General features: G+C 68.0%; 43 protein-coding genes. 21 read left to right on the forward strand and 22 right to left on the reverse strand.

Annotation, left to right across the window (positions count from 1 at the left end):
- Positions 1-52 precede the first annotated feature (52 nt).
- From ABD104_RS17875 to ABD104_RS17895, 5 genes are all read right to left on the reverse strand, one after another.
- Positions 53-2,377: a molybdopterin-dependent oxidoreductase gene (locus ABD104_RS17875; protein ID WP_343927981.1), complete on the reverse strand. Its 2,325-nt coding sequence runs from the start codon at positions 2,375-2,377 to the stop codon at positions 53-55.
- 8 nt (positions 2,378-2,385) lie between these two features.
- Complete coding sequence (locus ABD104_RS17880; RefSeq protein ID WP_343927982.1) at positions 2,386-3,249, reverse strand: sulfurtransferase; 864 nt, start codon at positions 3,247-3,249, stop codon at positions 2,386-2,388.
- A gap of 25 nt (positions 3,250-3,274) precedes the next feature.
- Positions 3,275-4,273: a Bug family tripartite tricarboxylate transporter substrate binding protein gene (locus tag ABD104_RS17885; RefSeq protein WP_087778255.1), complete on the reverse strand. Its 999-nt coding sequence runs from the start codon at positions 4,271-4,273 to the stop codon at positions 3,275-3,277.
- Between the two features lie 102 nt (positions 4,274-4,375).
- On the reverse strand, positions 4,376-5,740 hold the full coding sequence (gene purB / locus ABD104_RS17890; RefSeq protein ID WP_132979707.1) for an adenylosuccinate lyase: 1,365 nt from the start codon (positions 5,738-5,740) through the stop codon (positions 4,376-4,378).
- 16 nt (positions 5,741-5,756) lie between these two features.
- Positions 5,757-7,199, reverse strand: a complete 1,443-nt coding sequence (locus ABD104_RS17895) for an FAD-binding oxidoreductase (protein WP_343927983.1) — start codon at positions 7,197-7,199, stop codon at positions 5,757-5,759.
- Between the two features lie 139 nt (positions 7,200-7,338).
- On the opposite strand from ABD104_RS17895, the gene ABD104_RS17900 reads away from it, so the two are divergent.
- Complete coding sequence (locus tag ABD104_RS17900; RefSeq protein WP_087838867.1) at positions 7,339-8,064, forward strand: IclR family transcriptional regulator; 726 nt, start codon at positions 7,339-7,341, stop codon at positions 8,062-8,064.
- 33 nt (positions 8,065-8,097) lie between these two features.
- Here the strand turns inward: ABD104_RS17900 and ABD104_RS17905 are convergent, their stop codons facing one another.
- The 11 genes from ABD104_RS17905 to def form a co-directional block, all read right to left on the reverse strand.
- Complete coding sequence (locus ABD104_RS17905; RefSeq protein WP_343927984.1) at positions 8,098-9,495, reverse strand: MmgE/PrpD family protein; 1,398 nt, start codon at positions 9,493-9,495, stop codon at positions 8,098-8,100.
- Positions 9,496-9,575: 80 nt separating this feature from the next.
- Positions 9,576-10,820, reverse strand: a complete 1,245-nt coding sequence (locus ABD104_RS17910; protein WP_343927985.1) for a YbdK family carboxylate-amine ligase — start codon at positions 10,818-10,820, stop codon at positions 9,576-9,578.
- A 417-nt stretch (positions 10,821-11,237) separates the two neighbouring features.
- On the reverse strand, positions 11,238-11,486 hold the full coding sequence (locus ABD104_RS17915; protein ID WP_087838870.1) for a BTH_I0359 family protein: 249 nt from the start codon (positions 11,484-11,486) through the stop codon (positions 11,238-11,240).
- A 480-nt stretch (positions 11,487-11,966) separates the two neighbouring features.
- Entirely contained in the window at positions 11,967-13,436 is a 1,470-nt protein-coding gene (locus ABD104_RS17920; RefSeq protein ID WP_087838871.1) for a TrkH family potassium uptake protein, read from the reverse strand.
- Positions 13,437-13,454: 18 nt separating this feature from the next.
- Positions 13,455-14,831 carry a Trk system potassium transporter TrkA gene (trkA, locus tag ABD104_RS17925; protein WP_087838872.1) on the reverse strand — a complete coding sequence of 459 codons (1,377 nt, stop codon included), beginning with the start codon at positions 14,829-14,831 and terminating at the stop codon, positions 13,455-13,457.
- Positions 14,828-15,562, reverse strand: a complete 735-nt coding sequence (locus tag ABD104_RS17930) for a response regulator (RefSeq protein ID WP_087838873.1) — start codon at positions 15,560-15,562, stop codon at positions 14,828-14,830. The genes trkA and ABD104_RS17930 overlap by 4 nt, the downstream gene beginning before the upstream one ends.
- 17 nt (positions 15,563-15,579) lie before the next feature.
- Entirely contained in the window at positions 15,580-18,036 is a 2,457-nt protein-coding gene (locus ABD104_RS17935; protein ID WP_087839100.1) for a sensor histidine kinase, read from the reverse strand.
- Between the two features lie 23 nt (positions 18,037-18,059).
- A complete protein-coding gene (locus ABD104_RS17940) occupies positions 18,060-18,833 on the reverse strand; it encodes a DUF4390 domain-containing protein (protein ID WP_343927986.1) in 774 nt (257 codons plus the stop codon).
- A complete protein-coding gene (gene rsmB / locus ABD104_RS17945) occupies positions 18,830-20,152 on the reverse strand; it encodes a 16S rRNA (cytosine(967)-C(5))-methyltransferase RsmB (RefSeq protein ID WP_371695733.1) in 1,323 nt (440 codons plus the stop codon). Before rsmB ends, ABD104_RS17940 begins: the two co-directional genes overlap by 4 nt.
- The gene (gene fmt, locus ABD104_RS17950) at positions 20,149-21,096 is read right to left on the reverse strand and encodes a methionyl-tRNA formyltransferase (RefSeq protein ID WP_087838875.1); all 948 of its coding nucleotides are present in this window, start codon (positions 21,094-21,096) and stop codon (positions 20,149-20,151) included. The genes rsmB and fmt overlap by 4 nt, the downstream gene beginning before the upstream one ends.
- A gap of 545 nt (positions 21,097-21,641) precedes the next feature.
- Positions 21,642-22,142 carry a peptide deformylase gene (gene def / locus ABD104_RS17955; RefSeq protein ID WP_087838876.1) on the reverse strand — a complete coding sequence of 167 codons (501 nt, stop codon included), beginning with the start codon at positions 22,140-22,142 and terminating at the stop codon, positions 21,642-21,644.
- Positions 22,143-22,415: 273 nt separating this feature from the next.
- On the opposite strand from def, the gene dprA reads away from it, so the two are divergent.
- From dprA to ABD104_RS17975, 4 genes are all read left to right on the forward strand, one after another.
- On the forward strand, positions 22,416-23,525 hold the full coding sequence (gene dprA / locus ABD104_RS17960) for a DNA-processing protein DprA (RefSeq protein ID WP_087838877.1): 1,110 nt from the start codon (positions 22,416-22,418) through the stop codon (positions 23,523-23,525).
- Positions 23,526-23,629: 104 nt separating this feature from the next.
- Positions 23,630-24,088, forward strand: a complete 459-nt coding sequence (locus ABD104_RS17965; protein WP_087838878.1) for a Smg family protein — start codon at positions 23,630-23,632, stop codon at positions 24,086-24,088.
- 222 nt (positions 24,089-24,310) lie between these two features.
- Complete coding sequence (locus ABD104_RS17970; protein WP_338617067.1) at positions 24,311-26,962, forward strand: DNA topoisomerase III; 2,652 nt, start codon at positions 24,311-24,313, stop codon at positions 26,960-26,962.
- Between the two features lie 13 nt (positions 26,963-26,975).
- Positions 26,976-27,536, forward strand: coding sequence for an SET domain-containing protein (locus ABD104_RS17975; RefSeq protein WP_132979704.1), 561 nt, complete (start codon positions 26,976-26,978; stop codon positions 27,534-27,536).
- Positions 27,537-27,575: 39 nt separating this feature from the next.
- Here ABD104_RS17975 and ABD104_RS17980 read toward each other — a convergent pair whose 3' ends face one another.
- Positions 27,576-28,319 (reverse strand): outer membrane lipoprotein, encoded by a 744-nt coding sequence (locus ABD104_RS17980; protein ID WP_243724503.1) that lies wholly within the window; start codon positions 28,317-28,319, stop codon positions 27,576-27,578.
- A 148-nt stretch (positions 28,320-28,467) separates the two neighbouring features.
- Between ABD104_RS17980 and ABD104_RS17985 the strand changes: the two genes are divergently transcribed.
- Positions 28,468-28,704, forward strand: coding sequence for a DUF3717 domain-containing protein (locus tag ABD104_RS17985; RefSeq protein ID WP_087839102.1), 237 nt, complete (start codon positions 28,468-28,470; stop codon positions 28,702-28,704).
- On the opposite strand, the gene ABD104_RS17990 is transcribed toward ABD104_RS17985, so the two are convergent.
- Complete coding sequence (locus ABD104_RS17990) at positions 28,694-29,542, reverse strand: NUDIX hydrolase (protein WP_087838881.1); 849 nt, start codon at positions 29,540-29,542, stop codon at positions 28,694-28,696. The two genes, ABD104_RS17985 and ABD104_RS17990, sit on opposite strands and share 11 nt — an antisense overlap.
- 148 nt (positions 29,543-29,690) lie before the next feature.
- Here ABD104_RS17990 and ABD104_RS17995 point away from each other — a divergent pair, with 148 nt between their 5' ends.
- From ABD104_RS17995 to ABD104_RS18025, 7 genes are all read left to right on the forward strand, one after another.
- Positions 29,691-30,683, forward strand: a complete 993-nt coding sequence (locus tag ABD104_RS17995) for a 2-dehydropantoate 2-reductase (protein WP_087838882.1) — start codon at positions 29,691-29,693, stop codon at positions 30,681-30,683.
- 126 nt (positions 30,684-30,809) lie between these two features.
- On the forward strand, positions 30,810-31,679 hold the full coding sequence (locus ABD104_RS18000; RefSeq protein WP_338617065.1) for a fumarate hydratase: 870 nt from the start codon (positions 30,810-30,812) through the stop codon (positions 31,677-31,679).
- 20 nt (positions 31,680-31,699) lie between these two features.
- Positions 31,700-32,329, forward strand: coding sequence for a fumarate hydratase C-terminal domain-containing protein (locus ABD104_RS18005; protein WP_242621344.1), 630 nt, complete (start codon positions 31,700-31,702; stop codon positions 32,327-32,329).
- 39 nt (positions 32,330-32,368) lie between these two features.
- Positions 32,369-33,349: a Bug family tripartite tricarboxylate transporter substrate binding protein gene (locus ABD104_RS18010; RefSeq protein WP_087838884.1), complete on the forward strand. Its 981-nt coding sequence runs from the start codon at positions 32,369-32,371 to the stop codon at positions 33,347-33,349.
- A 145-nt stretch (positions 33,350-33,494) separates the two neighbouring features.
- Positions 33,495-34,115 carry a flavin reductase family protein gene (locus ABD104_RS18015; RefSeq protein WP_087838885.1) on the forward strand — a complete coding sequence of 207 codons (621 nt, stop codon included), beginning with the start codon at positions 33,495-33,497 and terminating at the stop codon, positions 34,113-34,115.
- Positions 34,116-34,246: 131 nt separating this feature from the next.
- Positions 34,247-35,002 (forward strand): HpcH/HpaI aldolase family protein, encoded by a 756-nt coding sequence (locus ABD104_RS18020; protein ID WP_087838886.1) that lies wholly within the window; start codon positions 34,247-34,249, stop codon positions 35,000-35,002.
- Between the two features lie 31 nt (positions 35,003-35,033).
- Complete coding sequence (locus tag ABD104_RS18025; RefSeq protein ID WP_087838887.1) at positions 35,034-35,897, forward strand: cupin domain-containing protein; 864 nt, start codon at positions 35,034-35,036, stop codon at positions 35,895-35,897.
- On the opposite strand, the gene ABD104_RS18030 is transcribed toward ABD104_RS18025, so the two are convergent.
- Positions 35,894-36,661, reverse strand: a complete 768-nt coding sequence (locus ABD104_RS18030; RefSeq protein WP_087838888.1) for a DNA-binding transcriptional regulator — start codon at positions 36,659-36,661, stop codon at positions 35,894-35,896. The genes ABD104_RS18025 and ABD104_RS18030 overlap by 4 nt on opposite strands.
- An 87-nt stretch (positions 36,662-36,748) precedes the next feature.
- Complete coding sequence (locus ABD104_RS18035) at positions 36,749-37,708, reverse strand: amidohydrolase family protein (protein WP_343927987.1); 960 nt, start codon at positions 37,706-37,708, stop codon at positions 36,749-36,751.
- Positions 37,709-37,904: 196 nt separating this feature from the next.
- Here ABD104_RS18035 and ABD104_RS18040 point away from each other — a divergent pair, with 196 nt between their 5' ends.
- From ABD104_RS18040 to ABD104_RS18065, 6 genes are all read left to right on the forward strand, one after another.
- Positions 37,905-38,570 (forward strand): TetR/AcrR family transcriptional regulator, encoded by a 666-nt coding sequence (locus tag ABD104_RS18040; protein ID WP_165963138.1) that lies wholly within the window; start codon positions 37,905-37,907, stop codon positions 38,568-38,570.
- A gap of 20 nt (positions 38,571-38,590) precedes the next feature.
- Complete coding sequence (locus ABD104_RS18045; protein ID WP_087838891.1) at positions 38,591-39,376, forward strand: cyclase family protein; 786 nt, start codon at positions 38,591-38,593, stop codon at positions 39,374-39,376.
- Between the two features lie 51 nt (positions 39,377-39,427).
- On the forward strand, positions 39,428-40,402 hold the full coding sequence (locus ABD104_RS18050) for a tripartite tricarboxylate transporter substrate binding protein (RefSeq protein ID WP_087838892.1): 975 nt from the start codon (positions 39,428-39,430) through the stop codon (positions 40,400-40,402).
- Positions 40,403-40,529: 127 nt separating this feature from the next.
- On the forward strand, positions 40,530-40,835 hold the full coding sequence (locus tag ABD104_RS18055) for a (2Fe-2S)-binding protein (protein WP_338617061.1): 306 nt from the start codon (positions 40,530-40,532) through the stop codon (positions 40,833-40,835).
- 395 nt (positions 40,836-41,230) lie between these two features.
- On the forward strand, positions 41,231-41,707 hold the full coding sequence (bfr, locus tag ABD104_RS18060; protein ID WP_087838894.1) for a bacterioferritin: 477 nt from the start codon (positions 41,231-41,233) through the stop codon (positions 41,705-41,707).
- A 117-nt stretch (positions 41,708-41,824) separates the two neighbouring features.
- Positions 41,825-42,028, forward strand: a complete 204-nt coding sequence (locus ABD104_RS18065; RefSeq protein ID WP_087838895.1) for a hypothetical protein — start codon at positions 41,825-41,827, stop codon at positions 42,026-42,028.
- Positions 42,029-42,036: 8 nt separating this feature from the next.
- Here ABD104_RS18065 and ABD104_RS18070 read toward each other — a convergent pair whose 3' ends face one another.
- Positions 42,037-42,660: a hypothetical protein gene (locus ABD104_RS18070; RefSeq protein ID WP_140416862.1), complete on the reverse strand. Its 624-nt coding sequence runs from the start codon at positions 42,658-42,660 to the stop codon at positions 42,037-42,039.
- Positions 42,661-42,720: 60 nt separating this feature from the next.
- Positions 42,721-44,346 carry a peptide chain release factor 3 gene (locus ABD104_RS18075; RefSeq protein ID WP_087838897.1) on the reverse strand — a complete coding sequence of 542 codons (1,626 nt, stop codon included), beginning with the start codon at positions 44,344-44,346 and terminating at the stop codon, positions 42,721-42,723.
- A gap of 184 nt (positions 44,347-44,530) precedes the next feature.
- On the opposite strand from ABD104_RS18075, the gene ABD104_RS18080 reads away from it, so the two are divergent.
- Positions 44,531-44,935, forward strand: coding sequence for an MbcA/ParS/Xre antitoxin family protein (locus ABD104_RS18080; protein ID WP_087838898.1), 405 nt, complete (start codon positions 44,531-44,533; stop codon positions 44,933-44,935).
- A complete protein-coding gene (locus tag ABD104_RS18085; RefSeq protein ID WP_087838899.1) occupies positions 44,932-45,618 on the forward strand; it encodes an RES family NAD+ phosphorylase in 687 nt (228 codons plus the stop codon). The genes ABD104_RS18080 and ABD104_RS18085 overlap by 4 nt, the downstream gene beginning before the upstream one ends.
- Positions 45,619-45,997: the final 379 nt, after the last annotated feature.

The raw sequence follows: 45,997 nt of genomic DNA on the forward strand, positions 1-45,997 counted from the left end.
TAACCCGCTATTTTACCAAGGGCAACGAAGGTGCCCCATACTGGCGTCGAATTCAGCGGGCACCGGGAACCGGCGGCTCGAAAGCGCGGATGGCCGGAAGCGGGCCATCGTAGCGTTCGGCCTGGACCGCGGTGAGCTGTCCCGTGCAACCCTGGGCCAGCGAGGACGTGCCCGCGTCGCGCGTCAGCACGTTGGGATTGCCGTGTACGCACAGGGGCGGGCCGTCGTCCTGCCTGTCCGCGGGGTCATACCAGGCCCCGGTAGGCAATTGCACCACGCCAGGCCGAATGTCGGTGCTCAAGGCAGCGCTTGCCAGGCAGGCCCCGCGGCCGTTGGACAGGCGCACGATGTCGCCCTCGCGAATGCCGCGCGCCACTGCGTCGTCCGGATGCATGGTGCATACCTCCCGGCCATCTCGCTTGGCTCCCGCGCTGTGGCGGCCGAAGTCCAGCTGGCTGTGCAGCTTGGTCGCCGGCTGGTTGGCGACGAGATACAGCGGATGAGCGTCGGTAGGCGCGTCCTGCGGCGCCAGCCAGGCGGGGTGCCCGGGGCAATCGGCATAGCCGAAGCCTGCCACCACGGGTGAACTCACTTGCACCTTGCCGCTGGGAGTGGGCAGCGGCGCGCCTGCGGGATCATTGCGGAACGCGCGCAGGATGCCGCCATCGTCTTCGCGCTGTGGCAGTACCAGGCTTCCCTGCCGCCAGAATGTCTCGAAGTCCGGGGCCTCGCCGCCGAGTTCGCGCAGGGCGGCACGGGTCCGCTCGTACAGATGTTCCAGCCACTGGCGGCTGGTGCGTCCCTCGGTGAACGCCTCGTGCGTGCCCAGCCGCCCGGCCAGCGCGGCGAAGATGTCGTAGTCGTCGCGCGCCTGCCCGTTGGGGGGCGCAATGCGATGCATGGCGACGACCAGCGGATCGGTAGGCGTGGCGCCGATGTCTTCGCGCTCCAGGGTCATGGTGCTGGGCAGAACGATGTCGGCATGGCGAGCCGTGGCGGTCCAGGCGATCTCATGCACGACGAAGGTATCGAGCTGGCGGAAAGCCATCGCCAGCCGGGCCAGGTCCTGGTGATGGTGGAAGGGGTTGCCGCCCGCCCAGTACGCCAGGCGGATGCGGGGGTAAGTGCGGGTCTGGCCGTTGTAGGCATAGGACTGCCCCGGATGCAGCAGCATGTCCGCGACGCGCGCCACGGGGATGAAATCCTTCACGCCATTGGTGCCCTGGGGCAGCGCGGCCACCGGCACGGCGTTGCTGCGCTTGCCGTAGTGCGCCAGCGTCCCCAGTGCATAGGCATAGCCTCCGCCAGGCAGGCCGAGCTGGCCGAGCACCGCGGCCAGCACCGCGCCGGCCCATACCGGCTGTTCCCCATGCTCGGCGCGCTGGAGCGAATGCGACACCGTCACCAATACCCGCTTGCCGGGCAGGCTGCGTGCCAGCTCGGCGATTTCGGCGGCCGCGAGGTCGCATTTCGGCGCGGCCCACGCTGCGGACTTGGGCTGCCCGTCGCTCCGCCCCACCAGGTAGTCCTCGAAGCGGTCCCAGCCGTCGCAATACCGGTCGAGGAAGGCGCGGTCGTGCATGCCCTCGGCCACCAGCGTATGCATCAGGCCGAGCATGAGCGCCGTATCGGCGCCCGGCCGGATCGCCAGCCAGCGGGCATCCGCCTCTGCCGGCATATCGCTGCGCAGGGGACTGATGCAGAAGAACCGGCAACCGCGGCGCGCCGCATCGTGCATGGCGCCGCGCTCGACGTGGCGGCTGATGCCGCCGCTGGCCACGCGCGAGTTCTTCAGCGCCATGCCGCCGAAAGCCAGCACCACGTCGGTATGGGCGACGATCTGTTCCCAGGTGACGTTGCGCCGGGCGACTTCGTCCATGCTGCCCAGGATGTGGGGCAGGATGACGCCCGAGGCGCCCGCGCTGTAGCTGTTGACCGAGCGGACGTAGCCGCCCAGCGAGGTATTCAGGAAACGGTGGACCTGGCTCTGGGCATGGTGGAAACGCCCGGCGCTGGACCAGCCGTACGAGCCGCCGAATATTGCCTCGGGACCATGGCTTTGCTTGACGCGGGAAAGCTCCGCGGCCAGGCGGTCGAGCACCTCGTCCCAGGACATGGCCACGAATTCGTCGCGGCCGCGCCTGGCGTCGGGCCCCGGTCCGTTCTCCAGCCAGCCCCGGCGCACCATGGGCTGCGTGACGCGCGCGGGATGGTCCAATGCCCCGGGGAAATTCTCGATGATGGGATTCGGATCGGGATCGTCCGGATGCGGCTGCACGATCAGCCCGCTCCGGTCGAGCCGCGCCTGGAAGACGCCCCAGTGCGCGCTGTGCGGCAGCATGCCCGGTGACGGAAACGCGGTGTCGATGTCGGCCATGGCGCGCCTCAGTCCTGCGGGCCGGTGGCCACGGGGGCGCCGGGCTGCGCCGACCATTCGCTCCATGAACCGGGATACAGCGCCGCGCCGGGGAGGCCCGCCACCGCCTGGGCCAGCAAGTTGTGGCAGGCCGTAACGCCGGAGCCGCATTGGTTGACCCACTGCCGCACCGGCACGCCGCCCGCCAGCGCTTCGAAGTCGCGGCGAAGTTCCTCCGCGGAACGGAACAGGCCGGCGTCGGTGAGGTTGTCGCGGAAGAAGCGATTGCGCGCGCCGGGGATGTGGCCGCCTATCGGATCCAGGGTCTCGTTCTCGCCCCGGAAGCGGTCGGCGGCACGGGCATCCATGATCAGGTATTCACCGCTTCCCAGGCTGGCCCGCAAGGTATCGAGGGAGACGGTGCGGGTCAGCGCATCGCGCAGCGAGAACGTGCCGCTGGCCGCGCGCGCCGGTTCATCGGTCTCGACGGGAAGGCCGGCGGCGCGCCAGGCGGCCATGCCGCCATCGAGCACGGCCGCCGCGCGATGGCCCGCCCAGCGCAGCAGCCACCACAAGCGAGCCGCGAACATGCCGCCGGCGTTGTCATACGCCACGACCTGGGTGTCGTCGTGGGCGCCGAGCGCGCGCATGGCCCGGGCGAAAGAGTCCCGCTCGGGCAGCGGATGGCGGCCATTGGTGCCGGTCTTGGCGCCGCTCAGCACCTCTTCCAGGTCGGCATGGCGGGCGCCGGGAATGTGGCCGCCCTCGTAGAGGCGCCGGCCGGCCCGACGGTCGGCAAGGTCGAAACTGCAATCGACCACCAGCACCTTGGAGCGATCCGCGGACAGTGCCTGCGCCAGTTCGTCGACACCTACCAGGGTTTCGTACTGCATGCTTGCTTCCTTTGTCGGACGGGGATCACAACCCCATCATCTTCATCAGCTCGGGCGTGACCGCTTCGCGGTATTGCTCGATGTCACGGAGCACGTACTCGCGGAACTTGTCCATGGGCACGTCCTTTTCGACTGCCGCATCCTTACGGATGGCCTCCCGCACGGCGGGATCCTTCAAGGCCATGCCGAGATGATGCGACAGCTTTTCCACCACGGCCTTGGGCGTGCCGGCAGGCGCCGCCAGTCCGTACCATTGCGTCATCGTCATGTTCACGCCCAGCTCCTTGAAGGTGGGCACGTCGGGCAGCGCCGGGCTGCGTTCTTCGCCGGTCAGGGCCAGCACGCGCAGTTGCCCCTGCCTCACCTGGCCGATCAGGGGCGAAGCCGTCGCGAAGAACAGGTCCACCTGCCCGCCGATGAGATCGGCGATGGCGGGCCCCGAGCCCTTGTACGGCACGTGCAGCAGATTGAGCCCGGCCAGCGACTTGATGCGTTCCATGCCGATGTGGGCCGCGCCGCCGGTACCGGTGGACGCGAAGGTCAGCTCCTTCTGCCTGGCGGTCTTCAGCACCTCGGCCGCGCTCTTGTATGACGAGTTGTGGGACACGAACATGCCGTGCGGCGCTTCCAGGATGAGGCCGATCATGGCGAAGTCGTCCGGGACCTTGTAACGCAGTTGTTGCGGCTTGAAGGCCGGCGACGCCGCGAAGTTGCCGCTCATGGCGAGGATCAGGGTGTATCCGTCGGGATTGGCGCGCGCCACCTGCTCGGCGGCAATGTTGCCGCCGGCGCCGGGACGGTTTTCCACCACCACGGTCTGGCCCAGCGTCTTGCTCAGGGCCGAAGCGATCAACCGGCCATACAGGTCGCCCCCGCCGCCAGGGGGAAATCCGACCAGCAGCGTGATCGGCCGTTCGGGATAGGCGGCCTGCGCCGCCTGCGGCATGGCAAGCGCGGCGCAGGCGCATGCGAAGGCGCCCGCCGCCAAGGCGGCGCGGCGCGAAACAGTCTTGGTGAACGCCATCGATGATCTCCTTTGGTTCTTTTGTATGTAATAGCGCGGGCGGCTCTTCCTCCTCCGGCCGGTCCGCGCCGTCTCGCGCGTGCCGCCCCTATCCGGCCGCCATCAGGACAGCCGGCCGATCGCCCGATCGGACTGCTCCACCACGCGATCCACGGAGGCGGCGCATTGGCCCAGGTAGCCGGCGGGGTCGGTCAATCTGGCGATCTCCTCGTCGCCGAGCAGCCCCGCCAGGCCCGCGTGCTGGCGCAGCGCCTGCGCGAAGTCGAGCTTGTGCGTGATGCCGTGCATGGACGCTTCATAGATCCATTCGTGCGCCGTCGCCTTGCCTACCCGTTCGCTCAGCGCCAGCATCACGCGTTCGGACAGCAGATAGCCGCGCATCATGTCGAGGTTGCGCGCCATGCCATCGGCGTCCACGCGCAGCCCGGCCAGAAGGTTCTTGCCTTGCAACAGCATCGCGCCCGCGATCAGGAAACACTCGGGAAGCGCCTTCCACTCGACCTTCCAGGCGATACCGTCGCGTTCGCCCTCGCTGACCATCCCCTCGATCATGAGCGCGGCGTTGTAGCGCAGCGGCCGCGCCAACCCCGCCAGGTTCTCGGCCGAGGTGGGGTTGCGCTTGTGGGGCATGGTCGAGGACCCGAGCTTGCCGTCGGAGAATGCCTCTTCCACTTCGGCAAATTCGTTGCGCTGCATGTTGAACAACTCGTTGCCGACTTTCGACAGCGTGGCGCCGATCATGGCGAGCAGGCAGGCGTATTCGGCGAAGCGATCGCGTGCCGGGGCCCAGCTGATCGCGGGCGCGCCCAGCCCGAGCCGGTCCAGCACACGGCGCTCCAGTTCGGGCGCCTGCTCCCCGAGCGACGCCTGACTGCCCACCGCGCCGGCCAGCATGCCGACCATCACGCGCGGCTCGCACGCCTTGAGGCGCTCGAAATGGCGCGTCATCTCGTCCAGCCAGATCGCGCATTTGTGGCCGAAGGTGATGGGCAGCGCCTGCACTCCATGGGTGCGCGCGACCATGATGGTGTCCCTGTGCTCGACAGCCAGGCGTTTCAACTCGCCGATCACGGCCAGCACGTCGCGCAGGATCACGGCGTGAGCCTGCTTGACCTGCAGCGCCATGCCGGTGTCCAGCACGTCCTGCGTGGTGGCGCCATAGTGCAGCCATTCCCCGTGCTCCTTGCAGCGCGCCTGGACCTGCTTGAGCGCCGGGACCAGCGAATGCTTGATGCGGCGGATCTCCGCGGACATGGCCGGCAGGTCCAGGCCCGACACATGGGCATGGCGGGCAATCTCCTCGGCGGCCGCGGCGGGAATAATGCCCAGTTCGGCCTGCGACCGGGCCAGGGCAACCTCGAAATCCAGCCATTTCTGCACGCGATTCTCTTCCGAGAAGATCTCGCGCATTTCATCGGTGCTCCACAGGTGCTGGAGCGATTGAATATCGAATACGGATGACGGCATTGCTGTTGTCCTGGCGTCAGTTGGAAGAGGTGGAGCGCGGCAGGAGGCGCCCTGGATTGAAGAGGGAAGCCGGATCCAGCGCATGCTTGATACGCTGCATCAGCGACACGGCCAAGGCCGGTTTGTATTGCAGGAAGGCGGCCTGCTTGAGCCGCCCTATGCCGTGCTCGGCGGAGATCGAACCCTGCAGCTTTGCGACGATGGCATGCACACGGGCGTGCACTTCTTCCTCGACGGCGCGGAAAGCCTCGTCGCTCATGCCGGCCGACCGGCTCTGGTTGTAGTGCAGGTTGCCGTCCCCCACGTGCCCGAAGCACACGAGGCGTATGCCCGGCACCGCCGCGGCGAGCGCCGCGTCGGCCCGGGCGATGAAGTCGGGAATGCGGGAGACGGATACCGAGATGTCGTGCTTGATCGAGTACCCCTGCAGGCGCTGCGCTTCCGGCACGTGGTCCCGCAGCGCCCACAGCTCCTCGGCCTGCCGGCCGGATGCCGCCAGGACGGCGTCGGTCACGAGACCGCCTTCCATCGCCGCCTCCAGGGCCGCCTCGACCGCGGAAGTCGGATCCATGGCGCTGGACGTCTCCGAGATTTCCATCAGGACCGCCCATGGATACCCGCCCGCCAACGGATCCCGCATCCCATCCAGCGGGTGGGCCAGCACCTGGTCCAACGCCTCGCGGTTGATCAATTCAAACGCGGTCACGCGTTCCCCGACCGCGCCGGTCAGGCTCGCCAGCAGGCCGACGGCCGCCTGGGGATCCGGCACGCTGGCCCATGCGGTGACCACCTTGCGCGGCGGGGAAAAGAGCTTGAACGTGGCCGCCGTGACGATACCCAGCGTGCCCTCTGCGCCGATGAACAACTGCTTGAGGTCGTAGCCGGTATTGTCCTTGCGCAGGGGCGTCAGCAGGTCCAGCACGGAACCGTCCGCCAGCACGACTTCCAGGCCAAGGGTGAGATCGCGCGTATTGCCGTAGCGCACGACCTGCTCCCCACCCGCGTTGGTCGACACCACGCCGCCGATAGTGGCCGTTCCCTGCGAGGCCAGCGCCAGCGGGAACAGCCTTCCCTGGGCGGCGGCGGCTTCCTGGGCGGCCTGTACCGTGCAACCGGCCTCCAGCGTCATGCTGTTGTCCAGCGGGTCGACCCGGCGCACCCGGTTCATGCGGTCGAGGCTGAGCACGACCTCGGTTCCCGAGTCGTCGGGCGTCGATCCCCCCACCAAGCCGGTGTTTCCGCCCTGGGGCACCACTGCCGCGCCGTGCGCGGCGCAGGCGGCCACTACCCGTGCGACTTCCCGGGTATCGGCCGGCCGCACGACGGCGCGCGCGGCGCCAGGGTACCGGCCCCGCCAGTCGCCGCAATAGCGGGCGACGTCCCCGGCGGCGGTCAGCACATAGGGCTCGCCTACAATGGCCGCGAGCGCGGCGGCCAAGGAATCGGAATGCAGGGACATGAAAGCTGCCAAAGGATCAAGGTCCGAAACCACGAAGACGGGACGTCCGGATGGACGGAGAGGAATGAGTCGAGCCGTCTTTCGTTTTATTGAATAAAATAAATTTTATTGAACAAAACTCTAAGAGGCTTCGAAGCACGTGTCAAGCCAGTCTTCCCCTACTCCCCCCGCCGGCGTCCTGGAACGCGGCATCACCATCCTGGAAAGCTTCGACGCCGACCGGCTGCGGCTGTCGCTGCGCGAGCTGGCCGAACACACGGGACTGGACAAGGCCACGCTGCTCCGGCTGGCGGGCGTCCTGACCAAATCCCGCCTGCTGCACCGGTTCGACAACGGCGACTACGCGCTCGGCCCGGCCCTGCTGCACATGGGCATGCTCTATCGCAGCACCTTCGACCTGGGGGCGCGCATCCAGCCCGTGCTGCGCAACGTCATGCAGGAAACCGGCGAGACAGTCGCCCTCTACGTGCGCGTCGGCGACGACCGTATCTGCCTGTACCGCGAAAATTCATCGCGGGAGGTGCGCCACCATGTCGAAGTCGGCACCCGGCTGCCCCTGGACCAGGGGGGGTCGTCCTCGCATGTCCTGCGCGCCTATACCGGCGGGACGACGCCGCTGGCGGAGGAAATCCGCGCCCGGGGCTATGCCATGACCCGGGCCGAACGCGTCCCCGAGATGACCTCGGTGGCGCTGCCCGTTTTCGACGCGGACAGCAGCTTTATCGGCGCCGTCGTCGTCCTGGGCCTGGCCTCGCGGTTCAACCCCAAGGCGCAGGCTGCGGCGGTGGAGGCGGTCAGGCGCGAGCTGGCCCTGCAGGAATTCGCCTGTCGCCCTCCGGAAGGGTGGCAGCCTCCCGGCGACTGACGCCGCGCTGGAGCCGGCATCGCGCCGCAGGCGCTAGGCGGCCACTCCTGCGCGCAATTCCGCGGTGCCGAACAAACACGGTGGCGGCAGCGCCGGCTCGCCATCGCACGCGGGATCGACAAACGCTTCGCACCAGGCGGCGATCGAGCTGGCCGCCTCGTCGCTCATCGCGGGCGCGAACGCCCGCATGCGGGCCAACATCTGGTTCCAGTCGAACGGATCCTCGGGATCGCCGCGGCGCAGGTCGCGCCGGGCGTATAACCGATTACCGTCGGCCATGACCAGCGTCACCGTACTGGGACGTCGATGGGGGAATTCGCGCTGGAAGGCTTCGTCCGTCCTGATGCGGATGCGGTCGGCCAGGTCGCGCAACGCCGGATCGTCCAACCGGGGAGCCTCCATGTCCTCGATGGTCAGCCGGCCCCTGAGCAGCAATACCGCGAGCACATAGCGCAGGCTGAAGCAGGTCTCGGCCGGCCGGGCGGGCCAATCGACCCCGGCAATCTTCAGTGCGTGGGGAAAGATTGCGACCTCGATTTCGCGGATCGCGCCGATGTCGGGACGATGCGCCGCCAGCAGTTCCTGCGCCGCATCCAAGGGCGTGAACAATTGCGCGCAGCATGGCCACGCCTTGATGGTAGCGGTGTGCAGGCGCAACGGGCCGTCGAGCCCCGCATCCAGCGCATCCAGCGGCCCGTCGCCGGCCAAATTGGCGTACAGCGCCCGTTTGCCCGTGACGAAAGACCGGGCCCCCGGCAAGCCCGCACGCGCCGCCAGGGCGGCCGTCATGCCGTTGCGCACGGCAAATGCCGGATGCAGGGATTTGGACTCCTGGGCATCGTCTTCCATCAGTTGCCAGAGTCCCTGGGCCTGTGTCGCTCCCAGGCCCAGGGCGTGGTGCAGCACGGCCTCCGGCAAGCCCAGCGCCATGGACGAGGCCGCGGCGGCGCCGAGCGTGCCGGCCGTGGCCGTGGCGTGAAAGTTCGCGGCGTGGCGCGTGCCCAAGGCTTCCCCGACACGCAGGGCCACCTCGTAACCGGCAAGGATGGCGTCGACCATGCGGCGGCGCGTGAGCTGGCCGCCCGAAGCAAACGCCATCACCGGCGACACGGCTACCACCCCAGGATGCAGCATGGCAGCCCGGTGGGCATCATCGATCTCGCGGATATGGGCGATGGCGGCATTGGCAAAGGCGGCTGCCGGAAGCGGCAGCATGGCGCCTCCGAAGACGGGGGTTTCGCCCGTACCGGGGTAGCAATCCGCCGCCAGTGTCCTGAAGCATCCGGCCAGCGGCATCGGCGCCGCCGACCAGCCCGCGGTGAACCAGTCGAGCAATGCCTGGGCCAGCCGCTCGCGGGTGGGCACGTCCAGCGGGGCTTCGCGTAGGCTGGACACGCGGCGGGCCAGCCGGGACTCGGGCAAGGCGGGCATGTTTCGTCATTTTATTGAATGAAATAGATTTCATTCTAGACGAGAAACGGCCCGGCATCCATTCCAGGATGCGCCCCGCCTTAGTGCAGCCGGCCGCCCAGCCGCTTGAACGCGAACGGTTTCATGCCGTCCAGGTTCAGGATGGGCTCGGAACTGGCCCGCACCCGCCGGCGCGCCGGCAGTTCGGGCAAGCGCTGCTCGACGTCGGCCGGGGCTTCGCCGCGCCAGGCGCCCACTGCCGCCTCGACCACCTCAGCGATTTCCTGGCCGCGGTTGTATTGGGCACGCAGCCACTTGCAGTCGCCGCCGTGGGTGAAGATTTCCTCGCGCAGGGCTTCCAGCAGGTCCGCCGTGCCCAGGCGGCGCGCCACCGGCATCAGCCGGTCGAAGGTCATGCGCAGGTGCTCGCTCAGGCGGATGCGGCCGTGGACGGGATCGACGTAGTTGCCGTGCAGCCCGAAGCGGGTGGCCTGGAAGCGGTTGGTCCGGTAGGCCATCCAGGCCTCGGCGCCGGGCGCGGGTTCGTCGGCCAGGGCGATGCCCAGCGCCTGCGCGAAGGCCGCCAGTTGGCAGGCCTTCTCGACGGTAAGCGGGGTGTCGCAGACGCGGATCTCGACGGTGCCGAACTCGGGCTTGGGCCGCACGTCCCAGTACAGGTCCTTGATGCTCTCGATCAGGCCCGAGGTCTGCAACTGGGCGAAATAGGCCTCGAAGCCGTGCCAGTCCACCACCTCGGGGGGCAGGTGCCCGCACATGGGGAACGCGTTCAGCGCGTTCAGGCGGCTGCACGCGAACTGCGTGTCGACGCCCTCGAAGTAGGGCGACGAGGCCGACATCGCGATGAAGTGCGGCACGTAGGGCGACAGCTTCTGGGTCATGGCGATCGCGGCATCGCCGCTGGGCACGCCCAGGTGGATGTGCTGGCCGAACACGGTGAACTGGCGGGCCAGGTAGCCGTACATCTCGGACAGGTACTGGAAGCGGGGCGAATCGTAGATGGTCCGGTCATGCCAGCGCATGAACGGATGCGTGCCGCCGCCGGCCACGCGCACGCCGACGGCGTCCGCGGCCTCGACCAGCAGGTCGCGCATCTCGCGCATTTCTTCCAGCAGGCGGGCGGGATCGGTGTGCACCGACGAGTTCAGTTCGATCATGGACCGGGTGATCTCGGGTTTGACCCGGTCCGCATAGGGGTGGTTGGCGATCTGGGCAAGCAGCTCTTCGGCCGCTCCCCGCAGGTCGAAGGTCTGCGGATCGACGATCTGCAGTTCTAGCTCGATGCCCAGGGTGTTGGGCGCGGATGCCGTGAATGCGATGGACTGCATCGGGGTCTCCTTTGGAAAGGTGGCCGGGGTGAGTCATCTACCCGGGGGGCGACGCCGGACGCGCGGAGCGTCGGGGCAGCATCACGTGAAAGAATCGTTGGGCGAGTTTAGCCGCTGGTTGATGACAGATTCCGTAAAATTGACCGATCTTAAGTGTTTCCCCTAGGCTGACACCCGAAAAACCGGGGCCCAGGAGTAAGCATCCACTGACAAATCAGCAAAAACGCGGGAGTGCGGGAGAAACCCGCCGGAGACGCCCAGCCGGCCAAGGGATGGGCGCAAGAGCGAGGCAGGCGGATTGGAAGGTATTCGTGCGTATGCCGCGCCTGCCGGCGCGATGACAGGGGCCATTATAGCCCCATGGAGGAAGAGTATGTGCTTACCGTCCGGCCGGCGCGGAGCGCCGGCCCGGCGGAATCAGTGCAGGGTTACGGGATGGTGCATGTAGACGTCGAACTGGCTCAGGAATTCGTCCACGTCTTCCATCGAAGGTTCGGTGGCGATCAATTCCCGCACCTGGGAGCGGAATTGCTCGGCCGATTCGCCCGCGATGTAGATCTCGCGGCGCGCCTGCTTGTCGACGATTTCGAATCCCCCCGCGGAGGCGCCATCGAGCTGGGCGAACTCCACTACGACATAGTTGGGACTGTTATAGATCATTTCCATGGTCTGGCTCCTGGAGACAGGGGTCTGACCGACCACCTGTTCATTAAGTTGGTGCCTGCGTTTGGAAATCAAGAGGGCCAACCGGATTGATACCGCCTATCGGCCACACCATGCTCGATACCGGCTTAGGGCCCTAACCCTCGTACAGCTTCACCGCTCCTGCAAAACCTGGTCCATTCAATTGCCTGCGCAGCTCGGCGACATGCTGGGCCGCGCTGACCTCTATCCACAGCCGGGCCGGCCGGGATTGCCGGAGCAGCCTCGCCACGGTCACCCGCAGCGGCAGCTGCCCTACGCAACAAACGCACCCGGGCGCCAGCTGTACCAGTTCGACCCCCGGTGGGGCGGACAAAGTTCCCGGCCCGCCCTCCACAATCACCGCCTGTAACCCTTCGCTTACATGAGCCCGCGCCTCTTCCAGTGCCAGACTGCGCGCCTCACGTAAGTAAGCACCAACTAATATCACGACTGGGACCGGCTTCATTTCCGCCAGAATGCCCGGGTGAAGAGGACCAGTACAGCAAACAATTCCAAGCGGCCGATCAGCATGGCGAAGGTGCAGATCCAGGTCTGGGCGTCGCTCAGCACGGCGAACGTGCCTGCCGGACCGACATCCGCCAGGCCCGGGCCGGTGTTGCTGAGGCTGGCCAGGACGGCCGTGAAGGCGGTGACCGGATCCAGCCCCGTGTACAGCATGGCCATGGTCAGCGCCATCAGCGAGGCCCAGTACAACAGCATGAAGGCCATCACCGAGAACACGACCCGGTTGGGCACCGGCAGGCCACCGATGTGCACCGGGTTGATGGCGCGCGGGTGCAGGATGTGGATGAGTTCCCGGCGCGCCTGCTTGACCAGGATCACCACGCGGATCATCTTAATGCCGCCGCCGGTGGAACCTGCGCAAGTGGCGAAGCAGGACAGCACCAGCATCCAGACCGGGGCGAAGATGGGCCAGGTCGAATAGTCGGCGCTGACGAAGCCGGTGGTGGTCGCCACCGACACCGTGTTGAACAGCGCGAAGCGCAGGGCCGTCCAGACCGAGTCATAGTTGCCGCGCTCGAGCAGCAGCGCGGTGATGGCCGCCACCGAGATCGCCAGGACGGCCAGGTAGGCCTTGGCCTCGGTGCTGCGCCAGTAGGGCCCCAGGCTGCGGCGCCGGAAGGCCTGGAAGTGCAGGGTGAAACTGATGCCGGCGATGGTCATGAACACCACGGCCACCAGTTCGATGGCCGGCGAGTCGAAGGCGGCGAAGCTCGCGTCGCGGGTCGAGAATCCGCCCAGGCCGATAGTCGAGGCCATGTGGCAATAGGCCTCGTACCAGTTCATGCCCGCCATCCGGTAGGCCAGCAGGCACAGGACCGAGATCAGCATGTAGATGGCATACAGGCCCTTGGCCGTGCCGGTGATGCGCGGCGTGAGCTTCTCGTCCTTCATCGGGCCCGGCGTCTCGGCCCGGAACAATTGGCTGCCGCCCGCGCCCAGCATGGGCAGGATGGCCACCGCCAGCACCAGGATGCCCATGCCGCCTATCCAGACCAGGGTGCAGCGCCAGACGTTGATCGACGGCGGCAGGTTGTCCAGCCCGGAAAGCACCGTGGCACCGGTGGTCGTGATGCCGGACATGGCCTCGAAATAGGCGTCGGTCATCGACAGCGGCGCGCCGATCTGGTGGTAGTAGAACAGCAGCGGCAGGGTGGCGATCAGCGCCAGCACGCTCCAGACCAGGGACACCAGCAGGAAGCCGTCGCGCGGGGTCAGCTCGCGCCGCTGGCTGCGCGTCGCCAGGCTCAGCAGCAGTCCGGCGATCAGGCCGACGACCATGGCGCGGATGAACGCGTCCCGCGCCCCATCGGAAAAAATGAAGGACGTCGCCAGCGGTATCGCCATCGTCATCGAGAACAGGGCGATGACGAGTCCGAGGACGTGCAGGACCGGAATCAATTTGCGCATGCGGCGGGTCCGGAAGGATCAGAAGAAAGTCGCCGAGACCTGGAACAGCTTTTCCACTTGCGCGATCAGCCGCTGGTGCGCCACGAAGACGATGACATGGTCGTCCGATTCGATGACGGTGTCGTGGTGCGCCATCAGCACTTCATCCTGGCGCACCACGGCGCCGATGGTGGCGCCCTGCGGCAGGTCGATGTCCTCGATCCGGCGGCCCACGACCTTCGAGGATTTGGCGTCGCCGTGGGCGATGGCCTCCAGGGCCTCGGTCACGCCGTGCCGCAGGCGATGGACGGACACCACGTCGCCGCGCCGCACGTAGCGCAGCAATTCGCCGATGGTGGCCTCGGACGGCGAGATGGCGATGTCGATGCGCCCCCCCTCCATCAGCTCGCCATAGCTCTTGCGCCCGATCAGCGCGATCACCCGCCGGGCGCCCATGCGCTTGGCCAGCAGCGACGACATGATGTTGTCCTCGTCGTCGCTGGTCAGCGCCAGGAACAGGTCCATCTCGGCGACGTTCTCGTCCTCCAGCAGGTTCTCGTCGGTGGCATCGCCGTTCAGGATCAGGGACCGGCTGGGAAGCTGGGTGGCCAGGAATTCGCAGCGCTTGCGGTTGCGCTCGATGACCTTGACGTCGCAGTGATCGCTGATGCCGCGGGCCAGCCGCAGGCCGATGTTGCCGCCGCCGGCGATCATGACCCGCTTGACGCGCTTGTCGCTCTCGCGCAGCTCGCGGATGATCTGGCGCACGTGCCGGGTGTTGGCCAGGAACAGCACCTCGTCGCCCGGCTCGATGCGCGTGTCGCCCTCGGGCGGCACCAGCCGGTTGTTGCGGAAGATCGCGATGATGCGGACATCGGCGCCCGGCAGGCGCTCGCGCAGGGTCTGGATGGGCTGGTCCGCCAGCGGGCTGCCGGCGGCGGCGCGCACCGTCACGGCGCAGACGCGGCCGCCGGCGAAGTCCACCACCTGCAGCGCCTCGGGAATGTCGACCAGCTTCTCGATGTAGCTGGTCACGCTGCGCTCGGGACAGATCAGGTGATCGACGTCGAAACCGTCCTCGGCCATCAACTCCTCGTGGTCGAGGAACTCGGACGAGCGCACGCGCGCGATGCAGCGCGGCACGTTGAACACCTTCTTGGCGATCTTGCAGGCGACCAGGTTGCTTTCGTCGGCCGTCACGCAGGAAATGAAGAGATCGGCGTCGGCCGCCCCGGCCTCTTGCAGGGTGGACACGTGGGTGCCGTTGCCCATCAACCCCCGCAGGTCCAGGCGATCCTGCAGCACGGACAGACGGGCGCCGTCGGTGTCGATGACGGTAATGTCGTTGTGCTCGGATACCAGGTTCTCGGCCACGCTGGTCCCCACCTGGCCAGCGCCGAGTATCAGGATTTTCATACGCCTCGTTTACGCGAGAGTTCGATTCCCAGTTGCTTGAGCTTGCGGTACAGGTGGGTGCGCTCCAGTCCGGTCTTGTCGGCCACGCGGGTCATGCTGCCGCCCTCGCGCGCCAGGTGGTGCTCGAAATAGACCCGCTCGAACGCGTCGCGCGCCTCGCGCAGCGGCAGGTCGAGCGACAGGCTCAGCAGGGGCGAGCGCGGCTGGTTGTCGTGCATGGCCACCGCGCCCGCCGAGCGGTCGACGGCCGGCGCGAGCCCGGGGGCGGGCGCACGCATGCCGTCGCCGGTCGTGGGCGGCGCGGGCGCGTAACCCGGCATGGCGGGCCGCGCGGGGGCTTGCGGCGCGGCCGGCTTGGCGCCGGCCCGGCCCCGTTCCAGCGCGCCGGCGATGGTCTTGAGCAGGCGCGTCATCGTGATCGGCTTCTCGAGAAAATCGATCGCGCCGATGCGGGTCGCCTCGACCGCCGTATCGATGGTCGCGTGGCCGCTCATCATGATGACGGGCATGTCGAGCAGGTCCTGGGCCGCCCATTCCTTGAGCAGCGTCACGCCATCGGTGTCGGGCATCCAGATATCGAGCAGGACCACGTCGGGACGATTGGCGGCGCGCAGCGCGCGCGCGGCCGCGGCATTCTCGGCCAGATCGACCGTATGCCCTTCGTCGTAAAGAATTTCCGACAGGAGTTCGCGGATGCCGACCTCGTCGTCAACCACCAAAATTCTGGCCATATCTTTAGAAACCTCTGTTACGCGGACTGCGCCCCCGCAGTCTCGGAAAAACGCGACGCATCGTGTGCAACGTCCGTACCCCCGGCAAGCCGAGTGAATAGTATAGAGACCATTGCCCCTCCTTCGGGCCGGTTGGCAAGATCAATTCTGCCTCCGTGCTCCTCGACGATCTTCTTGACGATGGCCAGCCCCAGCCCCGTCCCCCGCGCCTTGGTCGTGATGTAGGGCTCGAAGGCGCGCTGCAGGATGCGGGCGGCGAAGCCGGTACCCGTATCGGTCACCATGAATTTGATGGACGCGTGCTCGCGGCCGTCGGGCAGCCGCGTCTGGATCAGGCGCGTGCTGACCGAGATGCGGTCGCTGGACGTGGGTCCGGCCGGCGCGCCTTCCCCCGCCTGGCGGGCCGCCTCCTTGGCCTTCTCTTCGATGGAGTCGCGGGCGTTGGCGATCAGGTTGTGGATGACCTGGCGCAGCTGGGTGGCGTCGCCGCGCACGCGCGGCAGCACCGATGCCAGGTCCACCGACAGCGCGATGTTGCCCGTGCCGGCCTTCAGCACGCCGCCCGCCGTGTCCCATCCGTACAGGGTCAGGACCTCGGCCACCAGCTCGTTCAGGTCCAGCAGCTGGTGCTGGGCCGGCGGCGTCCTGGCGTATTCGCGGAAATCATCCACCATGCGCTGCATGGAACTGACCTGGTTGATGATGGTGGTGGTCGAGCGCTTGAGCATGTCGGCGTCGGGCTGCGCGAGCTTGTCGGCCAGCTTGATGGCGATCCGCTCGGCCGAGAGCTGGATGGGCGTCAGCGGGTTCTTGATCTCGTGCGCCAACCGCCGCGCGACCTCGCCCCACGCGACCGCGCGGTTGGCAGAGATGACCTCGGTAATGTCGTCGAACACCACCACGTAGCCCCCACTCGCTCCCGCCACCGGCAGGTGTGATCCTCGCGCGAGCAGGGTAATCGTATTGTCGTCGCCGGTGGGATCGGAATTGTTACCTTCGCGCGCGCCGTCCGCCTCGGCGGCCGGCTGCGGCCGGACGATCTCGAACTGTTGCTGCCAGTATTGGCGCCCGGTGCCCGCCGCCGCGTGCTCGGCGAACGCCGTGCGTATAGTCTGCGCGAAGGCGGTCAGCCCGTCTATGGTCTCCAGCGGCCGCCCGGTGACCGCGCGCAGGTCCACCCGCAGGATCTGCTGGGCGCCGCGGTTCACGGTGGCCACGCGGAAGGCCTCGTCGAACACCAGCACTCCCGACGACAGGTTCGACAGGATGCTTTCCAGATAGACGTTGCTGCGTTCGAGCTGGCGCCGGTTGCTCTCGACCATCCGGCGCGCCTCGTCCAACTGGCGTGTCATGGCGTTGAACGAGCGGGTCAGCTGGCCCAGTTCGTCGCTCTGGGGCGGTTCGGGAATGGGCCGGTAGTCGCCCACGCCCACCGCCTGCGTGCCCTCGGCCAGGCGCAGCAGCGGCCGCACCATCCGCGACGACAGCGAAAAGGCCGCCGCGATCGCCGCGAACACCGCCAGCAGCAGCGCCAGGGTCAGCGTGATGCCGTACAGCTTGCGCAGGCCCACCCGCGACAGCGACAGCTCCTGGTAGTCGCGGTAGCCGCTCTGGACTTCCTCGGCGTTGCTGGCGATCTGTTCGGGCACGCCCTGCAACAATTGCAGGTAGCGCGACTCGGCGGGCAGCACCCCGGGCAGCTCGAAGCCGCCGACGGGCGCGATGGGCACGATCACGCGCAGGCGCAGGGCGCCGCCATTGGACGTGTCGCGGGTCGTGCCCAGCGGCCCCTGCACGCCCTCCACGGTGGTCGGGCTGGCAGTGCTGTTGGCCTCGGCGGCGGCATAGGAACGCGCGATCTTCAGTTGCCGCAGCACCTGCGGCGTGGGCGTCTCCGGCACCAGCGAGCCGTAGGAATTGGTGGACCAGGCGATGACCCGCCCGCTGGAGGTGAACACCATCGCGTCCTGCACCCCGACCTGCTCGCGCAGCCGCGTCAGCGACAGCCCCACGTTCGATTCCTGGTTGTCGCCCAGTTCGATCGACATGGTGCGCGCCTTGGCATTCATCTCCTGGAGCTGCGAGTCCAGCGCCGCCCGGCCGAGATTCAGGCCGGACTCGAGCGCGGTGTCCACCCGCACGTTGAACCACGACTCGATGGAGCGCGACAGGAACTGCACCGACAGCATGTAGATCAGGACGCCGGGCACCACCCCCACCAGCGCGAACGCCAGCGCGAAACGGGAGGTGAGCCGGGCGCCGAACTGTCCACGCCGCAGTTGCCCCATCAGCCTGACGGTCAGCACGACCACCCAGGCGAACAGCGCCAGGGCGATGATGGCATTGAGCCCCAGCAGCAGGCCGTACTGTTGCTCGAGGCGGGAGGAGTTGCCGGTGGACCAGGCCAGCAGGAACAGCAGCAAGAGGGCGCTCACGCCGCCCATGCCCAGGAGGACGCGCAGGAAGCGGTTCAGGATACGCACGCGGCGGGTTCGCATCATTGGGACTCCGTGGGAGGAGTCAGGCCCAGTCCCCCCGGATGCGCGTGGGGCGATCCGCCTGGCGGGACCAGGCCGTTGCCGCCGGCGGAGGCGCCGTTGGCGGGGACGATGGGCGCGGACGGCGACGGGGGCGCCGACTGGGCGGGAACGGATTGCATGGGGGCGGACGGCGCGGCACCGGAGCTGGGCGGCGGCGCGGGCTCCTTGCCCAGGCGCACGTTGAATTCCGTCCAGGGCGTCGCGAGCGACCAGTCGCTGCTGTTCAGGGCATTGACCTGGAACGGCTTGGACAACTGGGAGATGTCGAAACGCACGCGCAGCCGGCCTTCGTAGCGGGTGTCGGGATTCAGCGCGTCGCGGTCGCCGATGCGCCAGTTGCGTACATGGCGCACGACCGACAAGGCCTCGACCAGGGATCCCACGGGCAGCGCGAGGTTGCCCGAATGCACGCGCCACTGGCGCGTCAGCGGGTTGTAGACGATGCGCCAGGTCTGGTTCGAGGACAGCACGACCTCGTCGAACCAGTACCAGCGGGGGCGGCGGATCTCGACCTCGACCGAAAAGTAGAGCGGCAATCCGCGCGCGACGGCATCCTCGAGCTGGTTGTTCAGGTCAAGCAGGACATCGGCGCTCAGGAGCAGGTCGCGGCCGCGTTCGGTCACCGTCACGGACTGGACGGCGGGCTCGGATGCCGGGGCTTGGCCGCCCCACAGCAACATCAGGGCGACGACCGGCAGGATCAGGACGCGGCGGAGTCGGAGAATGATCAAACCTTGGCAAACAACGCGTAGAAAAAACCATCGTGCTGCTCGGCCGGCCGATCAGGCTCCGCCTGCGTGAGCAATTGCCCCGGCGCAGGCAGCCGCGCCGCATCGGGGTGCCTGAGCTGGAAAGCCTCGGCTTGCCTGGCCCCCTCCGCGGGAAAAATCGAGCAGGTTGCATAGAGCAATTTACCACCGGGCGCCACCACCTGCCACAAGGCATCGGCAATCCGCGCCTGGAGCGCGGCGGTATTGGCGACATCCCCCTCGCGCCGCAGCCAGCGGATGTCCGGATGGCGCCGGACGATGCCCGACGCCGTGCACGGCACGTCGGCCAGCACCGCGTCGAAGGGCCGCCCGTCCCACCAGGTCTCCAGGTCGGCCACGTCGGCGGCCTGCGTGCGCGCAGACAGGCCCAGCCGCGCCAGGTTGGCATCCACCCGCTCCAGCCTGCCGGCGTCGATGTCCAGCGCCAGCAGGTCGAGATCCGCCAGTTCCAGCAGATGCGCCGTCTTGCCGCCCGGCGCGGCGCAGGCGTCCAGCACACGCATGCCGTCCTTCACCTGGAGCAGCGGCGCCGCCAGTTGCGCAGCGGCATCCTGGACCGACCACCAACCCTCGGCGAAGCCCGGCAACTGCTGCACGGGCCGGGGCTGGGACAGCGCGACGCCCGCCTCGCCCACCGGCAGGGCCTCTACCCCGGCGGCGCGGAAGGCCTCGATCAGCGCCTCGCGGCTGGTGCGGCGGCGGTTGACGCGCAGGACCATCGCCGGCGGCCGGTTGGCGGCGCGCAGCAGCGACTGCCAATGGTCAGGATATTCGATGCGCAGGCGCCGCACCCACCAGTCGGGATGGTTCCAGACGGCTTCGGGGCGGCGGGCGGCGGTCTCCATCAGGCTGTCGCGCTCGCGCAGGAAACGCCGCAGGCTGCCGTTGACCAGTCCCTTGAACGGCGCGAGCGAACGCTGGCCCGCGGCGGCGCGCACGGCCTGGTCCACTACCGTGTGGGGCGCATAACTGACGCCAGCCGCGGCGGCTTCGCGCTCGTCCGCCACCAGCAGCGCGAACGCCGTCAGCAGCAGGGCGTCGAGCAGCGGATCGGCCGGCTTGCGGGGAATCAGCGCCTGCTTGACCGCGCGGGCCAGCCCCAGTTGGCGCATGGCGTGGAAAGACACCGCCTGGGCGGCCGGCCGCAGCGGCGCGGCAACGCGCGACAGCGCATCGGTCAGCGAGACGCCCGCCAGCACGCCCTGGACAGCGCGCGCGGCGGCCAGCAGCACGTCCGACAAGGGCGCCGACATGGGCCCGGAGGCAGGCGGCGCCATCAGGAAAGATCGGGGCTCCAGCCCCGCACGAAGACGTCGACCGGCTGGCGCTTGCCGCCGGCCTTCTGCAATTCGGTCAGGCGCAGGATGCCCTGGCCGGTGGCCAGGTCCACGCCGGCGGCGCCGGCGCGCACGACGCTGCCCGGGCTGGCCGGCGACGCCTCGTCCAGCGCCTCGGCCCGCCATACCTTGACCGGATCGGCCAGGCCGGGCAGCCGCACCGTCGCCCCCGGCACCGGATTGAAGGCCAGGATGCGACGCGCCAGCTCGGCGGCCGGACGCGAGCAATCGAGCGCCGCCTCGGCCTTGTCCAGCTTGGCGGCGTAGGTCACGCCCCGGGCGGGCTGCGGCGTGGCCGGCAGGCCGCCTTCCTCCAGGCGCGCCAGCGCCCGCACGATCAGTTCGCCGCCCAGCACGGCCAGGCGGTCGTGCAATTCGCCGGCGGTCTGGCCCGCCTCGATGGGCAGGGAACCTTCGAGCAGCATGTCGCCGGTATCCAGGCCGGCATCCATCTGCATGATGGTGATCCCGGTCCGCGCGTCGCCCGCCTCGATGGCGCGCTGGATGGGCGCGGCGCCGCGCCAGCGCGGCAGCAGGCTGGCATGGATGTTCAGGCAGCCCAGGCGCGGAATGTCCAGCACCGCCTGGGGCAGGATCAGGCCGTAGGCGGCCACGATCATCGCGTCGGCCCGCGCCGCGCGCAGGGCCTCGTGGGCCTGGGCGGCCTCGTCGGGATACTTGCCGTCCAGCCGCAGGCTGCGCGGCTGCAGCACCGGCACGCCCGCCTCCAGCGCCGCCGTCTTGACCGGACTGGGCGTCAGCTTGAGCCCGCGCCCGGCCGGCCGGTCCGGCTGGGTCAGGACCAGGCCGATCGTATGCCCGGCCCCGATCAGGGCCTGCAGGGCGACTTTTGCGAATTCCGGCGTACCGGCGAAGACCAGATGCATCTAGAGTACCCCCCTACGCGCTTCGCGCGCCCCCCAGGGGACGATGCGAGTGGACCGGAAGGGAAGTCCACCCCCAAGCGGCCTTCGGCCGCTCCCCCTCAAGGGGGCGGCGCTGGCGGACCGGCAAAGCCGGATCCGCGGCACCCTGGATCTGGACTCCCTGCTTGGCGCGCGGCCTTGCACGCCGCTTCCTGCGCGGGCGGGATGGGATTATTGATTGTCGGAGGGGGAATGATACATGGTCCCCCCCTACGCGCTTGATACATGGTCCCCCCCCTACGCGCTTGCGCGCGCCCCCCAGGGGGCGATGCGGGTGGACCGGCAAAGCCGGATCCACCGCATCCTGGGTCTTCGTGGGGTATCTCGGTGCGAAGCACCGCATGCTTGCTTTGATCTTAGGCGCCGCGGATCCGGCTTTGCCGGTCCGCTAGCGCCGCCCCTTGAGGGGAGCGGCCATAGGCCGCGTGGGGTGGGCGTTCCCTCCGGTCCGCCAGCGCCGCCCCCTTGAGGGGGAGCGGCCGAAGGCCGCTTGGGGGTGGGCTTCCCTAGACCTTTTCCAGCTTGCGCAGCTTGGTCTTGATGCGGCTTTGCTTGAGGGGGGAGAGGTATTCGACGAAGACCTTGCCTTCCAGGTGGTCGAGTTCGTGCTGGACGCAGACGGCCAGGATGCCTTCGGCGTCGAATTCGTAGCGTTCGCCCTGTTCGTTGGTGGCCTCGACCTTGATGCGGGCGGCGCGCTTGACCTCGTCGTAGATGCCGGGCACCGACAGGCAGCCTTCCTCGTAGACCTGGGTTTCCTCGCTCTTCCAGGTGATGACCGGGTTGATCAGGACGAGCAGGTCGTCGTTGTTCTCCGACACGTCGATGACCACGATGCGCTCGTGGATATCGACCTGGGTGGCGGCCAGCCCGATACCCGGCGCGGCGTACATGGTCTCGGCCATGTCGCGGACGATGCGGCGGATGCGGTCGTCGACCACCGCCACCGGCTTGGCTTTCTTGTGCAGCCTTGCGTCGGGATAGTGAAGAATGGGTAGCAATGCCATGATCGTGTTGCCGTTGCCCCTCGGACAGGGGCCATTTCAGAATAAATGGGGCCGGTTGGCCGGGATCCAAGGGGCAAGATACCACAGCTTCCCGGCGAGTCCGGCCGCCCGCGCGAGGCGGGATCGCGGGGATCCCCGCTATTTATATAGCGGGAGGCGAGCGCCGTCCCTGGCCATTGGACGCGCCGGCGCGCGATCCGTTCAGCGGCGAGGCGGGACATCGATGTCCTGCCCGGGGCTACCCTGCGGCGCCTGCCATGTTTAGATAGCGGCATGCCTCTCGCCCACACTCCGGAAGAACTGTCCGCCTGGCTGCGGCTTACCCTCGAACCCGGCATCGGACCGGCCACCGCGCGCGAACTGTTGCAAGCGGTCGGATTGCCGCAGCGCCTTTACAGCCTGTCCCGCGACGAACTGGCGGCCCTGTTGCCGCCACCGCTGGCCGCGCAGCTGGCCCGTTCGCCGTCGCCCCAGCACGCCGCCACCCTGGAACGCACCCTGCGCTGGGCCGAACACCCCGGCCACCACCTCCTGACGCTGGCCGACGCCGGCTATCCCCGGGCGCTGCTGGCCATCCACGACCCGCCGCCGCTGCTCTACCTGGCGGGCGATCCGTCCCGGCTGTCGCCGCAGGCCATCGCCATCGTCGGGGCCCGCCACGCCACGCCCGACGGCATGGCGAACGCGCGCGCCTATGCCCGCCATCTGGCGCAGCGGGGCTGGTGCATCGTCAGCGGCCTGGCGCTGGGCATAGACACCGCCGCCCACGAAGGCGCGCTCGAGGCCGGCGCCGCCGGCGGCGGCACGGTCGCGGTGGTGGGCACGGGGGTCGACGTGGTCTATCCGCCCCGCAACCGAGGCCTGGCCGAGCGCATCGCCGCGCAAGGAGCCATCGTGTCCGAGTTCCCGCTGGGCCTGCCCGCGCTGCCGCATCAGTTCCCCCGGCGCAACCGGCTGGTGGCCGGACTGACGCAAGGCACGCTGGTGGCCGAGGCGGCCGCACGCAGCGGCTCGCTGATCACCGCCCGGCTGGCGGCCGACGCCGGCCGCGAGGTCTTCGCCATCCCGGGATCCATCCATTCGCCGCTGTCGCGAGGGTGCCACGCCCTGATCCGGCAGGGCGCCAAGCTGGTGGAATCGGCGCAGGACATCCTGGACGAGCTGGGCGCCGGTTCCGGATCCGCAGCGCCGCCGCCGGAACCGGCGCTGCCGCGGGATCCGGTGCTGGCGGGCATGGGCTACGGCCCCGTCCACGTCGACGCGCTGGCGGCGCGCACGGGCCTGGCGGTCCCGCAATTGCAGGCCAGGCTGCTCGAGCTGGAGCTGCGGGGGCTGATCGCCCGGCTCGACGGCGGCCGCTACCAGGCCACGCCCATGCGCTGAATCCCCTTGTGTGCCGCGCACACAACGCATGAGCAGCAAATGCCGGGCAATTTGCCTAGGGATGCAATTCAGCGTACAGTGGATCCAGCCTTACACGCTGACTTATGTTCGAAATTCTCGTCTACCTCTTCGAGAACTACTACACGCCGGAAGCGTGCCCGGACCCGGAAACGCTGGCGCGCAAGCTTGCCGCCGCCGGCTTCGAAGACGATGAAATCGACGACGCCCTGACCTGGCTGTCCGGGCTTGCCGAATCCACTCATCGTTGTGTCGATCTCGCCCTTGTTCCCAGTAGCGGCTGTCGTATCTACGCCGAGGCCGAGTATCGCCAGCTCGGATCGGAAGCGATCGGCTTCATCGCCTTCCTGGAGTCGGCGGGCGTGCTGTCGTCCCCCCTGCGCGAGATCGTGATCGACCGCGCCTTCGCGCTGGGCGAGGCCCCCGTGCCCCTGGACAAGCTGAAGATCATCGTCCTGATGGTGCTGTGGAGCCAGGAAACCGAGATCGACAACCTGATCCTGGAAGAACTGCTGGAAGACGGCAGCGCCCGGCAGCTGCATTAGCCCCCCTACGCGCTGACGCGTGCCCAGTATGGTGAGCCCCCAAGGGGGCCGGGGGTTGTTTTCGATGGAAACAAGTCTTAATCCGGGGCGCTTCGAAAGGCGGAGCCGGCGTTTTTTGGCTTGGTGGGCATAGGCCCGACTTGCGCTGCTTAAAAATCCCCCCGTATCATCCGGCGCTTTGACGCACTATTTGTTCGCGTCGGCTCCGTCAACTGGAAGTCAATGGGCAAAACTCTGATCATCGCCGAGAAACCTTCGGTCGCGCTGGACATTTCCCGCGCGCTGGGCGGGTTCAAGCGCGAAGGCGATTATTTCGAAAGCGACGACTACGTGCTTTCGTCCAGCGTCGGGCACCTGCTCACCCTCGTGGCGCCCAACGATCCGGTCAAGGGCAAGTGGAGCTTCACCCATCTGCCGGTGATTCCTCCCGAGTTCGAGCTGGGGCCGGCCGACAAGCGCTCGGAAGAGCGCCTGCGCCTGCTGGTGCGGCTGATCAAGCGCAAGGACGTGGACGCCCTGATCAACGCCTGCGACGCGGGACGCGAAGGCGAGTTGATCTTCCGCTACATCGCCCAGTACGCAAAGACCAACAAGCCCATCAAGCGGCTGTGGCTGCAATCGATGACGCAGCAGGCCATCCGCGACGCCTTCGCCGACCTGCGCTCGGACGCCGCGCTGCAGCCACTGGAAGCCGCGGCGCGCTCGCGCGCCGAGGCCGACTGGCTGGTGGGCATCAACGGCACGCGGGCGATGACGGCCTTCAACAGCAAGGACGGCGGCTTCTTCAAGACCACGGTGGGCCGGGTGCAGACGCCCACGCTGGCCATCGTGTCCGAGCGCGAGGAGCGCATCCGCCAGTTCGTGCCGCGCGACTACTGGGAAGTGCGCGCGCAGTTCGTCGCCGCCGCCGGCCTGTACGAGGGCCGCTGGTTCGACCCCAAGCACGTCAAGGATCCGCAGGACCCCGAGAAGCGCGAATCGCGCCTGTGGAGCAAGGCCGCCGCCGAGTCGGTCGTGGCGGCCTGCCGCGAGCGCACGGGTTCGGTCACGGAAGAATCCAAGCCGTCCACCCAGTTGTCCGGACTGCTGTACGACCTGACCACGCTGCAACGCGAGGCCAACTCGCGCTTCGGCTTCTCGGCCAAGACCACGCTGGCGCTGGCCCAGACCCTGTACGAACGCCACAAGGCGCTGACCTACCCGCGTACCGACTCGCGCTACCTGCCCGAGGACTACCTGGGCACGGTGCGCCAGACCATGCAGACGCTGGCCGCCAGCCGGCCCGGCTATGCGCCGTTCGCCTCGAAGATCCTGGACAGCGGCTGGGTCAAGCCCAATCGCCGCGTGTTCGACAACAAGAAGGTGTCGGACCACTTCGCCATCATCCCGACGCTGCAGGCACCGCGCGAGTTGAGCGAGGCCGAGGCCAAGCTGTACGACCTGGTGGTCAAGCGCTTCCTGGCGGTGTTCTTCCCGGCGGCCGAATTCCTGGTGACGACCCGGATCACCGAGGTCGCGGGCCACCATTTCAAGACCGAGGGCAAGGTCCTGGTCAATCCGGGCTGGATGGCCGTCTACGGCCGCGACGCGCAGGGCGAGGACGCCAACCTGGTGCCGGTCGCCCCTGGCGAGCAGGTGCGTACCGAGGAAGTCGAGGCCGTGGGCCTGGTGACCAAGCCGCCCGCCCGCTACACGGAAGCGACGCTGCTGTCGGCCATGGAAGGCGCGGGCAAGCTGGTCGACGACGAAGAGCTGCGCGAGGCCATGTCCGCGCGCGGCCTGGGTACGCCGGCCACGCGCGCGGGCATCATCGAAGGGCTGATCAACGAACTCTACCTGCGCCGCGAAGGCCGCGAGCTGGTGCCCACCGCCAAGGCGCGCCAGTTGATGACGCTGCTGTCGGGCCTGGACGTGGACGAGCTGACCTCGCCCGAGCTGACCGGCGAGTGGGAGCACAAGCTGTCGCAGATCGAACGCGGCCAGTTGGCGCGCGAGGCCTTCATGCGCGAGATCGCGCAGATGACCCAGGTCATCGTCAAGCGCGCGAAGGAATACGACCGCGACACCGTGCCTGGCGACTATGCCACCCTGACCACGCCGTGTCCGAAATGCGGCGCCGTGGTCAAGGAGAACTACCGGCGCTACGCCTGCACCGCCTGCGATTTCTCGATCAGCAAGCACCCGGGCGGGCGCACCTTCGAACTGCAGGAAGTCGAGGAATTGCTGGCCAAGCGCGAGATCGGCCCCCTGAACGGCTTCATCAGCAAGATGGGCCGACCCTTCTCGGCCATCCTGCGCATCACCGACGACTACAAGCTGGAGTTCGACTTCGGCCAGGCCGACGAGGAATCCTCCGAAGCCGTGGACTTCTCCGGCCAGACGCCGGTGGGCCCGTGCCCGAAATGCGGCTCGAACGTGTTCGAACACGGCATGAGCTTCGTGTGCGAGAAGTCGGTCGGGCCGCAACGTTCGTGCGACTTCCGCTCGGGCAAGGTCATCCTCCAGCAGGAAATCACGGCCGAGCAGATGGCCAAGCTGCTGACCGAAGGACGCACCGACCTGCTGCAGAACTTCGTCTCCAGCCGCACCAATCGCAAGTTCAAGGCCTTTCTGGTCCGGCAGCCCGATGGCAAGATAGGCTTCGAGTTCGAGCCGCGCCCCGCCAAGGGCGGCAAGGCGGGCGAGGATGCGCCGGCGGCCCGGAAGACGGCGGCAAAGAAAGCCGCCGGCCAGGACGAAGCCGTCGCGGCGCCGGCGAAGAAGGCCCCCGCCAAGAAGGCGGCGGCCAAGAAGGCCGCGCCGCGCAAGGCCGCCGCCAAGAAAGCCCCCGCGAAGAAAACCGCCAGGAAGGCGGCCGCGAAGACCTCCAGCTGAGCCGTAGAGCCCAATGACCGTCAAGAAGAAAACGCCCTCACGGGCGCGCAAGTCTCCTGTTGCCGAGCAGCCCGCCGAGGATCGCGTGGACGTCGATCCCGGCCCCGGCGGCAAGCCCTGGTATGTCGTGCGCCGCTCGCGGGTGCATGGAACCGGTGTGTTCGCGGCCCGCAAGATCCCCGCCGGCACCCGTGTCATCGAGTACGCGGGCGAACGCATCAGCGCGGCCGAAGCCGACCGCCGCCACCCGGTCAATCCCGAGGATCCGTACCACACCTTCTTCTTCGCGCTGGAAAGCGGCAAGGTGATCGACGGCGGCAGCCAGGGCAACGATGCGCGCTGGATCAACCACGCCTGCGAGCCCAACTGCGAAGCGGAGGAAACGGACGATGGCCGCGTCTTCATCGTCTCGCAGCATCCCATCGAACGCGGCGAAGAGCTCAATTATGACTACGGCCTGGTCATCGACGAGCGCATCACGCCGACGTTGAAGAAGAACTATCAGTGCTTGTGCGGCGCCGACTCGTGCCGGGGCACGATGCTGGCGTTGAAGCGGCGCAAGAAGAAAGCCTGAGGGCGGGAACCGGGCGGCGGCGCCGCCCGGTCCGGCCGGTCAGTTGTAGTCGCCGACCCGCATCGCCTGGGAGTCGCCGCCGTTGCGGGACACTACCGAGCCGTTCACGACGCGCACCGGATCGCCGCTGCGCCACGGATAGGCCGAGGCGCTATGGAAAGTGCGCACGCTGCCGTCGTCCATCCTGACGGTCATCTCGTACTGCGTCGAGCTGCGCACACGCTTCTCGACCTCGTTGCCCGCGTAGGCGCCGCCCAGGGCACCCAGCACCGTCAGCGCGGTACGGCCGCTGCCGCCACCGAACTGGTTGCCGACCACGCCGCCCACGACACCGCCGCCGACCGCGCCCAGGCCCGTTCCCTGGCCCTGGACCTGCACGGCGCGCACGCTCTCGACCGTTCCGCAGTTGCCGCAGGTGGCCGCCACCGGCCGCGCCGGTTCGCGATAGACCGGGGCAGGGCGGCTGGCGGCGCGCGTCGGCGCGGCACGCTCGGCCGCGGCCTGCTTCGCCGGAGCCGGCGCATGGGCCGAGGCCTTGCCGAAATCCCGGCCACCGGCCGGGGCGGACGCTTCGGTCAGCTCTTGCGTGGGGGCCGACTTGGCCAGCGGCGAGGGCAGCAGTCCGGTCAGGACGCCCACGCCGACGGCGGCCAGGACGATGATGCTGATGGCTGCGGCGGCCACCAGCGGATGCAGCGCGACGGCTCCCCGCATGCTGCGATGCGCGCGCGCGAAGGCGGCGTCGATGGGGATTCGGGAACCGGAAGAAGTACCGGAAAACATGGCGTCACTCCGCTCGTAAGGTTCACGTAAGTTACCTCCAAGCGGCCTTCCATGTTGTTTCGGGGCGTGGCGGGATCTCGCGCTTTCTGTATCGGAATTGACCGAATGTTTCCGCCCCCGGCTGGCAAAGTCTGCCAGAATGGTCCGCATGGAAATCACCCTGACCGAACTCGAGGACGCAATCAATTTCTGGCGCACGCGCAAGCCTTCGACGAGCGAAGCGTGCGTGCTGTGCGCCGAGGCCGCGGCGCTGGCGGGCCCCTATGCCGCCATGATCATGCATCACCTTCCCGCGCTGGACGAGGCGGCCATGCCCGAACCAGCGCGGGCGGCCCTCGCGGCCTGGCGGCAGGCGCGCCAGGCCGTGGCCCGGGTCAAAGGCTGACGCGGGCGGCTTCGGCCGGGGAAGCGACCAGGGATACGGGCGCGAACGCGCCCAGGCTGACCTTCATGGACAGCGCGGCCTCCAGCGTGAACGCACCGTCGGCCACCAGTTCCAGCACCTCTTCCGGCGATACCGTACGCAAGGCGACCACTTCGCCGTCCTGGTTCTCGGGCACGACCTCGGGCCCCAGGACGGTATCGACCACGGTCACGTGCTCGACCTGGTAGCCCTCGGGCAGAACCCGGCGCACGGTGAACTGGCCGCTGCGCCGGCCGTCCTTCAGGTGATGGGGCAACAGGCCGGCCTCTTCCCAGCTTTCCCTGAGCAGGGCCGATTCGGGGGTTTCCGCGGCGCTGACCAGCCCTCCCACGAGGGTATCCCACATGCCGGGATCGGTGGTCTTGGTGAACGACCGCTGGGCGATCCACAACTGCCCGCTGTCGGTCCAGGCGTTCAGGTGGACGGCATGGGTGGCGATGCCCAGGGGCCGCACGGATGCCCGCTCGATCACGCCCAGGACGGTGCCGTCCTCGGCCACCACGTCCAGCAGTTCGTTGCGCCAGCCGTTGAGCCGGCCGGCTTCGGAAAGCGCCGTGGCGACACGCGCCAGCAGCTCGCTGACGGCCTGGGCGCGCCCGGCCGAGGCCGGCGTGCCCGCCAGCTCGGGCAGCAGGTGCACCACGCCGGGTTCCAGCAGTATTTCGCCCGGAAAGGCGGCCAGCCAGCGCGGCACGTCGTGCGCCACCCAGCCGCAATCATGGCCGGCAATGCGCAGTCGCAGGGAGTCCGGCGGGGGATCGACCTGAGCACGAGCCGATATGGAGTCGAATACGTTCATCCAGATATCGTGAATATGCAACACAGCAAGCCCCCATTGTGCCGGAAGTCCGGATGGGACGCCCGGCACCCCGACGTAAGCGAAGGTGAACCCGGTTGCCTCGGGTAAGATGCCGGCGCTCGCACCGCCCCCAAGGAAGAGGAAGACCATGACCGATCACCCCCGTATCTGCATCGTCGGCGCCGGAGCGATAGGCGGCCTCGTCGCCGGACGCCTGGCCCAGGCCGGCAACGACGTTTCGCTGCTGGCCCGCGGCCGCACGCTGGAAGCGCTGCGCCGGCACGGCCAACGGCTCGACTCGGCGGGCAAGCTCGTCGCCTCGCCGGTCCGGGCCAGCGACGACGCCCGGGCGCTGGGCCCGCAGGACGTCGTCGTCATCACCGTCAAGGCACCGGCCCTGCCGGAGATCGCACGGGCCATCCGTCCGCTGGTCGGCGCCGACACGGTCGTGATCCCGGCCTTGAACGGCATCCCCTGGTGGTTCTTCCTGGACGCCGGCCTGCCCCTGGGCGGCACGCGCCTGCGCAGCGTCGATCCGGACGGCGGCATCGAGGCCAGCCTGCCGGCGGACCAGGTGCTGGGCGCCGTGGTCTTCGCGTCGGCCTCGACCCCCGAGCCCGGCCTGACCCTGCACGCCTCGGGCAACCGCATCGTGCTGGGCGAGCCGAAGGGCGGGTCGAGCGAACGCGCCCGCGCCGTGGCCGGGCTGTTCACGCGGGCGGGCTTCGATGCCCCCGCCAGCGAGAACGTGCGCGCCGACATCTGGACCAAGCTGCTGGGCAATGCCTGCTTCAACCCCGCCAGCCTGCTGACGGGCGCCTATACCGACGACATGATCGACGATCCCCGCCTGCACGCCATGTTCGTGGCCATGATGGACGAGGCGCTGGCGCTGGGCACCCGGCTCGGGCTGCCGGCCCAGGTCGAGTCGCGCGACCGCATCGCCTTCACCCGAGGGCTGGGCCACATCAAAACGTCGATGCTGCAGGACGTGGAGGCGGGCCGGCCGGTGGAGATCGACAGCATCCTGGGCGCGCTGGTCGAGACCGCCGCGGCGGCCCGATTCTCCACGCCGACCCTGGATACCGTCTACGCGCTGGCGCGCATGCGCGCCGCGGCCCTGGGGCTGTATCCGGCGTAGCCGGCCCTTGCCCAACTTTTCTATAGGCGAAAAATACCAAAACATCGCTTGAACCCCAGCCGCCCGCGCCGCATCCTGCCACCCTAGATAGAGTAAGCACGGAGAGCCGGCGCACGGCGGCATGCGATGTCCATTTCCAGCGAAACCATCAGGTCGGTCACCTCGTCCTTGTACGAGTGGTCGCTGAAGAAAGTCCCGGACGACACCAAGCGGGTGCTGGCCCAGGCGCAGCAGCGCGAGACGGTCCAGCTCGGCAGGCAGACGCTGCGCATCATGCTCGAAAGCGCCGAGGCCGCCGAGTCCGAAAGCCACCTGGTCTGTTCGGACGTGGGCGTGCCCACCTACATGATCCGCGTGGGCACGGGCGTGAGTTTCGAAGGCAACGTGCGCCAGGCCATCGTCGACGGCTTCGCCGACCTGGTCGCGCGCGCGGACCCGCCCATCCTGAAGATGGTGACCAATCCGCTGACCCTGCAACGCAGCTACGAGGGCAAGAACATGCCCCTGGTCACCTTCGACATGGTCGACGGCGCGGACTACATGGAGATCGTCTGCGCGCCCAAGGCCATGGGCACGGGCCGCTGGGAAGCCATCGAGACCTTCGTCTACCCGTCGCTGGAGACCATCGAGAAATACGTGCTCGATACCGTGCTCAAGGCCGGCTCGCAGCCCTGTCCGCCCATCGTCGTGGGCGTGGGCATAGGCGGCACCTTCGACTACGCGGCCAAGATGGCCAAGGAGTGCGTCCTGCGCCCCTTCGCCCAGACCAATCCCGAGCCCGTCCTGGCGGCCATGGAACAGCGCCTGCTCAAGGCCATCAACGACACCGGCTTCGGGCCCATGGGCACGGGCGGCGACACCACCGCCATGGCGGTGCACATCGACTATTCGGCCAGCCACGGCTTCATGCCCGTGGCCGTGGCCTTCAACTGCTGGATCAACCGGCGCACCTGTGCCCGCATCTACCAGGACGGCACGGTCGAACGCCTGGAATAGCGGCAACGGAGACGAGCATCGTGAATACCCATCGCCTGACCTTGCCGGCAAGCGCGGACGACATCGCCCGTATCCAGGCCGGCGACCTGGTCTACCTGACCGGCGACATCGTCGTCACCATCGGCCTGCCTACGCACCAGCGCATGATCGACTACGCCCGCGAGGGCAAGCCGCTGCCGGTGGACGTGCACGGCGGCGCCTTCCTGCACCTGAGCTCGTACAACCGCGAGAGCGACACGCCCTCGGGCTACGAGGCCCTGTACATGAACCCCACCACCAGCACGCGCTACGACGCGCTCATGCCGCCGCTGATCCGGGCCTACGGCCTGCGCATCGTGGGCGGCAAGGGCGGACTGGGCGAGGAAAGCGTGCAGGCCATGCGCGAGACGGGCTGCATCTACCTGTCCTTCCTGGGCGGCGGCTGCACGCTGCTGGCCCGCGCGATCCAGGAAGTGGTGTCCGTGCACTGGGAAGACTACATCTCGCAATTCCGCCTGGTGACCTTGCGCGTCAAGGACCTGGGCCCCGCCACGGTGGGCATCGACGCCCACGGCAACAGCCTCTACCGACAGCTGCGCGAGAACGTGCAGCAGCGGCTGCCTGGCATTCTCGAAGAACTCGACCGGCACCGCGCGGATTCCACGCACTGAGTGCGGCAATCTTCTTCATTACGACAGATCGGAGACCCCATGAAGAATCATCGACTTCTCGCCTGCGCCACCGCCATCCTGGCCCTGGGCGCCACCGCCGCCCACGCCAAGGACGACGCCGCGTCATGGCCTACCCGGCCGGTGCGGCTGATCGTGCCGTTCCCGGCCGGCGGCAGCACCGACGTGGTCGCGCGCCTGATCGCCGAGCGGCTGGGCCAGAAGCTCGGCCAGCAGTTCGTCGTGGACAACCGTCCGGGCGCGGCCGGCAACATCGGCACCGACCAGGTCGCCAAGGCCTCGCCCGACGGCTACACGCTCACGCTGACGACCTCCGGGCCGCTGGCCAACAACAAGTACCTGTACAAGTCCATGCCGTACGACCCGGCCAAGGACCTGACTCCCATCGTGCTGGTGGGCGAGATCCCGCTGGTGGTCGTGTCCACCGACAAGACCCCGGCCAAGAACCTGAAGGAATTCATCGCGCTGGCCAAGGCCGCGCCGGGCAAGTATTCCATCGGCAATCCGGGCAACGGCACCATCGGGCACCTGGCCTATGAACTGCTGCGGCACAATACCCGGACCGACTTCCTGGGCGTGCCATACAAGGGCGACACGCCGGCCATGACGGACCTGCTGGGCGGCTCCATCCAGGCCATCGTCGCGCCCATCACGGCCTTCATCCCGCAGATCCAGAGCGGCAAGATGAACGGCCTGGCGGTGACCTCCAAGAAGCGTTTCCCCGGCACGCCCGACGTGCCCACCGCGGTCGAGCAGGGCTTCGACGTCGAGGCCTCGGTCTGGTTCGCCGTCGCGGGCCCCGCCGGCATGCCGCGTCCCATCGTCGACAAACTCAACCGCGAGATCAACCTCGTGCTGAACTCGCCCGAGGGCCGGGCCAAGCTCGAGCAGTTCGGCGCGGTCGTGGGCGGCGGTTCGCCCGAGCAGCTGGATTCGCTGATGAAGGTCGAAAGCGCGAAGTGGAAGCGGATCATCGAGGACGCCAATATCAAGCTGGATTAGCCCCCCTACGCGCTTCGCGCGCCCCCCACAGGGGGGCGGCACTGGCGGACCGGCAAAGCCGGATCCGCTGTGCCCTGGGTCTTGTGAGTTCTTCTTGGATTGGGGCACGGGTTTTCGGGGTGGTTTCCGCCCCATGGAGTGTTGAATGAGCGGTTTCGTTACGTTGAAGACCGAGGGCATGAGCACCGAGGAGGCCTATCGGCTGATCGTGGGCTGCGTGGCGCCCCGGCCGGTGGCGTGGATCACCACGCAGGATGAATCGGGACGGGTCAATGCCGCGCCGTTCAGTTCGTACAACTACGTGGCGCACAGCCCGCCGATGCTGGCGGTGAACATCGGCTCGCGCAAGGGCGAGTTGAAGGACACGGCACGCAACATCGTCGAGACGCGCGAGTTCGTGGTCAACGTGGCCACGGAAGCGACGCTGGAGCTGATGCATGCGTCGGGCGCGGACTACCCGCCCGAGATCGGCGAGCCCGAGGCCCTGGGCATCGAGCTGGCGCCCAGCACGGTGGTGCGGCCGCCGCGCATTCCCGCCACGCCGATCCAGATGGAATGCCGGCTCGAGCACGTGCTGCCGCTGGGACGGGGCCTGAACACGCTCTACATCGGCGAAGTGGTGGCCTTCCATCTGTCCGAGGCCATATTCAACGGCCGGCACATCGATGCCGTGGCGATGCGGCCCATCGCCCGGCTGGGCGGACCGTACTACGCGGGGCTGGGCGAGATCTTCCATCGGCCGATGCTGCAGGCGCCGCCGATCTGATCCCCCCTACGCGCTTCGCGCGCCCCCCAGGGGGCGGCACTGGCGGACCGGCGGAGCCGGATCCGCTGTGCCCTGGAGACCAACGGGCTGGCGAAGTTGGGGGTTCTTAATTTTGTGACAAGGACATACTGATGACGGGTTCATCTGGGGATTTCAGCCGGTCGGTGCAGGCCGGGACGTTCATCAAGACGGTGTCGCCGCACGTGGTGGAGATACTGGGGACGACGGCGCTGGATTTCGGGGTGCTGGATGCCGAGCATGCGCCGTTCGACCGGGCGGCGCTGGACTTGATGATGATGGCCGGACGGGCCGCGCGCCTGCCGCTTTTCGTGCGGGTGGCCGACTACGAGGCCGCGACCATCCTGTCGACGCTGGACCTGGGCGCGGCGGGCATCGTGGTGCCGCACGTCGACAGCGCCGAGCAGGCGGAACTGATCGTCTCGCGCGCCCGCTACAAGGACGGCGTGCGGGGCTTTTCCAGCTCGCCCCGGGCGGCCGGCTACGGGACCATGACCTATAAGCAGGCCCAGGAAGCGGGCGACCAGACGCTGGTGATGTGCCAGATCGAAAGCGTCGAGGGCCTGGCCAACGTGGAAAGCATCGCCGCCGTTCCCGGCGTGGGCGGACTGTTCGTGGGACGCGCGGACCTGGCCCTGTCCATGGGCCAGGAAGGCTCGCGCAGCCCGGCGGTGCTGGAAGCCACCGCCCGCATCGTCCGCGCGGCGCTGGCCGCCGGCAAGATCGCCGCGATGTTCGTGGCCAACGCCGCCGAGCGCGACGAGTTCGCCGCGCAAGGCGTGACCTGGTTCGTGATCGGATCCGACCAATCCCTGCTGCGCCAAGGCGCGCAATCGGTTGCCGTGGCAGGCGACCGGTCGCACGGCTGACGCGGCTCCCTCTCAAGCAAAGGTGAAGTCCATGACTGTCCAACAACCGCGGCCCGCGACCTATGCCGCGCACTACGACACCGCTCCGCAGCAACAGCAGGCCGGCGCGCGCACCTGGCTGACCCGGGGCGCCAACTTCGTCGTCGCCGTCTCGCAGGTCGAGGCGGGAGCCGTGCTGGCGCGCGAGGCCAACCCCGACGAATACTTCGTCTTCGTGCACACCGGCGGCGCGCGCATCCAGGCGGGTTCCGAGCAGGTCGACGCCGCTCCCGAGACCGTGACCATCGTTCCGCCGGGTGCGAGCCGCGTCGAGGCCACCGCCGCGGGCACCATCGTGCGCGTGTTCTCCAACCGCGCCTCGGACCTGGCGCAGGCTTCGGTCAACCAGGAGATCTACGCCGACGGCGCGCCCGAAGTCGCGCCGCTGGTGCCATGGCCCGATCCCCCCGCCGGCTTCAAGCTGCGCCACTACGTGCTGGCCGAGCACGTGCGGCCCGACAGCAACATGCGCATCTTCCGCAGCACCAACCTGATGGTCAATTTCCTGGCCAAGCGCCTGGTGCCGCGCGACGTGCACAAGCTCAGCCCGCACACCCACGCCGACTTCGAACAGGCCTCGCTGGCGATCCAGGGCACTTACGCGCACCACCTGCGCTGGCCGTGGACGCCGGACATGGACATGTGGAAAGAGGACGAGCACGTCGAGATCGGCAGCCCGTCCGTCACGGTCATTCCCGCGAAGGTGCTGCATACCAGCCGCAACGTCAGCCAGGGCGATTGCTGGCTGATCGACATCTTCGGCCCGCCGCGCATGGACTTCTCCAGCAAGCCGGGACTGGTCTGCAACGCGGACGAGTACCCCATGCCCGCGCCCGCCACGGCCGCCGCGGCCTAGAGCCTGGCGAGGTCCTCCGAGATGCCGCGGGAGACCTCCTGCAACTGTTCCAGATAGCGCTCGACGACCTGTTCGTTGGTGAGCGTGGAGGCGAACCACGTCATGCCGAACGAGGCCACCACATGCTTGCCGTCGAACACCGGCACGGCCAGGGTGCCGGATACCGGGCGCACGGCGGGATCGCGCAGCGCGTAGCCCTGCGCGCGCGTGATCTCTATCATCCGCCTGACCGCCTCCCGGTCCTGCGCCGGCTCGTCCTCGGGGTTCTTCGATTGGCGCAGCAGCGCGAGTATGGTCTCGCGCTCATCCTCTTCGCAGAAGGCCAGGTAGGCCCGGCCGATGGCGCGGCTGACCAGGCTCAGGCGCATGTTGATGGTCGAATGCAGCAGCGACAGCGGCGAATGGGGAATGGTGCTGTAGCGCACCACCATGGCATCGGTATCGAACACGGCGATGGCCAGCGGCCACTTGATGGCCTCGGTCAGCGCGTCCAGGCGCGGCCGGGCCGCTTCGACGATGCGCGGCTCGCTGTGATAGCCCGACGACAGCGTATTGACCAGCGACGTCAGGTAGTACGCCCCGTACTGCGGCGCATGGCGCACCAGTCCCTTGGACGCGAGCGACTCAAGAAGACGTATCAGCGATGGCTTGGGGATGCCCGTCTGCTTGTACAGTACGTCCAGGGTCGATACCGGCTGGCGGTTCAGGGCCTGCAGCAGCTCGATGGCACGGACAACGGCTTGGACGGGCGGAAAGGAAGGCACGCGGACCTCCGTACGGAAAGGACGCCGGCCGGCGATTATCGCATTGCCGGATGCGTTCCAACCTCCGTACGGCCGTCCTGGTGAAAATCAGCGGCGGGCGCCGCCCTTCACGAACACGCGCTTGCCGGTGTCATGCCAGACCGCGCGCTTTTCCTCTTCGGTCAGCAGGACCGAGGCGTCGATCATGCGCTGGACCATTTCCTTGTAGGTGCCCGACGAGGTGCCGATGTCCGAGCCCCACATGATGCGGTCGGCGCCGAACAGGTCGACCGCGCGGCGCAGCACCTGCTCGGCCGGCACGTCGGCCTCGCGGTACTCGTCCAGGTTGATCGAGGTGAACTTGAAGAAGATGTTGTGCTCGTGCGCCAGCTTCTCGAAGCGCTCGTCCAGGCCGAAGTGTTCCTCGGTGGCCTCGGGCTCCAGCAGGTGGTCCAGCACGATGCTCACGTTCGGATAGCGGCGCGCCAGTTCGATGATGGTCGGCACCGACGGACCGCCGCCGCCCACCGCCAGCACTTCCAGGTCGATCACCAGGCCGAACTCCTCGGCCACGTCCCAGGTCTTGAGCGCCTGCGGCGAATTCAGCCACGGCATGCTGCCATCGGGCTGGCGGCCGCCGAACAGGCGCACGCCCGCCAGGCCGTTCTTCTCGATGTAGCTGCGCACCAGGCCCGGCGTGCCGGCATCCTCGGCGTCCAGGATGACCACCGCCGAGAAGATGTCGGGATGGGCGTCGGACGAATCCAGGATGTAGCTGTTGTCGTAGCGGTAGATCATGCGCTTCTGCACGGCCACCGCGCCGTCGACGTTTTCTTCCTTCATCCAGACCAGCATGCGCGCCACGTCGGGCACTTCGTTGATCGGATTGGGGCCGTGCTTGCCGCCCGGCTTGCCGATCACGCCCGGGGCGCGCGGCGGCGCGTCGGCGGCGCGCTTCATGGGATTGCGCGGATAGCGCACCTGGTCATCCGCCACCAAGTGGGCGTGCGAATCGAACAGCAGCGGGCGAGTGCCGGCGGCCGACGGGGCTTGCTTGTCTTGGGTCATATCGAAAACTCTACGTGTTTACAGCGGGACTTTATCGCCAGCCTGCCCCCTCCGCACCCGATATTCTCGAACTTTTCGGTGTCCGAAAACTTGTGGCCGAACAGGAATCGGGCCCATTCAAACAAAAATTTAAAAAAAGCGATTCAAATTTCTGTTTGAATCGCCGATACTACGCCGGACTACTGGATCCTCCATCGTGAACCTGCTCGACGACGACACCTCCACCCGCTCCCGCATCGTGCTGGCCGCCCTGCGCGTCTTCGCCACCCGGGGATTCGAGGCCGCCTCGCTGCGCGAGATCACGTCCGCCGCTCAGGTGAACATCGCCGCCATCCACTACCACTTCGGCTCCAAGGACGCGCTGGTGCAGGAAGTGCTGCGCGTGGTGTCCGAGCCCATCAACCGCATGCGGCGCGAGGCCCTGGCCCGGGTGCCGGCGCACCGCGAACCGACGATGGAAGAAGTCGTGGAAGCGCTGATCGCACCGCCCGTGCGGCTGAGCTTCGACGCCACCGGCGAATGGCGGCTGCTGATCCGGTTGCTGATCCAGGCCCGCGCGGTGCCCCGCGCCAGCACGAACGCCGCGATCTTCGAGCAGTACGACGCGCTGGCGGCCGACTTCGTCGACGCCCTGATGGCCGCCCAGCCGTCGCTGGGCCGCGAGGAAGCCTACTGGCGCTACGCCTTCGCCATCGGCGCCATGATGTACATCGTCAGCGACGCCGACGAGACCTATCACCGCCTGCATCGCATCTCCGGCGGGCTGTGCGACACCGACGACCCCGAACGCATCGTCGCCCAGCTCGTCGCCTTCATCGCCGCCGGCATGCGGGCAGCCGCCCCGGCCGGCACACCGCTGTGACTTCCCTCCGGATACACGACATGACCCGCCGCATCATCGACCTGTCGGTCGCCCTCGAAGACAAGCCCACTTCGCCGGCGCACCACCGCCCCCAGATCAGCTACGTCGACCACGACCAGTCCTGGGAACTCTTCTCCAAGCTCTTTCCCGGCATCGGCCCCGACGACCTGCCCGAGGGCAAGGCCTGGGCGGTGGAGCGGGTTTCGCTGTCGACCCACGCCGGCACCCACATGGACGCGCCGTGGCACTACCACCCCACGACCGACCATGCGCTGCAGGAAGGCGGCCGGCCCGCGCCCGGCATCGACGAAGTCCCGCTGGACTGGTGCCTGAAGCCCGGCGTCAAGCTCGACTTCCGCCACATGGAAGCGGGCTACGTGGTCACGCCCGCCGACATCCAGGCCGAGCTGAAGCGCATCGGCCATACCCTCCAGCCGCTGGACATCGTCGTGGCCAACACCCGCGCCGGTGCGCGCTACGGCCAGGAGGACTATTGGGAAAGCGCCTGCGGCTTCGGCCGCGCCGCCACGCTGTGGCTGCTGGAGCAGGGGGTACGGGTGGTCGGCACCGACTCCTACAGCTGGGACCCCGCCTTCAAGTTCGTGGTCGAGCGCTACGAGCGCGACCGCGACCCTTCCATCATCTGGGAAGGCCACAAGGCGGGACGCGACATCGGCTACTTCCAGATGGAGAAGCTGACCAACCTGGACCAGTTGCCGTCCCACGGCTTCACCATCAGTTGCTTCCCCATCAAGATCAAGCACGGATCGGCCGGCTGGTGCCGCACCGTCGCCATTCTCGATTGACCCGCGAGGCGCGCGACGCCTCGTCCAAGACAACGATCCCGGAGACTCCCCATGACCTTCCTTTCCTGCGCCCGCCTGGGCGCCGCCCTCGCGCTGGCCGCCTGCGCAGTACCCGCCGCCGCGCAGGCGCCTGCCTCGTACCCCGACCGGCCCGTCCACGTCGTCGTGCCGTTCCCGCCGGGCGGCATCGTCGACAACGTCACCCGCAACCTGGGCGCGCGCCTGTCGGCCGCGCTGGGCCAGACCTTCATCGTGGAGAACAAGGCCGGAGCCGGCGGCTCGATCGGCGCCGCCCACGTCGCCAAGGCCGCGCCCGACGGCTACACCCTGCTGGCCGCCTTCGACACCCACGCCGTCAACCCGCTGCTATACAAGCTCAGCTTCGACTCCGACAAGGACCTGGCGCCGGTCGCCTTGATCGGCACCTCGCCGCTCATCCTGGTCGTCCATCCCTCGGTGCCCGCCCGGACCGTGCCTGAGCTGGTCGCGCTGGCCAAGGCCAAGCCCGACGCGCTGAACTACGCCTCCACCGGCGCCGGCAGCTCCAACCAGCTGACCGCGGAACTGTTCAAGGCCACCGCCGGTGTCGAGATGAACCACGTGCCCTACAAGGGCGGCGCACCCGCCATCACCGACGTGCTGGGCGGCCGGGTGCAGGTCATGTTCGTCAGCGCCAGCTCGGTACTGGCCCATATCAAGGCCGGCAAGATGCGGGCCCTGGCCGTCACCACCCGGGAACGCATCCCGGCCCTGCCCGACGTGCCGTCCATCAGCCAGTTCTACCCCGATTTCGAGGCCCGCTCGTGGATAGGCCTGCTGGCTCCGGCCGGCACGCCCCCCGCCACCGTCTCGCGCCTGAACGCCGAGGTCTACCGCGCCTTGCAGACGCCCGAGATGCGGACGTTCTTCGACGCCCAGGCCATCCAGCCCGGCAGCGGGTCGCCCGAGCAATTCGGCGCATTCCTGCGGAACGAGACCAAAAAGTGGGGCGAAATCATCAAAAAACAGGACATCCGGGTGGAATGAGACGGCCGGGAAACCCGCGTGGCGCAAGACCCACGCGGGCGGCTTGCAAGTTTTGAGAATATTATCAATAATTAATCTCATTACGACGTCCACTGCGGCGCCCAACCGCGCCGCAACGAGTTCCGCCATGTACGTTTGTGTCTGCAACGCCATCACCGAACGCCAGATCCGCAGCAGCGTGGAAGCTGGCGCGACTACCCTGGCCGACCTCCAGTTCGACCTGGGCGTGGCGACCTGCTGCGGCTCCTGCGCCGACACCGCCTGCCAGTACCTGCCGGCCGGCGCCAGCGCCTGCGAGCACGCCTACGAAGCGTCCATCTCGGCCGCCAACGGCCGCACCGAAGCCACCGAACTCCCCCCGCCCCGCGCCACGACGCGCCGCTTCCCCATCCAGGTCGTCGGCGCTGGCGCCGGCGCCGCCAAGGCGGCGTAGGGGTCCCCCCTACGCCCTTCGGGCGCCCCCCAGGGGGCGAAACCGGCGGACTGGCAAAGCCAGATCCGCGGTTTCCTGGGTCTAGTACCTGTTTCTTGGCACGTCACACTGTTGCTACCGCTGGCAGCCAGCGATAGCAACAATGCTACGCGCCAAGACAGCGGTACTAGACCCAGGATGCGGTGGATCCGGCTCCGCCGGTCCACCCGCATCGCCCCCTTGAGGGGGCCCGCGTCAGCGGGTAGGGGGTGGGCTTTCCTTGCGCGCGGCAGCGCGTAGGGGGGATCATTATCATTGTCACTTTCCTAGGCCATTACGGGCGGACGTACGGCCTGCTTGCCTGGCGTCAACAATGCTAACCTTGCCGGATCCATGAATTCTGCAGGGGAAAGAACATGAAAGGCGACAAGACCGTCATCCAATACCTCAACAAGCAGCTCACCAACGAGCTGACCGCCATCAACCAGTACTTCCTGCATGCGCGCATGCTCAAGCACTGGGGCCTGGGCAAGATGGGCAAGCACGAGTACGACGAGTCCATCGAGGAAATGAAGCATGCCGATCGCCTGATCCAGCGCATCTTCATGCTGGACGGCCTGCCCAACCTGCAGGACCTGCACAAGCTGCTGATCGGCGAGAACGTCCCGGAAATCCTGGAATGCGACCTGAAGCTGGAGCTGTCCTCGCAGGTCGTGCTCAAGGAAGCCATCGCCCACTGTGAAAGCGTGCGCGACTACGTGTCGCGCGATCTGCTGCAAGACATCCTGGACGACACCGAAGAACACATCGACCACCTGGAGACCCAGATCGGCCTGGTGGACCAGGTCGGCATCCAGAACTACCTGCAATCGCAGATGGACGAGCAGGGCTGATTCCCCACCCCGCCCGAAGCAAAGCCCCGCCACGCGGGGCTTTTTGCTTTATGCGCGTTCCCGGCTTCACGGAACGCGTCTTGCTGCCCGGTTGGCTTACTTCGACAGGAGACCGCCATGGCCACCGTTCAGGGCAGCAACCCGCTTTCCAAACATACCGACGACGTCCTCAAGGACGAGAACCGCAGGATGCCGGCGGCGGAACTGCCGCGCGAAGACAAGGACAAGCCGGCCGCCGGCGGCGGCGACGAGTTGAACGTGGATGAGCTGGAGGAAGCGGAACGCGGCGGCCCGCCCCGTTCAGGCGGCGGGCCGGACTGAGCGCGGCGTCAGTTATTGCCCGTCGCGGGGCATTCGGCGATGCGGCCCCAGCGATTATCGGTGTTGCAGTATTTCCACCGGGCTTTCTCGTTGCAGATGACCCGGCCGACGACGCCCTGGGAAGCGCAGCGCGCCAGTTCGGCTCGCAGCGACTGGATCCAGGGCTCCTGGCCGCCGGCCGCGTCGGCTCCGGCCACCACGGTGGCGACCTGCTGCGAAGGCGGCTCGACGATGATGCGCGGAGACTGGGCGGCCGCCGGGGGCTCGGCCAGGTGGGCGGGCAGGGGGCTGCCCGGGTTCACCGTCTGCATGTCGGGCGCGATGGTCGAAAGCAGGGTATCGGGCTGCGGTTGATCGGCCGCGGATACCAGGGGAATGGGCGCGCTCGGCTGCACCGGGCGCGATGGGACGCCGCGCGAGCCGTCCACCCTGGGTTGCGGGGGTTCGGGCAGGTAGGTTTCCTGGTCCACCGCCGCCACCGGCGCTTCGCCCGGGCGCCCCTGGGCCACGGGCACGGGCGCCTCGGCCGCGCGGTCGACGGGAGCATTCCAGGACAACCAGAGCCCGAACAGCACTCCCACCACCACGACCATCGCCACGAAGGCCAGGCCCATCAAAATGCGGTTACGCATGTGTACACCTCTTCACTGTGGACCGGCGGCCCCGCCGGTCCCCATGCCCGGGCGGGCCCGTCAGGCGAAAGCGGAATCGCCCACCCTGGTCTGGAACACCTGTCCCCCGTGCTCGCGCAGGGCATGGAACTGCACGTTGGGATAGAGCTCCTGCGCCACCCGCAGCTGCGCCGACGATCCGATCAGGAAAGCGGGCGCCTCGACTACATCGTAGGCGATGTGCTGCATGTTGGCGTCCATGAACTTCTTCAGGTCCTTGGGGTTCTCGGCCGTGATCCAGCGCGCCATCGAATAGCGCGCCGGCAGCATGCGCGCGGCCACGCCGTATTCGGTCTTGAGCCGATGCGCCACGACCTCGAACTGCAGCTGGCCGACGGCCCCCAGCAGCAACGGGCCTCCGGCCACCGGCCTGAACACCTGGATGGCGCCTTCCTCGCCCAGCTGGGTCAGGCCCGTGCGCAACTGCTTGGTGCGCAGCGGATCGGCCACCTCCACCGCCTGGAACAATTCGGGCGCGAAGAACGGCAGTCCGGTGAACTGCAGCGCCTCGCCTTCGGTCAGCACGTCGCCCAGTTGCAGCACGCCGTGGTTCGGAATGCCGATGACGTCGCCGGCATAGGCCTCGTCCAGCAGCTCGCGCCGCTGCGACAGGAACGAGACCACGTTGTTGGGCCGCGTTTCCTTGCCGGTGCGGCAGACCTTCAGCCGCATGCCGCGCTCGAAACGGCCCGAACAGACGCGCACGAAAGCCACGCGGTCGCGATGGGCCGGATCCATGTTGGCCTGCACCTTGAAGACCACGCCGGTGAATTTCGGTTCATCGGGCTGGACCTCGCGCTGCAGCGCATGGCGCGGACCGGGCGCGGGCGCCTGCTCGACCAGCGCGTCCAACACTTCCTGCACGCCGAAATTGTTGATGGCCGAGCCGAAGAACACGGGCGTCTGCTTGCCGGCCAGGAACTCGGCCTGGTCGAACGGCGGCGCGGCGCCTTCGATCAGGTCGATCTCGCCGCGCGCCTGCTCGAACGCCGCGCCGAAGCGGCGCGCGATCTCGGGGTTGTCCAGCCCGTCGATGATTTCGTCGTGCTGCTCGCTCAGCCTGTCGCTGCCGGCCTTGAAGACCCGCATCCGATCGCGCCGGATGTCGAACACGCCGCCGAAGGACTTGCCCATGCCGACCGGCCACGCGAAGGGCACGGCATCCATGCCCAGGTGGGACTCGATCTCGGACAGCAGCTCCAGCGGCTCGCGCACCTCGCGGTCCATCTTGTTGACGAAGGTGATGATGGGCGTATTGCGTGCCCGGCACACCTGCAACAGCCGGATGGTCTGCGGCTCGACGCCGTTGGCCGCGTCGATCACCATCAGCGCCGCATCCACGGCCGTCAGCACGCGGTAGGTATCTTCCGAGAAGTCCTGGTGGCCCGGGGTGTCGAGCAGGTTGATGACGGTATCGCGGTATTCGACCTGCATGACCGAGGACGCCACCGAAATGCCGCGCTGCTTCTCGATCTCCATCCAGTCGGACGAGGCGTGCCGCGAGGCCTTGCGTGCCTTGACGCTACCGGCGATCTGGATCGCGCCGGCGAACAGCAACAGCTTTTCGGTCAGCGTGGTCTTGCCCGCGTCGGGGTGGGAAATGATGGCGAAGGTGCGTCGCCGGGCGACTTCGGAGGATATGGTCATCGCGCGGAATTTTAACCGGAGACGGGATCGGGCGCTTGATCCGTCCGGCCGCCACGGCAGCAAGCGCCGTGCCGCGGCGGCTCGGCTCCGCCCACCGCGCATTTAGTCCTATTCAATACTCCAACTTGATTTTAGTCTCAAATGGTATTAACCTGGGCTTGCATGCACGACACAGGAAAGCATCATGGCCATTCCTGCTTCCAAGACCCCTGAACTGACCAGCCAGGCCGCCACCGACGCGGCCCTGCGCACCTTTTTCCGGATCGCCCAGGCTTGGCAGCTCAATGCCGAAGAGTCGGCCACCCTGCTGGGCGTCCCGCGCTCGACCATGTTCCGCTGGAAGACCGGCCGCGCGCCTGCGCCGCTGCCGCGCGACACGCTCGAACGCCTGTCGCTGGTCTTCGGCATCTACAAAGCGCTGCAGGTCCTGTTGCCCGTCCCCGAACGCGCCGACGCCTGGCTGCGCCGCCCCAACGACGCGCCCCTGTTCGGCGGCCGGCCGGCCCTGGAACGCATGCTCACCGGCATGACCAGCGACCTGTACGTGGTGCGCACCTATCTCGATGCCCAGCGGGGGGGCTGGACATGACGCCTGCCGTTGCCGAGGTGCAATGGACGCCCTGCCACCGGCTCGTCCCCAGCCGCTTTCCGCCCGCCGGCCTGTACGACCGGGTGGCCGATCCGGCCGACCTGGACGTGGTATTCGCTATCGAGAACCTGACCAATCCGCGCGTGCGCGACGAAGCCGGGAACCTGCGCCTGGTCCCGCCGGAAGACCGCATTTCCGGTCCGGGCACCACCCCCATCATGGCGGCCTTCACCCATCTGAATCCGGCCGGCAGTCGCTTCACGGACGGCACCTGGGGGGTGTACTACGCCGGGGAAAGCCTGGAAACCGCCGTGGCCGAGACCATGCACCACCGCGCCCGTTTCCTGGCCGCGACGCACGAGGTCGCCATCGAGATCGACATGCGCCACTACGTGGCCGACCTGGCCGCGCCGCTGCACGACCTGCGCGGCCTGCGGCCGGCCTTGCCCGCCATTTACGATCCGGACGACTACACGGCCAGCCAGGCGCTGGCCCGCCAGCTCCGGCTGGCGGGCAGCTGGGGCGTAGCCTACGACAGCGTCCGCCGCCCCGGCGGCCAATGCGCGGCGGTGTTCCGGCCGCGCGGCCTGTCCCGCTGCCGCCAGTCCCAGCACATTGCGTTCGTCTGGGACGGCCACCGCATGAGCGGGTGGTATTCCAAGTCGGCATTGCGGTCGGTCTGATTTTTCAAGCCTCGTTCCACCGGCCGCCCGGGCTGCCTGCCCCGTGCCCGGCCTTGTGGCTCGCGGGTTTCCTGGCTGCTACCGCCGGTCCACTGATGGGAATCGATTATTGGCGCAATTTCGATTTTCGAATATGGTTACGTCGAACGCGGGGCGCTGATATCGTCACAATTGGTATCAAGCGCAGCAGATCGCGGCGTGCGGCCGCAACGCAGTACGGATATCCGCGCCAGGGCACCGTGCCCTGGCGCGCAAGACCTCATTCCTTATCCGGAGGAACACGACAATGAAAATACGTTTGTGGGGTTGTGTACTGGGCATGGCGCTGAGCGGCACGGCCGCGGCGCAGACCCCGTTGAAGATCGGTTTCGTGGGCGAG

The sequence above is a fragment of the Pigmentiphaga daeguensis genome, assembly GCF_039523035.1.
Taxonomy (GTDB): domain Bacteria; phylum Pseudomonadota; class Gammaproteobacteria; order Burkholderiales; family Burkholderiaceae_B; genus Pigmentiphaga; species Pigmentiphaga daeguensis.

Excerpts from the sequence above, each read along its gene's own strand:
- ABD104_RS17875 (WP_343927981.1), bottom strand. The coding sequence starts at position 2,377 with ATGGCCGACATCGACACCGCGTTTCCGTCACCGGGCATGCTGCCGCAC.
- ABD104_RS17880 (WP_343927982.1), bottom strand. The coding sequence starts at position 3,249 with ATGCAGTACGAAACCCTGGTAGGTGTCGACGAACTGGCGCAGGCACTG.
- ABD104_RS17885 (WP_087778255.1), bottom strand. The coding sequence starts at position 4,273 with ATGGCGTTCACCAAGACTGTTTCGCGCCGCGCCGCCTTGGCGGCGGGC.
- purB (WP_132979707.1), bottom strand. The coding sequence starts at position 5,740 with ATGCCGTCATCCGTATTCGATATTCAATCGCTCCAGCACCTGTGGAGC.
- ABD104_RS17895 (WP_343927983.1), bottom strand. The coding sequence starts at position 7,199 with ATGTCCCTGCATTCCGATTCCTTGGCCGCCGCGCTCGCGGCCATTGTA.
- ABD104_RS17905 (WP_343927984.1), bottom strand. The coding sequence starts at position 9,495 with ATGCCCGCCTTGCCCGAGTCCCGGCTGGCCCGCCGCGTGTCCAGCCTA.
- ABD104_RS17910 (WP_343927985.1), bottom strand. The coding sequence starts at position 10,820 with ATGCAGTCCATCGCATTCACGGCATCCGCGCCCAACACCCTGGGCATC.
- ABD104_RS17915 (WP_087838870.1), bottom strand. The coding sequence starts at position 11,486 with ATGGAAATGATCTATAACAGTCCCAACTATGTCGTAGTGGAGTTCGCC.
- ABD104_RS17920 (WP_087838871.1), bottom strand. The coding sequence starts at position 13,436 with ATGCGCAAATTGATTCCGGTCCTGCACGTCCTCGGACTCGTCATCGCC.
- trkA (WP_087838872.1), bottom strand. The coding sequence starts at position 14,831 with ATGAAAATCCTGATACTCGGCGCTGGCCAGGTGGGGACCAGCGTGGCC.
- ABD104_RS17930 (WP_087838873.1), bottom strand. The coding sequence starts at position 15,562 with ATGGCCAGAATTTTGGTGGTTGACGACGAGGTCGGCATCCGCGAACTC.
- fmt (WP_087838875.1), bottom strand. The coding sequence starts at position 21,096 with ATGCATCTGGTCTTCGCCGGTACGCCGGAATTCGCAAAAGTCGCCCTG.
- def (WP_087838876.1), bottom strand. The coding sequence starts at position 22,142 with ATGGCATTGCTACCCATTCTTCACTATCCCGACGCAAGGCTGCACAAG.
- dprA (WP_087838877.1), top strand. The coding sequence starts at position 22,416 with ATGCCTCTCGCCCACACTCCGGAAGAACTGTCCGCCTGGCTGCGGCTT.
- ABD104_RS17965 (WP_087838878.1), top strand. The coding sequence starts at position 23,630 with ATGTTCGAAATTCTCGTCTACCTCTTCGAGAACTACTACACGCCGGAA.
- ABD104_RS17970 (WP_338617067.1), top strand. The coding sequence starts at position 24,311 with ATGGGCAAAACTCTGATCATCGCCGAGAAACCTTCGGTCGCGCTGGAC.
- ABD104_RS17975 (WP_132979704.1), top strand. The coding sequence starts at position 26,976 with ATGACCGTCAAGAAGAAAACGCCCTCACGGGCGCGCAAGTCTCCTGTT.
- ABD104_RS17980 (WP_243724503.1), bottom strand. The coding sequence starts at position 28,319 with ATGTTTTCCGGTACTTCTTCCGGTTCCCGAATCCCCATCGACGCCGCC.
- ABD104_RS17985 (WP_087839102.1), top strand. The coding sequence starts at position 28,468 with ATGGAAATCACCCTGACCGAACTCGAGGACGCAATCAATTTCTGGCGC.
- ABD104_RS17990 (WP_087838881.1), bottom strand. The coding sequence starts at position 29,542 with ATGAACGTATTCGACTCCATATCGGCTCGTGCTCAGGTCGATCCCCCG.
- ABD104_RS17995 (WP_087838882.1), top strand. The coding sequence starts at position 29,691 with ATGACCGATCACCCCCGTATCTGCATCGTCGGCGCCGGAGCGATAGGC.
- ABD104_RS18000 (WP_338617065.1), top strand. The coding sequence starts at position 30,810 with ATGTCCATTTCCAGCGAAACCATCAGGTCGGTCACCTCGTCCTTGTAC.
- ABD104_RS18010 (WP_087838884.1), top strand. The coding sequence starts at position 32,369 with ATGAAGAATCATCGACTTCTCGCCTGCGCCACCGCCATCCTGGCCCTG.
- ABD104_RS18015 (WP_087838885.1), top strand. The coding sequence starts at position 33,495 with ATGAGCGGTTTCGTTACGTTGAAGACCGAGGGCATGAGCACCGAGGAG.
- ABD104_RS18020 (WP_087838886.1), top strand. The coding sequence starts at position 34,247 with ATGACGGGTTCATCTGGGGATTTCAGCCGGTCGGTGCAGGCCGGGACG.
- ABD104_RS18025 (WP_087838887.1), top strand. The coding sequence starts at position 35,034 with ATGACTGTCCAACAACCGCGGCCCGCGACCTATGCCGCGCACTACGAC.
- ABD104_RS18035 (WP_343927987.1), bottom strand. The coding sequence starts at position 37,708 with ATGACCCAAGACAAGCAAGCCCCGTCGGCCGCCGGCACTCGCCCGCTG.
- ABD104_RS18045 (WP_087838891.1), top strand. The coding sequence starts at position 38,591 with ATGACCCGCCGCATCATCGACCTGTCGGTCGCCCTCGAAGACAAGCCC.
- ABD104_RS18050 (WP_087838892.1), top strand. The coding sequence starts at position 39,428 with ATGACCTTCCTTTCCTGCGCCCGCCTGGGCGCCGCCCTCGCGCTGGCC.
- ABD104_RS18055 (WP_338617061.1), top strand. The coding sequence starts at position 40,530 with ATGTACGTTTGTGTCTGCAACGCCATCACCGAACGCCAGATCCGCAGC.
- bfr (WP_087838894.1), top strand. The coding sequence starts at position 41,231 with ATGAAAGGCGACAAGACCGTCATCCAATACCTCAACAAGCAGCTCACC.
- ABD104_RS18065 (WP_087838895.1), top strand. The coding sequence starts at position 41,825 with ATGGCCACCGTTCAGGGCAGCAACCCGCTTTCCAAACATACCGACGAC.
- ABD104_RS18070 (WP_140416862.1), bottom strand. The coding sequence starts at position 42,660 with ATGCGTAACCGCATTTTGATGGGCCTGGCCTTCGTGGCGATGGTCGTG.
- ABD104_RS18075 (WP_087838897.1), bottom strand. The coding sequence starts at position 44,346 with ATGACCATATCCTCCGAAGTCGCCCGGCGACGCACCTTCGCCATCATT.
- ABD104_RS18080 (WP_087838898.1), top strand. The coding sequence starts at position 44,531 with ATGGCCATTCCTGCTTCCAAGACCCCTGAACTGACCAGCCAGGCCGCC.
- ABD104_RS18085 (WP_087838899.1), top strand. The coding sequence starts at position 44,932 with ATGACGCCTGCCGTTGCCGAGGTGCAATGGACGCCCTGCCACCGGCTC.